The organism is Sphaerisporangium rubeum, assembly GCF_014207705.1.
Taxonomy (GTDB): domain Bacteria; phylum Actinomycetota; class Actinomycetes; order Streptosporangiales; family Streptosporangiaceae; genus Sphaerisporangium; species Sphaerisporangium rubeum.
The window spans coordinates 7220248-7277918 of record NZ_JACHIU010000001.1 but is presented as its reverse complement, the minus strand read 5'-3'; the positions used below and the strand labels follow the sequence as shown (position 1 = coordinate 7277918).

At 71.1% G+C, this 57671-nt stretch carries 47 protein-coding genes (1 of these 47 running past the window's edge); 37 read left to right on the top strand and 10 right to left on the bottom strand.

The features are described from left to right. From BJ992_RS30890 to BJ992_RS30855, 8 genes are all read left to right on the top strand, one after another. On the top strand, positions 1-1060 hold the 3' end of the coding sequence (locus BJ992_RS30890) for a UbiA family prenyltransferase (protein WP_184986996.1). It extends 1496 nt beyond the left edge of the window; only the last 1060 of its 2556 coding nucleotides appear in the window; its start codon lies off the left edge, out of view; it ends in the stop codon at positions 1058-1060. Then, positions 1057-1686, top strand: a complete 630-nt coding sequence (locus BJ992_RS30885; RefSeq protein ID WP_184986994.1) for an ABC transporter ATP-binding protein — start codon at positions 1057-1059, stop codon at positions 1684-1686. Before BJ992_RS30890 ends, BJ992_RS30885 begins: the two co-directional genes overlap by 4 nt. A 13-nt stretch (positions 1687-1699) precedes the next feature. Next, positions 1700-2497 carry an ABC transporter permease gene (locus BJ992_RS30880; protein WP_184986992.1) on the top strand — a complete coding sequence of 266 codons (798 nt, stop codon included), beginning with the start codon at positions 1700-1702 and terminating at the stop codon, positions 2495-2497. A gap of 37 nt (positions 2498-2534) precedes the next feature. Further along, positions 2535-3719 (top strand): radical SAM protein, encoded by a 1185-nt coding sequence (locus BJ992_RS30875; RefSeq protein WP_184986990.1) that lies wholly within the window; start codon positions 2535-2537, stop codon positions 3717-3719. 2 nt (positions 3720-3721) lie between these two features. Continuing rightward, entirely contained in the window at positions 3722-4165 is a 444-nt protein-coding gene (locus BJ992_RS30870) for a hypothetical protein (RefSeq protein WP_184986988.1), read from the top strand. Then, the gene (locus tag BJ992_RS30865; protein WP_184986986.1) at positions 4162-5847 is read left to right on the top strand and encodes a prenyltransferase/squalene oxidase repeat-containing protein; all 1686 of its coding nucleotides are present in this window, start codon (positions 4162-4164) and stop codon (positions 5845-5847) included. The genes BJ992_RS30870 and BJ992_RS30865 overlap by 4 nt, the downstream gene beginning before the upstream one ends. Before the next feature lie 7 nt (positions 5848-5854). Then, complete coding sequence (locus tag BJ992_RS30860) at positions 5855-7096, top strand: FAD-dependent oxidoreductase (RefSeq protein WP_184986985.1); 1242 nt, start codon at positions 5855-5857, stop codon at positions 7094-7096. A gap of 80 nt (positions 7097-7176) precedes the next feature. Further along, positions 7177-8562: an MFS transporter gene (locus tag BJ992_RS30855; protein ID WP_184986983.1), complete on the top strand. Its 1386-nt coding sequence runs from the start codon at positions 7177-7179 to the stop codon at positions 8560-8562. Between the two features lie 90 nt (positions 8563-8652). On the opposite strand, the gene BJ992_RS30850 is transcribed toward BJ992_RS30855, so the two are convergent. Both BJ992_RS30850 and BJ992_RS30845 read right to left on the bottom strand, forming a co-directional pair. Beyond that, positions 8653-8976, bottom strand: a complete 324-nt coding sequence (locus tag BJ992_RS30850) for a nuclear transport factor 2 family protein (protein ID WP_184986981.1) — start codon at positions 8974-8976, stop codon at positions 8653-8655. Between the two features lie 120 nt (positions 8977-9096). Continuing rightward, entirely contained in the window at positions 9097-9927 is an 831-nt protein-coding gene (locus tag BJ992_RS30845; RefSeq protein WP_184986979.1) for an SDR family NAD(P)-dependent oxidoreductase, read from the bottom strand. A 57-nt stretch (positions 9928-9984) separates the two neighbouring features. On the opposite strand from BJ992_RS30845, the gene BJ992_RS30840 reads away from it, so the two are divergent. From BJ992_RS30840 to BJ992_RS30820, 5 genes are all read left to right on the top strand, one after another. After that, positions 9985-10641, top strand: a complete 657-nt coding sequence (locus BJ992_RS30840; RefSeq protein ID WP_184986977.1) for a TetR/AcrR family transcriptional regulator — start codon at positions 9985-9987, stop codon at positions 10639-10641. A gap of 174 nt (positions 10642-10815) precedes the next feature. Further along, positions 10816-11616 (top strand): ArsR/SmtB family transcription factor, encoded by an 801-nt coding sequence (locus tag BJ992_RS30835; protein WP_184986975.1) that lies wholly within the window; start codon positions 10816-10818, stop codon positions 11614-11616. A gap of 111 nt (positions 11617-11727) precedes the next feature. Continuing rightward, positions 11728-12729, top strand: coding sequence for a PaaX family transcriptional regulator C-terminal domain-containing protein (locus BJ992_RS30830; RefSeq protein ID WP_221475048.1), 1002 nt, complete (start codon positions 11728-11730; stop codon positions 12727-12729). 434 nt (positions 12730-13163) lie between these two features. Next, positions 13164-14393 (top strand): cellulose binding domain-containing protein, encoded by a 1230-nt coding sequence (locus tag BJ992_RS30825; RefSeq protein WP_184986973.1) that lies wholly within the window; start codon positions 13164-13166, stop codon positions 14391-14393. A 198-nt stretch (positions 14394-14591) separates the two neighbouring features. Then, positions 14592-17675, top strand: coding sequence for an AfsR/SARP family transcriptional regulator (locus BJ992_RS30820; RefSeq protein WP_281390500.1), 3084 nt, complete (start codon positions 14592-14594; stop codon positions 17673-17675). A gap of 25 nt (positions 17676-17700) precedes the next feature. Here the strand turns inward: BJ992_RS30820 and BJ992_RS30815 are convergent, their stop codons facing one another. Next, positions 17701-17925 (bottom strand): hypothetical protein, encoded by a 225-nt coding sequence (locus BJ992_RS30815; RefSeq protein WP_184986969.1) that lies wholly within the window; start codon positions 17923-17925, stop codon positions 17701-17703. A gap of 280 nt (positions 17926-18205) precedes the next feature. Between BJ992_RS30815 and BJ992_RS30810 the strand changes: the two genes are divergently transcribed. The 17 genes from BJ992_RS30810 to BJ992_RS30730 all read left to right on the top strand — a co-directional run bounded on the left by BJ992_RS30810 (position 18206) and on the right by BJ992_RS30730 (position 42655). Then, positions 18206-18553, top strand: a complete 348-nt coding sequence (locus BJ992_RS30810; protein WP_184986967.1) for a hydroxyisourate hydrolase — start codon at positions 18206-18208, stop codon at positions 18551-18553. 118 nt (positions 18554-18671) lie between these two features. Then, positions 18672-19991: a helix-turn-helix domain-containing protein gene (locus BJ992_RS30805; RefSeq protein ID WP_184986965.1), complete on the top strand. Its 1320-nt coding sequence runs from the start codon at positions 18672-18674 to the stop codon at positions 19989-19991. Then, positions 19988-21190, top strand: a complete 1203-nt coding sequence (locus BJ992_RS30800; protein WP_184986963.1) for an MFS transporter — start codon at positions 19988-19990, stop codon at positions 21188-21190. Before BJ992_RS30805 ends, BJ992_RS30800 begins: the two co-directional genes overlap by 4 nt. A gap of 158 nt (positions 21191-21348) precedes the next feature. Beyond that, positions 21349-21552, top strand: coding sequence for an MbtH family protein (locus tag BJ992_RS30795; RefSeq protein WP_184986961.1), 204 nt, complete (start codon positions 21349-21351; stop codon positions 21550-21552). Positions 21553-21554: 2 nt separating this feature from the next. Then, complete coding sequence (locus BJ992_RS30790; RefSeq protein WP_184986959.1) at positions 21555-22322, top strand: thioesterase II family protein; 768 nt, start codon at positions 21555-21557, stop codon at positions 22320-22322. 12 nt (positions 22323-22334) lie between these two features. Further along, positions 22335-23360: a TauD/TfdA family dioxygenase gene (locus tag BJ992_RS30785; RefSeq protein WP_184986957.1), complete on the top strand. Its 1026-nt coding sequence runs from the start codon at positions 22335-22337 to the stop codon at positions 23358-23360. A 17-nt stretch (positions 23361-23377) separates the two neighbouring features. Then, positions 23378-25150 (top strand): non-ribosomal peptide synthetase, encoded by a 1773-nt coding sequence (locus BJ992_RS30780; RefSeq protein ID WP_184986955.1) that lies wholly within the window; start codon positions 23378-23380, stop codon positions 25148-25150. Beyond that, positions 25132-26121 (top strand): aspartyl/asparaginyl beta-hydroxylase domain-containing protein, encoded by a 990-nt coding sequence (locus BJ992_RS30775; protein WP_184986953.1) that lies wholly within the window; start codon positions 25132-25134, stop codon positions 26119-26121. The genes BJ992_RS30780 and BJ992_RS30775 overlap by 19 nt, the downstream gene beginning before the upstream one ends. Next, a complete protein-coding gene (locus tag BJ992_RS30770) occupies positions 26118-27182 on the top strand; it encodes a 3-oxoacyl-ACP synthase III family protein (protein ID WP_184986950.1) in 1065 nt (354 codons plus the stop codon). Before BJ992_RS30775 ends, BJ992_RS30770 begins: the two co-directional genes overlap by 4 nt. After that, entirely contained in the window at positions 27182-28150 is a 969-nt protein-coding gene (locus BJ992_RS30765) for a zinc-binding dehydrogenase (protein WP_184986948.1), read from the top strand. The genes BJ992_RS30770 and BJ992_RS30765 overlap by 1 nt, the downstream gene beginning before the upstream one ends. A gap of 15 nt (positions 28151-28165) precedes the next feature. Beyond that, positions 28166-28630, top strand: a complete 465-nt coding sequence (locus BJ992_RS30760; protein ID WP_184986946.1) for a cobalamin B12-binding domain-containing protein — start codon at positions 28166-28168, stop codon at positions 28628-28630. After that, positions 28627-29898: a methylaspartate mutase gene (locus tag BJ992_RS30755; RefSeq protein ID WP_184986944.1), complete on the top strand. Its 1272-nt coding sequence runs from the start codon at positions 28627-28629 to the stop codon at positions 29896-29898. The genes BJ992_RS30760 and BJ992_RS30755 overlap by 4 nt, the downstream gene beginning before the upstream one ends. After that, on the top strand, positions 29895-30899 hold the full coding sequence (locus BJ992_RS30750; protein WP_184986942.1) for an asparagine synthetase A: 1005 nt from the start codon (positions 29895-29897) through the stop codon (positions 30897-30899). The genes BJ992_RS30755 and BJ992_RS30750 overlap by 4 nt, the downstream gene beginning before the upstream one ends. Next, complete coding sequence (locus tag BJ992_RS30745) at positions 30896-32164, top strand: glutamate synthase-related protein (protein WP_184986940.1); 1269 nt, start codon at positions 30896-30898, stop codon at positions 32162-32164. The genes BJ992_RS30750 and BJ992_RS30745 overlap by 4 nt, the downstream gene beginning before the upstream one ends. A 60-nt stretch (positions 32165-32224) precedes the next feature. Then, positions 32225-40846 carry a non-ribosomal peptide synthetase gene (locus BJ992_RS30740; RefSeq protein WP_184986938.1) on the top strand — a complete coding sequence of 2874 codons (8622 nt, stop codon included), beginning with the start codon at positions 32225-32227 and terminating at the stop codon, positions 40844-40846. Positions 40847-40858: 12 nt separating this feature from the next. Further along, positions 40859-41881, top strand: a complete 1023-nt coding sequence (gntD, locus tag BJ992_RS30735; RefSeq protein ID WP_184986936.1) for a guanitoxin biosynthesis L-enduracididine beta-hydroxylase GntD — start codon at positions 40859-40861, stop codon at positions 41879-41881. Positions 41882-41899: 18 nt separating this feature from the next. Next, positions 41900-42655 carry an SDR family NAD(P)-dependent oxidoreductase gene (locus BJ992_RS30730; protein ID WP_184986934.1) on the top strand — a complete coding sequence of 252 codons (756 nt, stop codon included), beginning with the start codon at positions 41900-41902 and terminating at the stop codon, positions 42653-42655. Here the strand turns inward: BJ992_RS30730 and BJ992_RS30725 are convergent. After that, positions 42650-44242, bottom strand: coding sequence for a TIGR03086 family metal-binding protein (locus BJ992_RS30725; RefSeq protein ID WP_221475047.1), 1593 nt, complete (start codon positions 44240-44242; stop codon positions 42650-42652). The two genes, BJ992_RS30730 and BJ992_RS30725, sit on opposite strands and share 6 nt — an antisense overlap. 37 nt (positions 44243-44279) lie before the next feature. Beyond that, a complete protein-coding gene (locus tag BJ992_RS30720) occupies positions 44280-46370 on the bottom strand; it encodes an MMPL family transporter (protein WP_184986932.1) in 2091 nt (696 codons plus the stop codon). 69 nt (positions 46371-46439) lie between these two features. On the opposite strand from BJ992_RS30720, the gene BJ992_RS30715 reads away from it, so the two are divergent. Beyond that, entirely contained in the window at positions 46440-46904 is a 465-nt protein-coding gene (locus BJ992_RS30715) for a MarR family winged helix-turn-helix transcriptional regulator (protein ID WP_184986930.1), read from the top strand. Between the two features lie 10 nt (positions 46905-46914). Here the strand turns inward: BJ992_RS30715 and BJ992_RS30710 are convergent, their stop codons facing one another. Continuing rightward, positions 46915-47595, bottom strand: coding sequence for an NADPH-dependent F420 reductase (locus BJ992_RS30710; protein ID WP_184986928.1), 681 nt, complete (start codon positions 47593-47595; stop codon positions 46915-46917). Between the two features lie 51 nt (positions 47596-47646). Then, positions 47647-48414, bottom strand: a complete 768-nt coding sequence (locus BJ992_RS30705; RefSeq protein WP_184986925.1) for an SDR family oxidoreductase — start codon at positions 48412-48414, stop codon at positions 47647-47649. Positions 48415-48507: 93 nt separating this feature from the next. Between BJ992_RS30705 and sigJ the strand changes: the two genes are divergently transcribed. Continuing rightward, a complete protein-coding gene (gene sigJ / locus BJ992_RS30700; protein WP_184986923.1) occupies positions 48508-49371 on the top strand; it encodes an RNA polymerase sigma factor SigJ in 864 nt (287 codons plus the stop codon). A gap of 30 nt (positions 49372-49401) precedes the next feature. Here sigJ and BJ992_RS30695 read toward each other — a convergent pair whose 3' ends face one another. After that, complete coding sequence (locus BJ992_RS30695; RefSeq protein WP_246496832.1) at positions 49402-50343, bottom strand: phosphotransferase enzyme family protein; 942 nt, start codon at positions 50341-50343, stop codon at positions 49402-49404. A gap of 293 nt (positions 50344-50636) precedes the next feature. On the opposite strand from BJ992_RS30695, the gene BJ992_RS30690 reads away from it, so the two are divergent. Then, positions 50637-51017, top strand: a complete 381-nt coding sequence (locus tag BJ992_RS30690; protein WP_184986921.1) for a hypothetical protein — start codon at positions 50637-50639, stop codon at positions 51015-51017. A 369-nt stretch (positions 51018-51386) separates the two neighbouring features. Continuing rightward, complete coding sequence (locus BJ992_RS30685) at positions 51387-52046, top strand: carboxymuconolactone decarboxylase family protein (protein WP_184986920.1); 660 nt, start codon at positions 51387-51389, stop codon at positions 52044-52046. Positions 52047-52278: 232 nt separating this feature from the next. Here BJ992_RS30685 and BJ992_RS30680 read toward each other — a convergent pair whose 3' ends face one another. Continuing rightward, on the bottom strand, positions 52279-52674 hold the full coding sequence (locus BJ992_RS30680) for a nuclear transport factor 2 family protein (protein WP_184986918.1): 396 nt from the start codon (positions 52672-52674) through the stop codon (positions 52279-52281). A 406-nt stretch (positions 52675-53080) separates the two neighbouring features. Between BJ992_RS30680 and BJ992_RS30675 the strand changes: the two genes are divergently transcribed. Further along, positions 53081-53599 (top strand): carboxymuconolactone decarboxylase family protein, encoded by a 519-nt coding sequence (locus tag BJ992_RS30675; protein ID WP_246496831.1) that lies wholly within the window; start codon positions 53081-53083, stop codon positions 53597-53599. Beyond that, the gene (locus BJ992_RS30670) at positions 53596-55152 is read left to right on the top strand and encodes an NAD(P)-binding domain-containing protein (protein WP_184986914.1); all 1557 of its coding nucleotides are present in this window, start codon (positions 53596-53598) and stop codon (positions 55150-55152) included. Before BJ992_RS30675 ends, BJ992_RS30670 begins: the two co-directional genes overlap by 4 nt. A 42-nt stretch (positions 55153-55194) precedes the next feature. On the opposite strand, the gene BJ992_RS30665 is transcribed toward BJ992_RS30670, so the two are convergent. After that, a complete protein-coding gene (locus BJ992_RS30665) occupies positions 55195-56337 on the bottom strand; it encodes a carboxylate-amine ligase (RefSeq protein WP_184986912.1) in 1143 nt (380 codons plus the stop codon). A 610-nt stretch (positions 56338-56947) separates the two neighbouring features. Here BJ992_RS30665 and BJ992_RS30660 point away from each other — a divergent pair. Beyond that, positions 56948-57652 (top strand): GAF and ANTAR domain-containing protein, encoded by a 705-nt coding sequence (locus BJ992_RS30660; protein ID WP_184986910.1) that lies wholly within the window; start codon positions 56948-56950, stop codon positions 57650-57652. Positions 57653-57671 lie beyond the last annotated feature (19 nt).

The window sequence follows — 57671 nt, the reverse complement described above, 5'->3', positions numbered from 1 at the left end:
AAAGGTCGAGCTGGCCCGTCGGCTGGCCGCCCTGGGTGTGCCGCTCATCGAGGCCGGATACCCGGCCGTCTCGGCCGAGGAGGCGCACGCCGTCCGGGCGATCGTGGACGCCGGGCTCGACGCGGCCGTCCAGGTGATCGCCCGGCCGCTCCCGGCCGACATCGAGGCGGCGGTCGAGTCCGGCGCGCACAGCATCGCGCTGTTCACCGGCACCTCCGAGGCGCACGTACGGGCCAAGCTCCGCACCACCCCCGAGCGGCTCGTGGCCGGGATCCGGGACGCGGTGGCCCTGGCCAAGCAGTCCGGCCGCAACGTGGTCTTCGCCGCCGAGGACGCCACCCGCACCGACCCGGCCTTCCTCGTGCAGGTCTACCTCGCGGCGGCCGAGGCCGGAGCGGATGCGATCGGCCTGGCCGACACGGCCGGCGTGGCCACACCCTGGCGGATGGCCGCCCTGGTACGGCACGTCGCCGCGGCCTGCCCGCTGCCGATCGCCGTCCACTGCCACAACGACCTCGGCCTGGCCACCGCCAACTCCGTCGCCGGGCTGCTCGCCGGCGCCTCCGGGGTGCAGTGCTCGGTGCTCGGCGTCGGGGAGCGAGCCGGCAACGCTTCGCTGGAAGAGGTGGTGATGACCCTGGAGGTCGCGTTCGGGCACCGGACCGGCCTGGACCTCACCGCGCTCACCCCGCTCGCCCACCACGTGGCGACGCTCACCGGACACCTCGTGCCGGCCGGCAAGCCGGTCGTGGGCGGGTACGCGTTCGTCCACGAGAGCGGCCTGCATGTGGACGGGATCGCGCGCGACCCCGGCACCTACGAGCCGTACCCGCCGGAGCTGCTGGGACGCGAGCGCAGCTTCGTCTTCGGCAAGCACTCCGGGCGCAGCGCGCTGCGCCAGGTGCTGGACTCCCACGCGGTCGGGCTGGAGGAGGGGCAGATGGCGGCCCTGCTGGCGACCGTCAAGGAAAGGCGGGAAAGGCGTACCGCCGCGCCGCTGGACGAGCGCGCGGTGATCGAGATGGCAAGGACACTCCTGACGACGGAAGGACAATCATGATCACCGTCCGCGGACTGGCGAAGCGCTACCGGCGCCGCCGGGTCCTGGAAGACGTCAGCTTCACCGTGCCCCGGGGCATGCTCGTCGGCATCCAGGGAGAGAACGGCGCGGGCAAGTCCACCCTGCTGAAGTGCCTGGTCGGGCTGCTCAAGCCGGACGCCGGCCAGATCATGCTGGACGGCCGCGTCGGCTACTGCCCGCAGGACCCCTCCCTTATCGAGAGCCTGACGCTGAAGGAGCAGTTCCAGCTGTTCGGCGCAGGGTACGGGCTGACGCCCGGCCGCGTCGCCGACCGGTCCCGCGAGCTGATGAACGAGTTCGGGTGCGCGAAGTACGAGACGACGCGGGTGGACCGGCTGTCCGGCGGGACCCGGCAGAAGGTCAACCTGATCGCTGCCCTCCTGCACCAGCCCGACCTGCTGGTCCTCGACGAGCCCTACCAGGGCTTCGACTACGAGACCTACCAGCATTTCTGGGCTTACACCGAGCGGTTCCGCACCGAGGGCGGGTCGGTGATCGTGGTCAGCCACATGCACACCGAGCTCGCCCGCTTCGACGCCATGCTCGACCTCGCCGCAGGTCAGGTCACCGCCAGTGGCCGCCGCGCCGGGGACGTCCTGATCTGACCCGGGAGGAACGATGACCGTGCGGCTCGAATCCGCTGCTTCCGACACGGTGCGCGACACGCGCCCGTACCGGGCCACCAGGACCGCCACCCGCATGTCGGTGCTGGAACTGCTCCGCCGCTGGCCCTCCATGCTGTTCATGATCTTCATGCCCGCGTCCTACTTCCTGGTCAGCTACCTGACCAGCGACGCGGTCACCGTCGTGCCCGCCAAGGTGTACGACGGGGCCGCGCAGACGGTCGCCCAGGTGCTGGACCGGGACTTCAAGGCGCTCTACCTGGCGGTGCTGGGCATCAGTGTGACCGCCTCGTTCGCCGCCATGACGGTCGTGCGGCCGGGCATGACCGCGCTGCGCAGGCTCCGGCTGGTCGGCTACCGAGCGCACCACCTGCTCAGCGCCCGCCTGTACGTCCTGCTCATCATCACGGCCGTGTCGACGGCCGTCTTCATGGTGATCTTCGTGCCGCTCGTCACCCTCAGGTCCGTGGCGCTCGCCGGGGCCGCACTGCTGCTCGTCGGCCTGGTCGGCGTCGCGCTCGGCACGCTCGTCGGGCTGCTGGTCCCGCGCGAGTTCGAGGCGTCCATGCTGCTCGTCGCGGCGGCCGGGGTGCAGATGGCCCTCGGCCGGGCCGGCGCCGACGCCGAGCGCTTCCTGCCGTACTGGCCCGGCATCGAGGCGCTGAAGTCGGCCGCGTTCGTCCCCGGCGCCGACGTCACCCGGTTCCTCGGCCTCGGTGCGCTCTACGCCATGGTCCTGTTCGGCCTGTCCTACATCGTCTGGAACCGCCGCACGCGCCTGTGGCGGCGGTAGCAAGGGAAGAGGCGCCATGCAAACCACGCAAACCGGTATGAGCTGGCTCAAGGACTATATGCAGACCGCCAAGTCGGGCGAGCTGGCCGCTCCGCCCTCCGCCTGGTGGATCGTGACCCGGGCCTGCAACCTGAAGTGCTACTACTGCTTCGCGGACGCCCGCAAGCGCGACCCCGACGAGCTGGACACCGACCAGGCCAAGGCCGTGCTCGACGACTTCGCCGACAGCGGCGTGATGTTCGTGACCTTCCTCGGCGGAGAGCCGCTGACCAGGAAGGACATCTACCAGCTCGTCGACTACTCCACCGACCTCGGCATCTACACCGCCCTGCTCACCAACGGGCTCAACGTCCGGCCCGAGAAGGTCGACCGGCTGGTCGACGGCGGCCTCGAGATGATCGGCGTCTCCATCGACAGCAAGGACGAGGCCGTCCACGACGCCGTCCGCGGCGTCAAGGGCTCGCTGGCCGGCGCCAGGGGCACGATCAGGCACGCCATCAAGCGCGGCCTGCGCACCAGCGTCCGCATCGTCGTCAGCGAGGACAGCTACCCCGCGATTCCCGACCTGTTCCGCTGGGCCATCGACGAGGGGGTCGAGGAACTGATCCTGCTGCCGATCTTCATGGTCGGCCGCGCCGCCGGCGGCGCCGAGGACCGGCGGGCCGACCTCATCGGCAAACAGCTCTTCATGAGCACACTGGAGCGCCTGCGCGACATCGGCGCGCCGCTCGGCATCAGCGTCCCCACCCAGACCCGGCTCGCCTGCCCCCAGGGCATCGAACTGCGCGCACCCGACGACGACCTGCACCACGCCGGGCACGCGGTGGGCTTCGAGCAGAGCGCCGGCTGCAAGGTCGGCCGGTTCATGGTCAGCGTGCAGCCCAACGGCGACGTGTTCTCCTGCCCCTTCGTCCACGCGAAGATCGGCAGCCTGCGCGAGCAGAGCATCACCGACATCTGGCAGGCCCCGCTCCTGCGCAAGGCGCGCGGCGAGGACATGGGCTGCCTGGCACGCTCGATCATCCACACCGGCCGGGCCGACGTGACCGACCCCACCTATGTGCGGCCCGCCGCCGAGATGCTCGCCGAGCTGCCCGACCTCCCGGCCGCGGCGGCGGCCGAACCCCTACCCGCCGCCGACCAGCCCTTCTTCCCCGTGGACGGGCTCTCCCTGGCGTCCTACAAGGCCCGCGCGGTCACCACCGCACCGGCGAGGAGCTGACGATGCGAGACACCATGACCGTGCACGAGGCCGTGGCCGAGCTGCGCGAGATGCTCGCCGCGAGCGACGGCAACCCCACGATCGCCGACCGGCTGGCCCGCGGGTCGCTCAGCGTGCTGTACGAGTTCCAGGGCCCGGACGGCGCGGTCGAGCCGTACGTCATGCGGGTGCGGCGCGACCTGCGCGAGGTCGCGGCCGGCGCGGTCCCGTACGACCAGGCGGACATCGTGATCAGGACCGAGCCGCTCACCCTGCACCGCCTCACCAGCGGCGAGCTGGGCGGGCGCGAGGCCATCGTCAGCGGCCGCCTGGACATCCGCAAGGCGCCCTCCATGCCGAAACTGCTGTTCATGCGCTCGCTGTTCAACAGCTACAAGAAGACCCGCCTGCGCGCCGGCCCGCCGTCGGAGTGCGCGGTCGAGGCGAGCACCGAGCCCGCGCCGTGACGACGACCCTGTCGGTCGGCGCGGGCATCGCCAAGGCCGCCGAGGGCCTGTTCGCGCGGCAGCGTCCGGACGGGTCGTGGGAAGGGTTCCTCCCCTCCTCGGCCGTCTCCACCGGGTCGGTGATCATCGCTCTGCGAGTGGCCGACCCGGACGCCTCCCGCGAACTCGTGGCGGCCGGCGCTTCCTGGCTGCGCAGCCATCAGCTCGCCGACGGCGGCTGGGGTGACACCCCCGAGGCACCCGCGAGCCTCAACGCCACCGCCATCGCCGTCGCCGCACTCCGCCTCACCGACGCGGCGGCGAGCGAGGAGGCGGTGGCCGCCGGGCTGGCCCGGATCGAAGGGTTCGGCGGGTGGGACGCGGTCGCCGACCGGCGTCGGTGCACGCTCAAGGCCGTCTGCGAGCAGTACCTGGCGCTGGCCGGCCTGTACCCGGCCGAGCGGGTGGGCCGCATGCCGTTCGAGCTGGCCCTGGCCTCGTCGTGGCTGCGGAGGAAACTGTCCTTCACCGTGCCCGGCCTGATGTCCTGGGGTGTCATGCAGTCGCGCACCCAGCGCTTCGGGCCGCTGCGCCGTGCCGTCAACCGGCTCGCCGAGCCTCGCGCGCTGGACTACCTTGCGGACCTGCACGACCACGAGGGCCCGGACGGCGCCGTCGAGGAGTCCGCGCTGATGGCGTCGGTCGTCTGCCTGGGCCTCGCCTCGGCCGGCGCCGCCCCCGGCATCGTCGCCGACTACCTGCGCTACCTGCGCGGCACCGTCCGGCCCGACGGAGCCTGGCCCGTCGACCGCGACATCGAGTTCTCGGTCAGCATGTACCTCACCCACGGACTGGTCGACGCCGGCTTCGGCGACGACCCGCGGCTTCGGCGCACCGGCGAGTGGATCAGGGCGAGCCAGCGCAGCCGCCCGTTCGCACCCACCGGTTGCCCGGCCGGCGGCTGGGGCTGGTCCCTGCCCTCGGGCTGGCCGGACACCGACGACACCTCCTGCGCGGTGGCGTCGCTGGCCGCACTGGGTGCGGGTGCCGACGACTCCAGCCTGCGGCGCGGTACGGCCTGGCTGCTCACCATGCAGAACAGCGACGGCTCCTGGGGGTGCTTCGCCAGGAACGCCAAGGTCAGCATGGACGCGCCGTGCTCGGTCATGACCTCCCACGCCGTCCTCGCGCTGCACGCCGCCGCAGGCCCACCGCCGGCCCACGGCCTCGGTGACGACTTCGCGGCGCCGCTGGCGCGCGCCGTTCGCTGGTTCGGCAAGGCGCAGCGGGCCGACGGGTCGTACCCCTGCATCTGGTTCCGCGACAGCACCGCCGGCACCGCCCGCGTCCTGGACGCGCTCGGCCGGCTGGGCCTCGGCGGCACGCCGACCGCCACCCGCGCACTGACCTGGCTGCTCGGCCACCAGCGGAGCGACGGCGGCTGGGGCGACGGCGGATCGCAGCCGTCCTCGGCCGAGGAGACCGCGTGGGCCGTCCTCGGCCTGGTCAGCGCAGGGCACGCCGACCACCCCGCCACCGGCGCCGGCGTGCGGTGGCTCCTCGACCACCAGCGAGCCGACGGCCTGTGGGACGCCACCCGCCTCGGGGTGTACTTCCTCGGGCTCACCTACTGGTGCGACCACATCGCCGACGGCTACGCGCTGCAGGCACTGGGCCGCTACCGGGCTGCCACGAAGGAGTGAGCGACCGATGCCGGACTACGACGTCATCGTCTGCGGCGGGGGGATCGGCGGCCTGACCCTCGCCCGCGCCCTCGGGCGGCAGGGACGCCGAGTGCTCGTGCTGGAGAAACAACGGCACGTGCCGCAGGTGCACAAGGGCGAACTCCTCCAGCCCCGGTCCCTGCACATCCTCGGCACGCTGGGAGCCCTCGACGGGCTGCGCGCCGCGGGAGCCCTGACCGCCGAGCGGCTGAGCTGCCGTACCGAGAAGGGCGAGGAGATCGGCGCGCTGGACTATCGGGGCCTCGACGACCCGTACCGGTACTGCCTGGTGCACACCTACGCCGCCATCAAGGGCACGGTGACCGCCGGACTCGACGCCGAGGTACGGTACGGCGCGCGTGCCGACGAACTGCTCCGCGACGGCTCCGGGCGGGTACGCGGGGTCGCCGTCGTGGCGGGCCGGGAGCGCGAGGAGGTCACCGCCGCGCTCGTCGTGGCCTGCGACGGGTCGGGGTCCCGGCTGCGCACCCAGGCCGGCATCGAGGTGCGACGCACGTCGTACGGGCATCAGCTCGTCGGCTACGACCTCGCCGACCCCGGGCTCGGCCCGGACATCGCCGCGCACCTGACCCGGGACGGGCTGCGCCTGCTGTTCCCCATGCCCGCCGGCCGTGCCCGGCTGTACGCCCAGGTCCCCGCCGGAGGGGTACGCCGGCCCGAGCTGGCCGCCTGGACCGACGACATGCTCCGCCGGGTCCCCGCGCTCGCCGAGGTGGCGGAGCCGCTGCGTGCGAGCGCGCACGACGCTCAAGTGGTGGCGGCCTACCGGTACAACGCGACCCGCTGGGTGACGCCGGGCTTCGCGCTGACCGGCGACGCCGCCCACTGCGTTCACCCCATGGCCGGGCAGGGCATGAACGCCGCCATCGCCGACGCCTGGACGCTCGCCGAGAACCTCACCGGCGCCGGGGAACTCACGCAGGAGTCGGTGGACGCCGCGCTCGGCCGCTACGACGCGATCCGGCGGCCGGCCATCGACTACGTCTCCCGGCTCAGCCACAACCTGGCGATGCTCTTCACCGACACCTCCTGGCGCATGCGCGTCGTCGGCCGGCACATGCTGCGCCGCAACCAGGACAACCACCGGCTCCAGACGATCATCACCTACAACATGTCCGGCCTCGGCGTGCGCCGCTTCACCTTGCGGGACAGATTCGTCCAGTTCGGCCTGCTGCACGACCGTGAGGAGGCCCCGACCTATGCCTGAAATCCTCGAAGAGGACGTCCGCACCGGGGGCGCCTCCGTCCGGTTCCGCTCGCCGCGCGTCTGTGAGGAGCCCGTGATCCATGTCTGAGGTGCTGCAACAAGAACCACGCGTGGTCGACCGGCGACCGACGGGCCCGCTGGTGATGGCCGGGCTGGTGTGCGGGCCCATCGCGTCCATGGTCGATTCCAACGCGGTCAACGTCGCGGTGTCGGAGATCGGGCAGGAGCTGAACGCGCCGCTCGCCACCGTCGGCTGGATCGTCAGCGCGTACCTGCTCGGCATCGGCGTCTGCCTTCCCGCCACCGCGTGGCTCGCCCGCCGGATCGGCAACCGGCGGCTCTACATGATCGCGCTCGCCGCCTTCGCGCTGTCCTCGGCCGCCTGCGGGCTCGCGCCCGGGATCGAGGCGTTGATAGCCCTGCGCGCGGTGCAGGGGTTCGCCAGCGCTCCGCTCATCCCCCTCGCGCTGACCCTGCTGTTCGGCGGCGAGCGTGAACGGGGGGCGCGTCCCCCGATGGTGGCCGGTCTGCTGTTCTTCCTCGCCCCCGCGCTCGGCCCCACCGTCGGCGGGCTGCTCGTCGCAGCCGGCGGATGGCGGCTCATCTTCCTGATCAACGTGCCGCTCGTGGCGTTCGGCCTGCTCGGCGTGAGCCGGCTCACCGCCGACCCACCCCGCACCGACGCCGACCGCGGACCGCTCGACCTGGTCGGGCTGGCGCTGCTGGCCCTCGGCGCCACGGCGGCCATCTACGGCGCCTCGCTCATCACCAGCGGCACCCGATGGGGCTCGGTGCCCGCGGTGGCCGGTCTCGCGCTGCTCGGCGGGTACGTCCTGCACGCCCGCCGTACCAGCCACCCCGCCCTCGCCCTCGGCCTGCTGTCGACACTCGGGAGTCGCGTCGCCGTGCTGGTCTCGGTGGTGGCCTCAATCGTGCTCTTCGCCGTGATGTTCCTGATCCCGGTCTTCCTGCTGCGGGAGCAGGGCCTGTCCCCGGTGGCCGCCGGGCTGGTCCTGCTGCCCCAGGGCATCGCCATGGGTGTGTGCACGGGCCTCGGGGAGAAGCTCGCCGCGGCCCGTGGCCTGCGCACCACCGTCGCCTGCGGGATGCTCCTGCTCGCCGCGGTCACCGGGTTGCTGCTTCTGGTCACCGCCACCACCCCGCCCTGGCTGCTCGCCGCGCTGCTGGCCGGACGCGGCGTGGCGCTCGGGCTCACCCTGCAGCCCATCATCATGGGCATGATGAACGGCCTGAGCAAGGAGGACATGGCCGACGGCACCACGGTGTTCAACGTCGCCCAGCGCGTCGGAGGCTCCCTCGGCATCGCCGGGATCGCCGCCTTCTACGAGGCCAGAGCGCCGCACGGCGACGCGTTCCACGAAACCGTCCTGCTCCTCGTAGCCCTCTCCCTCGCCGGCCTGGCCCTCACCCCCGTCCTCAGCCGCCCCACCGCCTCCTCCGGGTGAACCCCCTCAGTTCGTCCATGGTGCCTGCCCATGGCTGGTTCCCTGTTCATGGCCGGGGCGGCCCTCAGGCCGCCCCGGGCCGGTGATGAGTCAGACGGGGTCGATCGCGAGGTCGGTGACCTGGTCGTCCTTGATGCCGAACACGAACGCGAAGGACAGAGGCCCGCCGGGGAACTCACCGTCCCCGGAGGCCACCAGACGGTCGCCCGCGAACGAGGTCGGCGTGATCACGATCTTGGGGTTGATCAGGTGCCCCTGGATCCACTCGCGGATCTCGGCCTCGCCGACGTAGGTCGTCCCGTCATCGCGCACGGTGGCCCCGTCGCCGAAGACCGCGGCCAGCGCGTTCGTGTCGTGCGCGTTGGTGGCCGCGATGAAGTTCTCGACGGCCTTGGGAAGGGTGATGTCGTCCATTTCTGCTCTCCGGTCTTCTCGGGTGCCGGGACGCGGGTGCGTCCTGGCACGCATATTGGTGAAGGCTTCGTCGGGTCGGTTGTGTGGTGACTCAATCCGCCTCACGTTCTGGCGACAGGCTCAGAAGTCCGCACCGCGCGAGAGCTTTTCGTTCGCGCGCAGCTCCGCGAGTGCGTTCTCGTGCATCGCGACAACGACGTCGTAGCCGGAGTTGCCGAGCACGATCCGTTGCGGCGGAACGGGTGCGTTCATCGCGCTGATCACGGCCTGCACTCCGCGTTCAGGGTCACCCTCTTGCTTGCCGTTGTGTTCCACGAACGCCGCCTTGACGCCCTCGATCAGCGGCACGTAGGCGTCGACGGTCTCGTTGACGGGCTCGTTCCGGAAGCCGGCGAAAGCCTTGGTACGGAACGCTCCAGGCTCTACGACGAGCACGCGCACACCGAACGGCTCAACTTCATGGCGCAGTGTCTCCGACAGTCCTTCGAGCGCGAACTTCGCCGCTGAGTAGTAGCCGAACCCCTGTGCGCCGACGAGGCCTGCCACCGACGACATGTTCACGATCCAGCCGTCGCCGCGTGCCCGCATACCAGGCAGGACCGCGCGTATCACCTCGACCACGGCGAACAGATTGAGGTCGAACGTGCGGCGGATCGTCTCGTCGGGGGCCCCCTCGACCGAGCCGAACCAGCCACGGCCCGCGTTGTTGACGAGCACGTCGATCCCGCCGAACCGCTCCTCTGCCGTCTTGACCGCTGCGCGCACCTGCTCGGCATCGGTGACATCGAGCTGGAGAACCAGCACACGGTCACCGTACGGTTCAGCCCATTCCCGCAGTTCAGAGGGCCGACGTGCTGTCACCACCACCTGATCGCCCTGTTTCAGTGCGGCCTCGGCATAGACCAGGCCGAACCCTCCGGGTGTCCCGCCGGTGACGAACCAAGTCCTCATGGACTTCTCCTCTCGCTATAGCGAGCAATGTAGCGCTATATGGAGTAATGTAGCAACATGCAGAACGCACGGGATCGACTCCTGCTCGCCGCGGCGGAGTTGCTTGAGGGCGGCGGCGCGGTGTCCACGAGGGCGGTGTGCGAACGCGCCGGGGTGCAGGCCCCGACGCTGTACCACCACTTCGGCAGCAAGCAGGGCCTGATCGACGCCGTGGTGAACCACGGCTTCACCCAGTACACGGCGGTCGAGAGCTCTGGCGACCCGCTGGACGACCTGCGCGAGGGCTGGGACAGACACGTGCGGTTCGGGCTGGAGCACCCGTCGTTCTACGGGCTGCTTTACGGCCGCGCCGAGCCGGGAAAGCCCTGCGCCGTCACCGCTCCCGCGCACGCCGCGTTGCGCGAGCGGTTGACCGCCGCCGCCGCTCAGGGCCTGCTCAAGGTGCCGGCGGACGAAGCCGCCGAACAGGTGCTCGCCGCCAACGTCGGCATCACGCTCACCTTGATCAGCCAGCCGGAGCCGGACTTCAGGCTGTCCGGACGCGTCCGCGAGGCCGCGCTGGCCGGGGTCCTGCACACGCACTCCGCCGACGCCCCCGCGACCCGTGCGAGCGCCGCACTGACGTTGCGCGCGCTGGTCGGCGACGACCCGGGCGACCTCACCCCTGGCGAACGCGCGCTGCTCGGCGAGCTGCTGGACCGCCTGGCCCGCTAGAACACGCGGTGTTCCTCAGAGGGGCCGCACGACCTCGTCGCTCTGGACGCGCGGCCCCGCCCGGATGTGCCGCTGCTTGGTGTGAAGTGTCAGACAGTTGGCGCGCTTGACAGGCAGCCGAATGGCTGCATAAATAAAGGGCAGCCGAATGGCTGCCTATCCACGGGGAGCGGCATGGACGAGGTGTTCAAGGCGTTGGCCGATCCGAGTCGGCGTGCGTTGCTCGACTCGCTCAATGGTCGTAATGGGCAGACGTTGCGGGAGTTGTGCGCCGGGCTCGACATGGCCAGGCAGTCGGTCAGTAAGCACCTCGCGGTGCTGGAGGAGGCCGGGCTGGTCGCCACTGTGCGGCGGGGGCGGGAGAAGTTGCATTACCTCAACGCGGCGCCTGTGCACGAGATCGCTCACCGGTGGATCAGTCGTTACGACCAGGCCAGGGTTCAAGTTCTGGCGGATCTGAAACTTGCTTTGGAGGAGACCTCGATGGACGCGCCTACCTTCGTCTACACCACCTATATCCGCACCACTCCGCAGAAGCTCTGGCAGGCGCTGACCGAGCCGGCCTTCACGCGTCGGTACTGGGCCACGGAGTTCGTCACGGACTGGGCCGCCGGGTCGCCGATGACCTGGGACAACCACGGCGTGCTGATCAGTGACCCGGAGCAGGTCGTGCTGGAGGCGGAGCCTTACCGCAGGCTCTCCTACACATGGCACGCCATCACTCCGGAGCTCGCCAAGCGGTTCGGGTGGGACGAGGAGGTCCTCGACCGGCTGTCGGGGGAGGCGCGTTCGAAGGTCACCTTCACGATCGAGGAGGCGGCGCAGGTGGTGAGGCTCACCGTCGTGCACGACCGGTTCGAGCCGGGGTCGAGTCTGGCCGAGATGGTCAGCCATGGCTGGCCGAATGTGTTGTCGAGCCTCAAGTCGCTGCTGGAGACGGGTGAGCCGTTGCCGGACGACGCCGATCAAGGCTGACGGCGTCGGTGAGCGGATGTGCCTGATCTTCCGGCGATGGCGACGTTGTCCGCCGTCGCTTGGAGGTCAGGTCGTTCGGCGTGGGTGCCGGGGGTGGGGCAAGCTGAGGACGTGAGTGGCGAGTTGTCTTTGGATGAGTTCGGGGGGCCGCGGGTTCAGGCCGGGCCTAATCCTCAGCATCTGCTGACGACGTTGCTGGGGGAGTATCTCGACTCCTCGGACGCCGATCTGCCGTCGGTGGCGGTGGTCGCGATGCTCGGGGAGTTCGGGATCAGTGAGGCCAGTGCGCGGGCCGCGTTGTCCCGGCTGACCAAGCGGGGGTTGATCGCGGTGCGGGGGGACGCGCGGCCGCCGGTTTATCACCTCACGCCTCAGGCGATCGCCAAGCATCGGTGGCGGATGGATCAGTTCCTGGGGTTCGGGGCCCGGCCGCCGCGGTGGACCGGTGAGTGGGTGACGGTTTCGTTCTCGGTGCCTCAGGCGGGGCAGAGGTCGCGGCACGCGGTGCGGAAGGCACTTCTGGGGCTGCGGTTCGCGCGGCTGTACGACAGTGTGTGGATCAGGCCGGGGTCGGATGCCGGAGCGGTGAGCAAGGCGATGCGCGACGTTCTGGACGGGGTCGACGGGGGTCGGTGGTCGGTGATGCACACGCGGTTCGACGAGGAGGCGGGGCCGCACGGTCCGGCGGCGGCCTACGATCTGGTGGGCCTTGCCGCGGCTTATGAGGCTTTCATCGCGCGGTACTCGGATCTGCGGGTGGCGGTGCGCGAGGGGGAGGTCGATGCGGCGGGAGCGCTGGTGGCGCGGACCTCGGTCATGGATTCCTGGCGGAAGTTCCCGGACATCGACCCGGATCTGCCTGAGCATCTGCTGCCGGCGCCGTGGCCCCGCGCGGCCGCCAGGGAGCTCATGCTGGAGGTTCATTCCGCTCTCGGCTCGCTCGCCGAGGCGCGGCTCATCGAGGTCGCGACGCCGTACTGGCCGGACGCCGGGTCATGGATCACGCATTTCCATGCGTCGGAGTACGGCGTTTCCACCCCGGCCGGCCGGGGTGATCAGGGGAAAGTTTCACCCGCTCGTACGGCCGCCGGGCCGCGGGGGTGCGGGTCGTGAGCCTGCGGCGTGCCGGGGTCGCGGCCGGTCGCCGCTTGGGTGACCTTGTGGGGGAGAAGCGCCGGTCAGGTGGTGTGAGCTGCGCGGGAGCGGCACGTGCCGGTTCGTCTTCCCCGTGCGGCGCCAAGGGGTTCCACAGGTTCGGGACCTGCCGCCTGAATGCGATCTCGTCGGACGTGCTTCTTGTCGGCGCGTGCGCCGTTCGGTATTGATTGACACTTTTTGTGACCGCAGTGATAGTAACTGCACGTTGCTCTCATCGGCTCCTTCCACCGGAGACGAGCGCAACTCGCAGTCGATGGTTCGCCATGTCGGTCCCCGGATCCGGCCGGCGCCGGCCGGCCTGGTGGTTGTGCCGTGTCGGGCTCGGTCGGCGTGCGCCTCGCACGTCAGATCCGACATAGAGCGCTGTCGTGACACCTTCGGAGGGCGAATTGAGAAGACGCTCCATCATCGCCGCGCTGGCGGCTGTGGTCGCGCCGGTCTGCGCCGGACTAGTGGCGCTCACCGCGGTGCCGAGCGCCGCGGCGGTCGGCGGCTCGGGTCCCTACCCGGCTGATTATGAGACCTCCTCCGGCCTGCCCAATCACACCATTTTCCGGCCACAGACGCTTCCGTCGGAGAAGCTTCCCATCTTCGTGTGGGGCAACGGAGGCTGCTCGGCCAACGGGTTGTCGCAGCAGAACTTCCTCCGTGAGATCGCGTCGCACGGGTTCCTGGCCATCGCCAACGGCGGCCCGAACGCCTCAGGCTCGACGACGTCCCAGATGCTCACCCAGTCCATCGACTGGGCCGTGGCGGAGAACAGCCGTCAAGGCAGCAAGTACTTCGGCAAGCTGGAGACCGGCAAGATCGCCGTTGGTGGGTTCTCCTGTGGAGGGCTGGAGGCGTACGCCGTCTCCAACGACGCGCGTATCAGCACGACCATGATCTTCAGCAGTGGCCTGCTGAACGACGCCGACGACTACCAGTTGCGCCGGCTGACGAAGCCGATCGGCTACTTCATCGGCGGGACCAGTGACATCGCCTACCCGAACGCCATCGACGACTGGGGCAAGCTGCCGGCCACGCTGCCCGCGTTCATGGGGAACCTGAACGTCGGCCACGGCGGCACGTACGACCAGACCAACGGCGGCGAGTTCGGCCGGGTGGCGGTGCTGTGGCTGAAGTGGCGGCTGAAGGGCGACACGACGGCCGGCGCCAACTTCGTCGGCAACAACTGCGGGCTGTGTAACACCCAGTGGCAGATCCAGCGCAAGAACCTCACGCTGGACGGCGGTAACCCCACGCCGACGCCGACTCCCACCCCCACGCCGACTCCGACGCCGACCCCCACGCCGACTCCCACGCCGACTCCCACCGGCGGGACCGGGGGCTGCTCGGCGACCTACTCGGTCGAGAGCCAGTGGAACGGCGGATTCGTCGCCGCGATGAACGTCACCGCCGGCAACAGCGCGATCAACGGCTGGAGGCTGACCCTCAGACTGCCGTCCGGAGCCGTGATCACCTCGATGTGGAACGGCGTCAACACCGGCACCAGCGGCACCGTGACGGTCGCCAACCAGAGCTACAACGGACGGCTGGGGGCGGGACAGAGCACCAGCCTCGGCTTCCAGGGCAACGGAACCGGCGCCGGCGCCACCGTCACCTGCGCCGCCATCTGATCCTGACCCGCCTGGGGCAGGGGCTCACCACAACGGCGGGCCGGGACCGAGGTCCCGGCCCGCCGTGCTGCGTGGAGGCCCACTGGTGAACCTTGGCGACCGGAGCGAGGCGTCGGCTTGACAGTGCCTTGACTGCGTCGCGGAATACATACAACCATTGACATAGAGGTCCCACGGACGACAACTTCGCGAGGCGGGATGGAATTCCGGCTGCTTGGTGCTCTCGAGGTTGTGATCGATGGGCGGTCTCGAAGTATCGCGGCCTCTCGGCAAGAGACGGTTCTGGCGATGTTGCTGCTCGAAGCCGGCCGGGTCGTCCCCGTGAACCGGTTGCTTGAGGCGCTGTGGGACGAGGAGCCGCCTCGGACGGCCAGGACCCAGTTACAGATGATCATCTCGGGGCTGCGGCGGCTGCTGGAAGAGGGACGGGACGAGGCACTGATCTCCACGCGGCCACCCGGGTACGTGATCGAGGTGGCGGACGACGCGCTGGACATGACGCGCTTCGAGAAGCTGGTGGCCGTGGGGACGGCGGCGGCGGGTGACGGCCGGTTGCCGGACGCGGCCGGGCACTTCAGGTCGGCGTTGTCGTTGTGGCGGGGGCCCGCGCTCGCGGGGGTGGAGAGCCGGATCGTGAGTTCGGCGGCGACACGACTGAACGAGACGCGGCTGAGGATCCTCGAGGACTGCCTGGACATCGAGCTCCAGCTCGGACGGCATCGTGATGTCATCGCCGAGCTGGGGGAACTGGTCGCGGAGCATCCGCTGAGAGAGCGGATGCGCGCGCAGTTGATGATCGCTCTCTACCGTTCGGGACGGCAGGCCGAGGCGCTGGACACGTTCAGGGAGGGCAGGGAGATCCTGCTCGAGGAACTGGGGCTGGATCCGGGGAGCGAGCTCCGGCAGCTCGAACAGGCCATCCTGCTCGAAGACGACTCTCTCGAACTTCCGTCCGAGGTCAAGAGCCCGGCGGTGCAGGCCGGATGGACGGCGGCCGTGCCGGTGCCGCGGCAGTTGCCGGCGGCGGCGGAGCTGGTGGGTCGCGAGGACCTTCTCAATCGCGTCGTCTCGCTGTTGTCGCACGACGACGACACGCGGGGGGAGTCCCCGTCGGCGCCGGTCGTCGTGCTGACCGGCATCGGCGGGGTCGGGAAGACGGCGCTGGCGTTGCGCGCGGCGCACATCCTCAGGGAGGGCTATCCGAACGGGCAGTTGTTCGCGCCGTTCCACATGGAGGGAGGGCGGACGGAGGCTCCCGAACGGCTGCTGGAGAAGATCCTGCGTTCGTTCGGCGTGGCACCCGACATGATCCCCTCCGGTACGGAGGACCGGGCCGCGATGTACCGGAGCTGGGTCGCCGAACGCAGGATCCTGATCGTCATCGACGACGCCATGACGCTGAGCCAGGTGGCTCCGCTGCTGCCGGGAACGTCCACGTGCGCGGTGCTCATCACGACGCGGAACCGGTTGAACGGCCTGGTCAGCGCGTACCAGTTCGAGGTCGGCGCGCTTGACGAGAGAGCCGGTGTGACGCTCGTGGCCGAGGTGATCGGCGCGGACCGCGCCGGTGTCGAGACCGATTCGGTCCGCACCCTGGTGGAGCTGTGCGACCGGTTGCCGCTGGCGCTCAACATCGCCGCGGCGAAGCTGGCGGCGCGGCCGCACTGGCGGGTCGGTCACCTGGTGCGCAGGCTCAGGGACGAGCGGCAGCGGCTGGACGAGCTGGACATCAACGGTGTGAACATCCGCGCGACGTTGTCGTTCTCCTTCGACGGCCTGGACGACGACCGCCGGCGGCTGTTCATGAGGCTGGGACAGCTCGGACAGGTCGGTTTCGCCTCCTGGGTGGCGGCGCCGTTGCTCGACTGCGACGTCCATCACGCGGAGAACCTGCTGGAGAGCCTGGTCGACGCACGGCTGGTGGAGGCCAGGCTCGACGAGGACGGAATGGTCCGCTACCACCTCCACGATCTGGTGCGGATCTTCGCCTTGGAACGGCTGGCGGAGGAGGAGTCCACGGGGGAACGCGTCGCGTCGCTGCGCAGACTCATCGGATGCTGGCTGTTCCTCGCCGCGGAGGCCCATCGGCGTGAGTACGGCGGCGACTACTGCGTCCTGCATGGCGACGCGGAGTTGTGGCCGTTGCCCTCGACCACCGCGGACGTCCTGCTGGCCGAGCCGCTCGACTGGTTGAGGGTCGAGCACACGGCGCTGGTGAGCGCGGTGTTCCGTGCCGGTCAGGCCGGGCTCGACGAACTGTGCTGGGACCTGGCCATCACGTCGGTCACGCTGTTCGAGGCGGGTTCCCATGTGGACGACTGGCGGGAAACCCATGAGTGCGCGCTCGCCGCGGTCCGGGCCGCCGGCAACCGCCGTGGCGAGGCCGCCATGTTGTATTCGCTCGGCACGTTGGCCCTGAGAGGACGGCTGAAGGACGCGTCGCGGTGCCTGACGCAGGCGCTGCGGCTGTTCGAGGAGCTGGGGGACGCGCACGGCAGGGCCTTGTCCCTCGGCGGGCTGGCGTTCGTCGACCGCCTGGAGGGGCGGTACGACCTCGCGATGCGGCGTCACGAGCAGGCGCTCACCGACTTCCAGAGGGCCGGCGACCCGGTCGGCGAGGCGCACATGCTGCTCGAGATGGCCAAGATCCACAAGGATCGCCGGGGGTTCGACCTGGCGGGTGCGTGTCTGCACAAGGCGCTCGTCAGGTGCAGGAGGGCCGGCTCACGGCGGGTCCAGGCCCAGGTGGAGTACGAGCTGGCGGAGTTGTACCTGCTGAGGGACCAGATGGAGGACGCGATCGAGGCGTTCAAGTCCGTCGAGGTGACGGCCAACATGGTCGGCGACATCGTCGGTCAGGCGTACGCACTGCTCGGTGTGGGTGTCGCGCGGATCAGGCAGGAGGCCTTCGCTCAGGCGAAGGCCGACCTCGACGCGGCGTACGCGCTGGCCGGACGGACGGGGGATCTGCTCGTCCGCGGCCGGGTGCTGCTCGGCCTCGGCGAACTCGACTTCGCGCAGGGCCGGCCCGGTGCGGCGCTGTCGAGACTGGAGGAGGCACGCGGCGCGCTGGAGGCTCTCGGCTCCGCGGCGGTGTGGCAGGCCCGCGTGCTGGACCTCGCCGGCCGGGTCCACGAGGCGGCCGGCCGTGCCGAGGCCGCGAAGGATTCGTGGCGCGCGGCCAGGGAACTGGCGGCCGGCATCGACCTGGTGCTGGCGGAGCACATCGGCGCGGCTCTCACCAGGCTGGACGCGGAGCCGCCGCCGGACGACCGGGACTGACGGGAGCGGTCAGGGCTGGAGGCGGTCAGCCCCACGGCGGACCCGACGGCTGCTCGGGATCCGCGACACCCCACGGCGGACCGGCCGGCTCCTGCTCACCGGCGACACCCCACGGCGGGCCGTCGAGCTGGATCATCGCGGTGACCGTGGTGGTCTCGGCACCGGCCGGCGACGAGGCGGCCCAGCCGCCGGCGAGCGCCAGGAGGACGGCCGCGATGCCGAGGTGATGCCGGATGGTGGTGCCGGTCATTTGGTTACCTCCCTGACGTCCGCCGCCTGTCGCGGGGATCCGCCGGACCCTTCGGCCGGGGTCCGTCTCGTGATGTCAACTGAACGCTCAGCCCCCAAACGATGGCTATCACTGCGGTAAGCGACACCTCAATGAGATGGCGTGGCATCGCCGTTTTGCGCGGTGATAGCGCGGTGATAGCGGCGGCGGAAAACGTGAGCGCCACGCGCCGGTTCCACCGCACGACGGCAGCCGGTGCGAGCCATTCCGCGGTGCAAACGCTGCCCGGCCTGGAGGAGCCTTGAGCATAACGATGAAGGTCGTCGACTGCGCGCAGGGCCGTCCGGTCGACGGAGTCGCGGCCCGGTTGCAGGCCAGGTCGGAAGGGGTGTGGGAGCGGCCGGCCACGGGACGTACGGACGCGAGCGGTTGCCTGCGCTTCTGGCGGCCGCCGCCTCCCGCCGTCCGCGGGGTTTTCCGGATCGTCGTCGACATCGACTCCTACTACGCGTCGTTCGGAATACTCCCCGTTTTCCCGCAGATCTCCACGTGTTTCAGGGTCGTGAATCCCGACGAACCACTGCATTTCATGGTGCTGGTGACGCCGTACTCACACACGATCGTGCATGGAACCGACCAGAAAGGGTGAGAAAGATGCGCCGTATACACCGCACCTCGCTCAGGCGGCCCGGAACGGCCCCGGAACTCGACCTCCGTACGCCGTCCGGCCGGCCGCTGCCGCACTGACGGCGCAGGAGAGGCGAACCATGAACGACGGATTCGGGGAACTTCTGCGTCACTGCCGCACCAGACGGGGCATCACGCAGCGGCAGCTCGCCGATCTGGCGACGGTCAGTGTGCGGGCCATCCGTGACATCGAACTGGGCCGGGTGTCCAGGCCGAGACCGGGGACGGTCGAGTTGATCGCCGACGGGCTCGGCCTCACCGGACGGAGCAGGGAGCACTTCGCGGCGGCGGGACGCGCCGCGCCGGTGTGCGCGCCGCGGTCCGCGGAAGGGTGGACGGTCCCACCGGCGTCGTGGGACGAACTCGTGGGCCGCGAGTCCGAGTCGGCCGTGCTCGTGGACCTGCTCACCAGAGGAGAACAGCGTCTGGTGACGATCACCGGCCTCCCGATGGCCGGCAAGACCAGGACGGCGATCGAGGTGGCCAACCTGCTGGACGCGGCCGGTGATCTGCCGGTGCGATGGCGGTCCGCGCGCCGGGGACCGCCTGAGGGGACACAGGAGGAGGACATGCGGGCCGGGTCCGGCGAGTTCGGCGGCCTCGCCGGGGAGCACGCCGCGCAGGACGAGCCGGCGCTGCTCGTCCTCGACGGTTACGAGCCCTCGCCGTCGCGTCTCGCCGCGCTCGTGGCACTGCTCCACGACTACCGGCGGCTACGCGTCCTCATCACGTCACGGACCTCCTTCGACGTTCCCGGCGAGACCGTGTTCCCCTTGAGGCCGCTCGGTGTCCCGGAACGCGGGACCTGCCATGACGCCGTCCCCGCCGTCCGCCTCCTGACCCGCCACGTGCGCCAGGTCCGTCCCGATCTCCGGCTGGACGCCGCGAACGCGCGGGTCACGGCGGAGTTGTGCCGGCTGCTGGACGGCCTGCCCGCGCCGATCGAGGCGGCGGCGGCCTGGCTGCTGGTGTACGACCCCGGGTCACTGCTGAGGCGGATCCAGGCGGATCCGCTGAGCTTCCAGTCGGGGCCCTGCGGCGACGCCGACATCCGCCGGCTTCTCACGGACGTGCTGGACGCACTGGACCCGGCCGAGACCGCGCTGCTCGACCGGCTCGCCAGGCTCGACAGGGGCTGGTCGGTGGAGGAGGCCGTCGCGATGACCGGCCTGCCGGTGGTGAGGTGCGCGCTCCTGGTACGGCGGTTGCTCGTCCGCGGTGTCGTGCGGCCGGTGACCGAGGACGGCGCGCGGTTCGAGGTGCTCGGGCTGGTACGGCTGCTGAGCGCGGAGAGGTCGCGCGCGGGGACCGCTCCGCTCGGCGTGGCCGTCTCCTCGCGCCACCGCGGCCTCCCGGAGCGGCCGCGCCGGCTCGCGGGGTCAGCGGACGCGCGGCGATGAGCGGCTACGGCACGGCGTTCTGGCGCCTGTTGATCTCCTCGGGGGTCTCCAACGTGGCGGACGGCATCGGCCGGACGGTTCTGCCGTTGCTCGCCACCACGCTGACCCGCGACCCCTTGGCGATCTCCGCGCTGACGACGCTGGCGTTCCTGCCGTGGCTGCTGTGCGCGCTGCCGGTCGGCGCGCTCGTCGACCGGCACGACCGCAAGACGGCGCTGGTCACCGCCACCCTGTTCCGGGGAGCGGCCTTCGGCGTGCTGGCGGTCGGCAGCGCGGTGGGGTGGACGCACATCGCGGTGCTGTACGTCGCGGTGTTCGCCGTGGGTGTCGCGGAGACCGTCTACGACAGCGCGGGACGTGCGATGCTCCCCATGGTGGTGCGCCGCGACCAGCTCGAACGCGGCAACAGCATGTTGTCGACCGCGGAGATCGGCGGCCAGTCCTATGTCGGCGCTCCCGTCGGCGCCGTGCTGTTCGGCGTCTTCGTGGCCGCGCCGCTGTTCGCGAACGCTCTGGCGTTCGCGCTGGCCGCGGCGCTGATGGTGACGGTCGGCGGTGCCTTCAGGCCGCCGGGAGAACGGCGCGCGGCGATCGGGTCCGACATCCGCGCGGGTGTGCGCTGGCTCGCCTCACACCGGTTCCTGCGGGGGCTCACGCTCGCCAACGCCGTCACGTCCGCCGCGCAGAGCATGGCGAACGCCGTGCTCGTCCTTTTCGCGCTCGACGTGCTGCGCGTCCCGGAGGGAGGCTACGGGTTCATCCTCGCCGTCGTCGGCGTCGGCGGTCTGGCCGGTGGGTTGCTGGCGCCGGTGCTGAGCGCGCGCCTCGGCCGCGCCGGGACCCTGGCGCTGGTCTCGCTGACGTTCCCCTTGGCGCTGGCCGGCATGGGTCTCACCGGCAACGCGTTTCTCGCCACCGCTCTTTACGGACTGGCCGCGCTGCTGGTGATGACCGGCAACGTTCTCACCATGGCGCTGCGGCAGACATTGATACCCGAGCAGTTGTTCGGCCGCGTGCAAGGCGCGTACAGAACCCTCGTCTGGGGGGGAATCCCGCTCGGCGCACTGGCAGGCGGCGCGCTGGCCGCGACGGCCGGAATTCCCGTGGTCTTCGTCGTGTCCGGCCTTGTCTCGCTGGTCGCAGGCGCGTGGACGTGCCATTTGCTGGCCCGTCACCATCGCGAGATAAACGTCGCCTGAAAACCTTCCGACCGGCCGTTGTTTTGTCGTGCCTGAAAACTGCCGCACTGAGAACTGCCGCACCGCGGTGAACTGCCGCTCAACTGCCTCTTCCAACCGCCGCCGGCCTGCCAGAGGCGCATTTACGCTCGTTTCATCGATTCCGCACGGGAGGCGAAATGAATCCGTTCGACAATGAGGATTCCCGCTATTTGGTCCTGGTCAACGATGAGGAACAACGCTCTTTGTGGCCCGAATCCATCGGTGTGCCGCAGGGGTGGCGCGTCGCACACGGGCCCGGCAGCCGCCAGAGCTGTCTCGACCACATCGACGCCGTGTGGACCGACATCCGTCCCAAGAGCTCCCGCACCGCCGGGAGGTAACGATGATCGATCAGGGCACCTCCGTCATCCGGCCGCTGCGCCGGTCGTCCGCCGGACGCGTCCTGGTGTGCCTCGGCTTCTGCGGCGGAGGCACCGGGCCGTACCGCGCGTGGGCCGGGTCGCTGCCGGAGGACACCGACCTGGCGCTGGTCTGCTACCCGGGTCGCGAGGGCCGCTTCGCCGAGCCGTTCGCGGCCTCGTGGGACGAACTGGCCGCCGACGCCACCGCCGCCGTGCGTACGGTCGCCGACCGGCCGTACGTCCTGTTCGGTCACAGCATGGGTGGCTGGATGGCGTTCGACGTGGCCACGCGGATCGAGCGGACGGGTGGGCCGGCCCCGGACCTGCTGATCGTCTCCTCGTGCAACGCACCCTCCCGAGGCGTGACGGACCGGGACAGGTTCCCGCGCATCGAGGACGGTGAGACCGAGCTGATGGCCTGGATGCGCACCACAGGCTCGCTTCCCGACTACGCGGCCGACGACCCCGATCTGCGGGAGATGGCGGTGGAGCTCATGCGGGCCGACATCCGGGTCCGCGACAGCTACCGGCCGCTGCCAGGCACGCGGACCGGCGCCGCCGTCCAGGTGCTCTACGGCGCCGACGACCCGGTGATCGATCCGGCGGTGGGGAACCAGTGGCGTGCCGTGGCGGGCCCCGAGTTCCACCTCGACCGGCTGCCCGGGGGCCACTTCTACACGCCGGACGTGTGGCGGACGCTCCCGGCCTCGTTCCGCACGGCCGCTTCCGCGCTGGAACGAACTCCCTGACTAGGAGAGACGATGACTACGCTGAACGACTCGCGGCCCGGGGTCACGTGCCTGCGCAGGCCCGGGGAACCGGTGGCGGTCGAGGTTCCGCCGCTGACCGGACTCGGCGACTGCCTGCGATGGCTGCGCCAGGAGCGCTCCGGCATCCGGCAGGCACTCGACGAGCACGGCGCGCTGTATCTCGCCGGCCTGCCGATCCACGACGCACAGGACTTCGCCGAGGTCAGGGACGTGCTCGTCGCCGAAAGAGCCTCCTACAAGGAGAAGGCGACGCCGCGCAGCGCGCTCGGCGACGACGTCTTCTCCTCCACCGACCTTCCCTCGTCCCAGGCCATCAGGCCGCACAACGAGAACAGCTACACGCTGACATTCCCCGGCGTGCTGATGTTCTGCTGCCTGACGGCGCCGCTCGCCGGCGGCGCCACCCCGGTCACGGACTGCCGGCGGGTACTCGCGAACCTGCCGCCGGAGCTGGTCGCGCGGTTCCGCGAACACGGGTGGCTGCTGAACCGCGTCTACTCCGAGCACATCTCGCTCGGCTGGCGCGCCGCGTTCGGTGCGGACTCGCGTGCGGAGGTCGCCGCCTACTGCGCCGCGCAGCGTGTGGGGCACCAGTGGCTCGACGACGACAGGCTGTTCACCACGCAGCTGCGTCCCGCGCTGATCCGCCATCCGCGGACCGGTGAGGAGGTGTGGTTCAACCACGTCGCCTTCTGGAACGAATGGTCCCTCGATCCCGACGTCAGGGACGTCCTGCTCGCGGAGTTCGGTCCCGACGGGCTGCCGTTCGCCACCGCGCTCGGCGACGGCAGCCGGCTCGGCGGCGCGGACGTGGCCGCGATCAACGACGCGTACGAGGCGGCGACGGTCCGCAGGGAGTGGTCCCGGGGAGACGTGCTGCTCGTGGACAACGTGCTCGCCGCGCACGGCAGGGACCCGTTCCGCGGGGACCGGAAGATCGTCGTGGCGATGGGTGAGCCGACCCCGGTGGAGACGTGCCGTCCGGCCGTCGTCCCGGCCGCGGGGCCGCCGCGATGACTGTCGAAGGAGTGAGGATGACGACTCGTGGAACGGCCGTGGCTCCGGACCTCATGGCGAGGTTCGCCGAGGCGGTCGCGGCCTTCCCTGCACGCACGGCGGTCATCGCCCCCGACGGCGAACTCACGTTCGCCGAGCTGGACGCCAGGGTGTCCCGCACGGCCGGGTCGCTGGCGGCCAGAGGCGCCGGTCCCGGTTCGCTGGTCGGGGTGCGGCTGCCGCGTGGCGCCGGACTGGTCGTGGCGCTGCTCGCCGTGTGGCGGGCCGGCGCGGCGTACCTGCCTCTTGACCCGGCCCAGCCGGACGCCAGGCTCCAGACGCTGATCGACGACGCCGCTCCGCGGTTCGTCGTCACCCCCGGCATGGACACGACCGGCATGGACACGACCGGCATGGACACGACCGGCATGGACACGACCGGCGGCGCCGGCCCCGGGGACACCGCCTACGTGATCTACACGTCGGGCTCCACGGGCCGTCCCAAAGGTGTGCAGGTCAGCCGGGGAGCCGTGGCGCACCTGGTGGACTCCCTGGAGGAGGCGGGTTTCTACGGCGAGGGCCACCGTGTCGTCGCGTGGAACGCCGCCGTCTCCTTCGACGCCTCGGTGCAGCAGTGGGCCCGTGTGTGCCGTGGCGACACGCTGGTTCTCATCGAGAACTCCATGCGTGGCGAGCCCGAGCTGCTGGCCCGCCACCTGAGCCGCAGCGGTGTCACCGACCTCGACGTCACCCCGTCGCACTGGAGTGTGATCGGTGAGCCGATCACGAGCGCATACCGCGGCACGCCGCTGCGCCTGTTCGTCGGCGGTGAGGCGATACCGGAGCCGATGTGGCGGGACCTGTCCGCCGCCGCCGCGCGCGGGGTGCTGGAGCCGATCAACGTGTACGGGCCCACCGAATGCGCCGTGGACTCCACCGGCACGTGGATCGGCGCCGGCTCCCCCCACATCGGAGCCCCGCTGCCCCGCGTCCGCGCCTACGTCCTCGACGACGCGCTGCGTCCCGTACCGCAGGACGAGGAGGGTGAGCTGTACATCGCCGGGCCGGGTCTCGCCGACGGGTACCTGCGCGGCCCGGCGCTGACGGCCCGGCGTTTCGTCGCCGACGTGGTCGCCGGCGACGGGTCCCGGATGTACGCCACCGGCGACCGGGCCCGCCGGCGCGCCGACGGGACCCTGGAGTACGCCGGCCGCGCCGACCGCCAGGTGAAGATCCGCGGCCACCGCGTCGAGCCCGGTGAGATCGAGACCGTCCTGGCCCGCCACCCGGCGGTGGCCCGCGCCGTGGTCGTCCCGCACGACGGCCAGGCCGGACCGGTGCTCGTCGCCTACCACACGGCGGCGGACGGGAACCCGGCGACCGGCGCCGAACTGCGCGACCACGTGGCGGGACACCTGCCGGCCGCCATGGTCCCCGCGTTCTACGTGGCCATGGACACGCTGCCGCTCAACCAGAGCGGCAAGGTCGACCACGCCGCGCTACCCGTCCCGGACCTCGCCCCCGGGCTGTCCGCCGCGGACGCGCTGTCCAGCCCGGCCGAGCGGGTCGTCGCCGAGGCGTGGGCCGCGGTGCTGGGTGTCGAACCCGCGTCGGGAAGCGACGACTTCTTCGCGCTCGGCGGCCACTCGCTCACGGCGCTGTACGTCATCGCGCACCTCAAGCGGCGCATCGGCGTGGTCCTCCCGACCCGCACGGTCTACAGGCTGCCGCGGCTCGGCGACCTCGCCCGGCACATCGAGGGACTGTCCGCCACGCACATGGAGGAGATCGCATGTCAACCGCGCAGTTGAGCGCCGTCGCGCTCGGACCGAGATACGACGCGCATCGGTTGCGCGCCGAACTGGACGCGCTCGGCCACCGGCGGTTCAGCCCGCAGCGCACCTTCGACCGCAGCGGCCCCGCCGAGGAGACCGGTTCCGACTGGCGGGTGCTGTCCCTGCGCAGCCAAGGTGGCGACCCCCGGCGCACCGACCCCGGCGGGCCGGGGCTGACCGGCTACGCGGACACGCCGTTGCTGGCGGAGGCGCCGTACATGGCCTCGATCCTCGCCGGGATCCCGGCGGACCTCCGGACCGCGCGGCTCATGGCCCTCGGCCCGGGGGCCTCGGTCGACGAGCACCGCGACTACCCGTACGGCCTTCCCGCCGGCTGGGTACGGCTGCACGTGCCGGTCGTCACCAATCCCGGCGCCGTGCTGGTGATCGACGGCGTCGAGCATCGCTGGCAGCCCGGTGAGCTGTGGTACGGCGACTTCTCCCGGCCGCACCGCGTCTACAACACCGGTGAGACCCGGCGCGTGCACCTGGTGATCGACTGCTTCGTCGGTTCGGCGCTGCTGGACATGTTCCCCGAGGAGTTCCGCCGCCGCGTCCGGTGGTCGGAGGTCCTGTTCGAGAAGCCCGAGCTTCCCCTGACGCCGGACGAGGCGGCGGAGATGGAGTGCTCGATCGGTGTCCCCGCGAGCTTCCTCGACGGCGACTCGCTGGAGGCGTTCACCGCTCGCTGGACCCTCGACCGGCGGGCCGGCCTGTACGCGGCGGACGGCCGGCTGGTCCTCGACGTGGCGGACGGGCCGTCGATGACGCTCGTGCACATCGGTGAGGGAGAGTTCCGTCTCCTCGGCTGGACGACGGAACGCACGATCAAGATCGATCTCAGTGGCCGGGTGCCGCAGGCGAGGTTCCGGATGCGCTACGGGACCGGGCTCGCCGAGACGGTACGTGCGGCGACGCCGACTCAGCAGAGGAGACAGGCCTCATGACCACCACCGACGCGTTCACCGAGCCGCGGATCGAGCAGGCGTGGTACGCGACCGGGCCCCACCCGGTCCTGCCGTTCCTCCTCCACGGCACGGGGGTCGGCATCCCGCACACCGTCGTGACCAACGACGAGATCACCGCGGACCTCGACACCGACGACGCGTGGGTCCGCTCACGCACCGGCATCCGCGAGCGCCGCTTCCTTGAGGACGGCAGGTCCATGTCGGACCTGTGCGCCGACGCCGCCAGGCACGCGCTGCTCACCAGCGGTGTGCAGGCACGTGACCTGGACGCCGTCGTGGTCGCCACCATCACCCCCGACCAGCCGATCCCGTCCACGGCGCTCATGGTCATGGAGGCCATCGGAGCGCACGGGGCCATCCCCATCGACCTCAACCAGGCCGCGTGCGCCGGCGGCGTCCTCGGTGTGCTCGTCGGCGCGCACATGCTGCGCAACCCCGACATCCGCAACGTGCTGGTCATCGGTGGCGACGTGATGTCACGTGTCACCGACCCCAAGGACCGGATCACCCGGGTGTTCTTCGGCGACGCCGCCGGCGCGGTGGTGCTCGGCCGCGACGACGACACCCGCAGCGGCGTGCTCGGCTGGCACATGGAGTCCGCGCTGTCGCACAGCGTCGAGATCCCGGCCGGCGGCGCGTCGGCGCCTGCCACCGAGGAGACGGTGCGGCGACGCGACCACTACCTCAAGATGGACGGCCGGGCCGTGTGGGAGAAGGCCACCGAGGCCCTGCCGAGGAGCATCGAGAACGCCGTGGCGCGTGCGGGCCTCACGATGGGGGACATCGCGCACTTCGTGGTGCACCAGGCCAATCGCAACATCATCAACGCCGCCATGGACCGTCTCGGCGTCGAGCGCGAACGCGCCGGCGTGACGGTCGACTGGCTCGGCAACACCGGCGCGGCGACCGTCTTCACGGTGCTCCACGACGTGGTCGCCACCCGGAAGGTGAAGCCCGGCGACGTCATCGTCATCGCCGGCATCGGCGCCGGTTTCATCTGCGGCTCACTGGTCATCCGGTACGGCAGGGGAGAACTCTGATGTTCGCCGCCGTGGCCCGGCGCACCGACCCGGCCGACCCGCTGGCCGCGCTGGCCCTCGGGGAGTGGCCCGAGCCCCACGTACCCGACGGCTGGACCGTCGTCACCGTGAAGGCCGCCGGAGTCAACCACCATGACCTGTGGACCCTGCGCGGCGTCGGCGTCGTCCCCGAGAGGCTGCCGATCGTGCTCGGCGTGGAGGCCGCCGGCCTGGACGAGGACGGCCGGGAGGTCGTCGTGTACCCCGTCGTCGGCGACCCGGGGGCCGGCCACGGCGACGAGACCCTGGACCCCGGCATGCGGCTGCTGTCGCAGGAGTACGACGGCACGTTCGCCGAACGTGTGGCCGTCCCGGCGCGCAACCTGGTGCCGAAGCCGGCCGGCATGACCTTCGAACAGGCCGCCTGCCTTCCCGGCGCGTGGCTCACGGCCTACCGCATGCTGTTCGGCAAGGCGGCCCTGCCTCCCGGCTCCACGGTGCTCGTGCAGGGTGTCGGCGGCGGGGTGTCCACGGCGCTCATCATGATGGCGGTCGCCGCGGGTCACCGGGTCTGGGCCACCAGCCGCAGCCCGCGTAAGCGGGAACTGGCCCGCTCCCTGGGGGTGGACGAGGCGTACCCGCCGGGTGCGCGGCTCCCCGAGCGGGTGGACGCCGTCATGGAGACCGTCGGCGCGGCGACCTGGGACCACTCGGTGAACGCCGTACGTCCCGGCGGCGTGGTCGTCGTGGCCGGCGCGACCACCGGGGCCCGGCCCGTGATCAACCTGTCCCGTGTCTTCTACCGCCAGATCGGCGTGATCGGCTCCACCCTCGGCACACGGGACGAACTGGTCGCGCTGCTGCGCTTCTGCGACAGGACAGGCGTACTTCCACTCGTCCACCAGGTGCTGCCGCTCACCGACGCGGCGGCCGGCATCGCCGCGCTGGCCTCCGGCGACGTGTTCGGAAAGATCGTCCTGACGACCTAGGCAGGTCCTACTCGCATGGCTCACGACCGTTCACCCCACTCAGGCGGACCGCGTGCACTCGTGTCCGGCCTGGAGTGCGACTCCCACACATGGAACCTGGTCTACATCGAACTGGTGCTGCGGGAACTCGGCCACGAGGTGGTCAATCTCGGCGCCTGCGTGCCGGACGGGCTCGTCGTCCGGGAATGCAGGCGGCACCGTCCCGGCCTGGTCGTCATCGGCACGGTCAACGGCCACGGCCTGGCGAGCGGTGTCAGGCTCGCGCGCCGGCTGCGTGGCTCGCCGGGTCTCGCCACCGTCCCGCTGGTCATCGGCGGCAAGCTGACCACCTCAGGGACCGGCGGGCCACGGGTCACCGGCCCGCTCCTGGCCGCCGGCTACTCCGCGGTCTTCCCCGAGGACACCGGGATCGGCGCCTTCCGGTCGTACGTCGAGACGCTGGCCGCCGGGGCAGCGCACGCGGAAAGGGCAGTGCGATGAGAGAACGGCACAGGCAGGCGCCGTTCGGGGACTTCGTGGCGCGGGCCGCGGCCGCCGGCGAGCTCGTCGTGCAGCCGCGGATGGGGTTCGGTGCGCCGCGCGACATGCGCGCCGGACTGGAGGCCACCCGGCGGGCCAGGGCCACCACCGTCGGGACCATCACCCTGGACAGCTACACCAGGACCGGTGACCACGCGGCGGCGCGGCTGGCCCTCGCCACCGGGGCCGACCTCAACGGCTACCCCATCGTGACCCACCCGGTGCGCACCACCCGCGCACTCCTCGACGGCATGAACACCGGCGCGTTCCCCGTCCAGGTCCGGCACGGATCGGCCAGGCCGCAGGCCATCTTCACCGCGCTCACCGCGGCCGGCCTGTTCGCCACGGAAGGGGGACCCGTCTCGTACTGCCTGCCGTACAGCAGGCTTCCCCTCGCCGACTCGGTGCGGAACTGGAAACGGTGCTGCGAGATCCTCGTGCGCGCGGCGGGTGACCGTGCCGTACCGCACCTGGAGACCTTCGGCGGCTGCATGCTGGGCCAGCTCTGCCCCCCGAGTCTGCTGGTGGCGCTCAGCGTGCTCGAAGCCGTGTTCTTCCGGCGGCAGGGGGTGCGCAGCGTGTCGCTGAGCTACGCGCAGCAGACCAGCCCGGCGCAGGACGAGGAGGCCATCGCCGCGCTGCGCGCGCTGGCCGCGGAGTTCCTGCCGGACACCCAGTGGCACATCGTGGTGTACGCCTACATGGGGCTGTACCCGAGGACCAGGAGCGGCGCGCTGGCCCTGCTGGAGGAGGCGGCCGAGCTGGCCGTGCGCACCGGTTCGGAGCGGCTGATCGTCAAGACCGCCGCCGAGGCGTTCCGCATCCCGACGATCGCGCAGAACGTCGAGGCGCTCGAATACGCCGCGAGTGTGGCGGAAGGCGAACGCGGTCGTGCGGCGCGGAGCACCGCGGCCGTCCCGGACACGGGTGTCATGGCGGAGGCCAGAGGGCTCGTGGACGCGGTGCTCGATCTCCACCCCGACGTCGGCCGCGGCCTGGTGTGCGCGTTCGACCGCGGCTACCTCGACGTCCCGTACTGCCTGCATCCCGGCAACGCCGGACGCACGAGCAGCGGCCTCGACGGGGACGGCCGCCTGGTCTGGACCTCCACCGGGACGATGCCCCTCGGTGAGCGCCGGCCGGGACGGCCGGCGCCGGGTGGGGACGACTTCCTGCGGTCCCTGTCCTACGTCCGTCAGAAGTTCGACGCGAAGGAGCAGATCCCATGACCACCCATCAGACCGAGGCCGCGATCGGCTGTCCCCCGGACATCCGCGACCACCTGATGTCCCCCGTCACGCGCCGCGTGCTCGGCGTACGGCACGAGGCGTTGCGCGCGGCGCGGGAGTTCCTCGACGGCGCGGGTTTCGTGGAGCTTCAGCCGCCGCTCGTCGGCCCCGTCACCGACCCCGGCGCGCGCGGCGCCAAGCAGGTCGACATCGACTACTACGGCCACCGGTACAAGGTGATGACCAGCGCCATCCTGTACAAGCAGGCGTCGCTGCTGGCCTTCGACAAGATCTACTACATCGCGCCGAACCTGCGCCTGGAACCCCTGGAGACCCGGTTCACCGGCCGGCACCTGACGGAGTTCTACCAGCTCGACGTGGAGGTCGCGCACGCGTCCTGCACCGAGATCATGGATCTGTCGCGCGACCTGGTGACCCACGTCATCGGTTCGGTCGTCGCGAACCGGCGTGCCGACCTCGCGGCGCTGGGCCGGGACACCGGTGTCTTCGCGCCGGCGCTGACCGGCCTGTTCGACCGTGTCACGCACACCGAGGCCGTCACGGCGATCAGAGGCATGCGGCTGGAGCACAACGAGTACGCCGAGATCGACTGGCGCGGCGAGGAGCTGCTGTCACTGGAGGCGACGAGGCCGTTCTTCGTCACCGGCTACCCGAAGGGGTCGCGCGGCTTCTACGACCGTGAGAGCCGCACACAGCCCGGCCTGCTGCGGGACTTCGACCTGCTGGCCCCCGAGGGGTACGGCGAGCTCGCGAGCGGCGGCGAGCGGGAGTTCGAGTACCGCAGGGTCGTCCAGCGCATGCGGGAGACGGGGGAGAACCCGGCCAAGTACGGCTGGTACCTCGATCTCGTGCGCCAAGGGATACCGCCGAGCGCGGGCTTCGGTCTCGGGGTGGAGCGGCTGACCCGCTACCTCGCGGGCCTGGAGGCCGTGGCGCAGGCCACCGCCTTCCCGAAGCTTCCCGGAGTGCCGTCGCCATGACTCAGCTGACAGGACCGCGCGCGCCGGGCTTCCCCGAACAGGCCGTCCGGCGGCGTGCACGTGAAGGCGAGGCCGCGGCCTTCCCCCCGCACACCGCGTACGGCCACGACCTCTTCGGCGCGACGGACCGTGGCCCCGAGGACGCACTGGACGCACTCCGGCTGGTCCCTCCCGTCTTCATGCCTCTCCGGCTGGAGAAGCTGATCGACCTCGGCCGCGAGCCGACCTGGGAGGACGTGGACCTCACCAGCCGCGTCGGCGGATTCACCGCCCCGTCGCCGGTCTACTTGTCGGCGCTCGGCTCCACGGACGTGGCGAGCCGCGGCCTCGGGCTGTCGGTGAGCCGGCAGGCCGGCCGGCTCGGCATCCCGATGGTGGTGGGGGAGAACGTCGTCCCCGTCCAGGGATACGGCCGGGAGGCCGCCGGCGCGGCGTCGCTGCTCGGCCGGATCCGGGCCTACGCCGATGAGCTGGACGGCACGGCCGGCGGACTGGTCGTGCAGCAGTGCACAGAGGACGCCGACGCCGAGGTCTGGAACCTCGTCTACAGCGACCCGGCGTCACAGGCGCTGATCACCAGCGGACGGCTGGCGTTCGAGCTCAAGATCGGCCAGGGGGCCAAACCCGGCCTCGGCGGGATGACCGTGATGTCGCGCGCGGACGCCGGCCGGCTCGGCGACCGCTACGGCATCGCGCCGATCTTCGGACCGGAGGCGGTGCTGAGGTCGGCCACGCCTGGCACGGTCACCGAGGAGATCCTGCGCCAGCAGGTGCGTCTCATGCGCAACAACTTCCCCCGCGCCAAGGTCTGGGTGAAACTGCCGCCGGCCCGTGACGTCCGTGCCGCGGCGCTCGTCGCCTGGGAGGCGGGTGCCGACGCGGTCACCGTGGACGGCGCGGAAGGCGGCACCGGCTGGGCCCCCAGCGCGTTCCTCGACGATGTCGGGCTGCCGCTGCGCGAGTGCCTCGGCGCGATCGGCCCCACCGCGCACTGCTTGCTGGTCAGCGGACGCATGTGGCACGGCGCGAGGGCCGTGAAGAGCCTCGCGCTCGGCGCCACGGCGGTCGGCCTCGGCCGGGCCGCGCTCGTGGCGGCCGACGAGGATCCCGGCGAGGGGCTCGTCCGGCTGGTGCGCTGCATGGCCCTGGAGATGCGGCTGCTGATCAGCGCGCTCGGGAAGTACGAGGCCGCGCTGCTGGACGCGGACGACGTATGGCCGCGGACCGAGGCGGCCGGCGTTCCCGCCGCGGCGCCGCACCACTGACCGCCGTCACCGGCGCCGTTTCCCCGAATGTCCCCCACCGTCGCGAACAGGATCACCATCATGTCGGGTGAACTCGATAGAAAGCGTCTCTCGCTCACGTCGTCGCAGCTCAGCGCGTGGTACGCGTGCCGTGTGCGGCAGCCGGAACTGCTGACCAACTGTGAGTACCTGGAGATCCACGGAGCCGTCGACACCGCCGCGTTCGAGACCGCCGTCCGGCGCGCGTACGCGGACGCCAGGGTGCTCAACGCGCGCCTCGTGGAGGACGACGACGGCCACCCCTGGCAGGAGGTGGACGCACGGCGGGCCATCCCCTTCTCGACGGCCGACCTGAGCGGACATCCCGACCCGGCGGCGGCCGCCATGGAATGGATGCGCGCCGACCTCGCCGCGCCGGTCGACCTCGGCCGCAGCGACCTGATCGGGGACGTCCTGCTCACGCTCGGTCCCGACCGCTTCTACTGGTACCGCCGCATCCACCAGACGATGGCGGACGGCTACTCCCACGCGCTGTTCGTGCGGCGGGTCGCCGACGTCTACACGGCCCTGGCCGGCGGACAGGAGATCCCCCCGGCGTCGTTCACCGCCGCCGAGGACCTCCTGGAGGAGGAACGGCGGTACGCCGGCTCCGCCGAACACGAGGCCGACCGCGCGTACTGGAAGGGCCGCTTCGCCGACCGGCCGGTCGTGACGACGCTCGGCCGTCCCACCACGACCGCCACCACGCGGATCGTCCGCGCCTCGCACCGGCTCCACCCGGCCGAGGCCGACCGGCTGCGCGACCTCGCGGACGCGCTCGGCACCAGGTGGACGCGGGTGATGATCGCCTTGTTCGCGGCGTACCTGCACCGGGTCGGCGGGACCTGTGACGTCGTCATGAGCCTCCCGGTGACCGGCCGCGTCACCGAGACCGCACTGCGCGCACCCGTCATGATGTCCAAGGTCCTGCCGCTGCGCGTGTCCGTCACCTCCGGCATGACCTTCCGCGACCTGGTCACGCGGGTGTCGGGTGAGGTACGGGACGTCCTCACCCACCAGCGCCTCCCGCTCGCCGAGATACGCGGGCTCTGCGGGAACGGCGGCGGTTCGTTCTTCGGTCCCCTGCTGAACCTCATGCGTTTCGACCACCGGGTGACCCTCGCCGGCACACCGGTGACGCTCCACCACTTCATGTGCGGACGCGTCGAGGACGTCCAGGTCGTGGTGGACGACCGGTGCGGCACCGGCGGCCTGCGCATCGACGTGGACGCCAACCCCGGAGCCTGCGACGGCGGGCAACTGGCGGCGTTCCGCGACGTACTGGTCACCATGATCTCGCAGGTGCTGGAACACGGCCCCGGCATCGAGGTCGGCTCCATCGGGTTGCTGTCGCAGGAGCGGCGGCGCGACGTGGCGGAGCGCTGGAGCGGACTGGCCGGCGGCGGGACGGTGCCAGGCGAGACGGTGCACGAGATGTTCGAGCGGCAGGCCGCCTCGACGCCGTCGCGCACCGCTCTGGTGCACAGCGAGGAGAAGGTCACCTTCGGGGAGCTGAACGCGCACGCCAACCGGCTCGCGCGCCGGCTCCTGCCGGCACTCGGCGGCGCGGGATCGGGATCGGTGGTGGCCGTGCGGCTTCCTCGTGGCCCCGGCCTGATCGCGGCCATGCTCGCCGTGCTCAAGACCGGAGCCGCGTACACGCTGCTCGACACGGCTTTCCCCGAACGGTGGACGGCCGACCGGGTCACCGAGCTCGGCGTCCCGGTGGTCGTCACCACGCGCGACCTCGCCGGGCCGGTCCCCGCCGGTGTCACGCCGCTGTTCCTCGACGACGAGAAGGCCGGCGACGAGGCGGAGACCGACCTCGGCCGCGCCGTCGATCCCGGTGACGCCGCGTGTGTGATGTTCACGTCCGGCTCCACCGGCAGGCCCAAGGGGGTGATGAGCCCGCACGCGGCTCTCGCCGGGACCTTCGCCGACGCGGGTTATCTGGACTTCGGGCCGCACCACGTGTACCTGCAGTCCTCCCCGATCTCCTGGGACGCCTTCGGGCTGGAGGTGTTCTCCGCGCTGTTCCACGGCGGCACCTGCGTGCTGCCGTCCGGGCCGAGAACCGACCTCGACGAGATCGCGGAACTGGTCGCCGCGCACGGCGTCACCGTGCTGCAGCTGTCCGCGAGCCTGTTCAACGCGCTCCTCGAAACCCACCCCGAGGTCTTCGGGATGGTGCGGGTCGTCATGACGGCCGGGGAGACCGCGTCGGTCGAACACGTCGGCCGGGCCCGCGCGGAGTTCCCCGGCCTGGTGATCCTCAACGGTTACGGCCCGGTGGAGAGCATGGGTTTCACGACGTGCTACTCGATCGACGCGGTGACCGGGGCCGACCAGGCGGGGATCCCCATCGGCCGTCCGCTGAACCGCAAGCACGCGTTCGTCCTGGACGAGCGGCTGCGGCCCGTTCCTCCCGGAGTGCTCGGCGAGCTGTACGTCGCGGGGGTGGGCCTGGCGCACGGGTATGTGGGACAGCCGGCGCTGACGGCGCGGCGGTTCGTCGCCGACCCGTTCGGCGGGGGACGCATGTACCGCACCGGGGACCTGGCGCGGTGGCGCGCCGACGGGAACCTGGAGTTCGCGGGCCGGAGCGACGACCAGGTCAAGGTGCGTGGTTTCCGCGTGGAACCCGGCCAGATCGACGCGGTGCTCGCGGGGCACCCCGCGCTCGTGCAGGCCGCGACGGTCGTCCTGGACGACGGAGCGGGGAACGGACGCGTCGTGTCCTACGTGGTGTTCGCGGAGCACTCAGGCACCGGCGCCGACGAGCTGCGGAGGTTCGTGGCGGCGGCGTTGCCGGAGTACCTCGTCCCTTCAGCCTTCGTCGTGCTCGACGCGTTGCCGCGCACCCCCAACGGCAAGCTCGACCGCGCGGCCCTGCCGGCGGTGGAGTTCACCGCCGGGGACCGGGGACCGCGCGACGCGCGTGAGGAGGTCCTGTGCGGGTTGTTCGCGGAGGTCCTCGGCGTGGAGCGGGTGGGGGTCGACGACGACTTCTTCGAGGCCGGGGGGCACTCGTTGCTGGCGACGCGGTTGGTGAGCCGGGTGCGTGCGGTGCTGGGGGTGGAGGTGGGGATCCGGACGTTGTTCCGGTCGCCGACGGTGGCGGGGTTGGTGGAGTGTCTGGGTGATGCGGGGGATGTGCGGCCGGTGCTTCGGCCGGTGGTGCGGCCGGAGGTGGTGCCGTTGTCGGCGGCGCAGTACCGGTTGTGGTTCATGCGCCAGTGGGAGGGTCCGAGCGCGACGTACAACGTGCCGGTGGCGTTCGGTGTGTCGGGCCGGGTGGACGTCGACGCGCTGAGGGAGGCGGTCGGTGACGTGGTGGCCCGGCACGAGACGCTGCGCACCGTCTTCCCCGTCGTCGACGGCCGGCCACGCCAGGTCGTCCTCGCACCGGGGGAGCAGGAGGTGCTCACGGTCGTCACCTGCCGGCCCGGCGAACTGGACCGGCGGGTCCACGAGGCCGCGGCGCACCACTTCGCTCTCGATCGTGAGGTGCCGGTGCGGGTGTGGCTGTTCGAGTCGGGTGGGGAGTCGGTGCTTTTGGTGGTGTTGCACCACATCGCAGCGGACGGGTGGTCGATGCGGCCGCTGTCCGAGGACCTGGCGACCGCCTACCAGGCGCGCACCCACGGCAGGGCCCCTGAATGGACGGCGCTGCCGGTGCAGTACGCCGACTACACCCTGTGGCAACAGCAACTGCTGGCCACAGAGGAACCACGTCAGCTCGCCTACTGGCGCCAAGCACTCGCCGGCCTCCCCGACGAGCTTCCGTTGCCCTTCGACCGGCCCCGGCCCCCGGTGGCCGGCTCAGCAGGAGCCACCGTCGAGTTGAGCATTGACCCGGAACTGCACCTGCGGCTGCGGGACCTGGCACAGACCCATCAGGCGACGTTGTTCATGGTGCTGCACGCCGCGCTCGCCGTCCTGCTCAGCAGATTGACCGGTGGGACCGACATCCCGATCGGCACCGCGGTGGCCGGCCGCACCGACGACCGGCTCACCGGCCTGGTCGGCTGCTTCGTCAACACCCTGGTCCTGCGCACCGACACCGGCGGCGACCCCACCTACCACCAGCTCATCGACCGGATCCGCACCACCGACCTGGACGCCTACAGCCACCAGGACCTCCCCTTCGACCGCCTCGTCGAAACCCTCAACCCCACCCGCGACCCCGCACGCCACCCCCTGTTCCAAACCATGCTCGTCCTGCAGAACACCCCCACCCACGACTGGACCCTCCCCGGCCACCCCACCACCCCCCACCCCCTCACCTACGACGTGGCCAAGTTCGACCTCTCGGTCCGCACGGAGGAACGGCGACGCGAGGACGGCACGCCGGACGGCATCACCGGCACCTTCGACTACAGCACCGCGCTGTTCGACCGCGGCACCGTCGAGGGTTTCGTGCGCGGCTACGTCGAGGTGCTGCGCGCCATGGCCGGCGACCCCGGCCGGACCGTCGCGGTGGACCCGGTGGAGCGGACCGGCCCGGTCCGGCCCGCCACAGGCGACCTGCCGCACGTCACAGCCGGCACCCGTGGCCCGCGCGATCCGCGTGAGGAGATCCTGTGCGGGTTGTTCGCCGAGGTCCTCGGCGTCGACGAGGTGGGGGTCGACGACAACTTCTTCGCTCTCGGCGGGTACTCGTTGCTGGCGACGCGGTTGGTGAGCCGGGTGCGTGCGGTGCTGGGGGTGGAGGTGGGGATCCGGACGTTGTTCCGGTCGCCGACGGTGGCGGGGTTGGTGGAGTGTCTGGGTGATGCGGGGGATGTGCGGCCGGTGCTTCGGCCGGTGGTGCGGCCGGAGGTGGTGCCGTTGTCGGCGGCGCAGTACCGGTTGTGGTTCATGCGCCAGTGGGAGGGTCCGAGCGCGACGTACAACGTGCCGGTGGCGTTCGGTGTGTCGGGCCGGGTGGACGTCGACGCGCTGGCGGCGGCGGTCGGTGACGTGGTGGCCCGGCACGAGACCCTGCGCACGGTCTTCCCGGTCGTCGACGGCCGGCCACATCAGCTCGTCCTGCCGCCGCCTGACGGACGCGACCTGCTCGACTGCGTGTCCTGCGCTCCGGAGGAGCTGGACGACCTGCTGGAGAAGGCGGCCGCCTACCGTTTCGCTCTCGATCGTGAGGTGCCGGTGCGGGTGTGGCTGTTCGAGTCGGGTGGGGAGTCGGTGCTTTTGGTGGTGTTGCATCACATCGCGGCGGACGGGTGGTCGATGCGGCCGCTGGCCGAGGACCTGGCGACCGCGTACGAGGCACGCACCCAGGGCCGGGTCCCGGAGTGGACGGCGTTGCCGGTGCAGTACGCCGACTACACCCTGTGGCAACAGCAACTGCTGGCCACAGAGGAACCACGCCAGCTCGCCTACTGGCGCCAAGCACTCGCCGGCCTTCCCGACGAGCTTCCGTTGCCTTTCGACCGGCCCCGGCCCCCGGTGGCCGGCTCAGCAGGAGCCACGATCGACCTGAGCATTGACCCGGAGCTGCACCGGCGGCTGCGGGACCTGGCACAGACCCATCAGGCGACGTTGTTCATGGTGCTGCACGCCGCGCTCGCCGTCCTGCTCAGCAGGCTGACCGGCCGTACCGACATCCCGATCGGCACCGCGGTGGCCGGCCGCACCGACGACCGGCTCACCGGCCTGGTCGGCTGCTTCGTCAACACCCTGGTCCTGCGCACCGACACCGGCGGCGACCCCACCTACCACCAGCTCATCGACCGGATCCGCACCACCGACCTGGACGCCTACAGCCACCAGGACCTCCCCTTCGACCGCCTCGTCGAAACCCTCAACCCCACCCGCGACCCCGCACGCCACCCCCTGTTCCAAACCATGCTCGTCCTGCAGAACACCCCCACCCACGACTGGACCCTCCCCGGCCACCCCACCACCCCCCACCCCCTCACCTACGACGTGGCCGAGTTCGACCTCCTCTTCGGTGTCCGGGAGTCGCCGGTCACCGGTGGCCTCGACGCGACGATCTCCTACAGCACCGCGCTGTTCGACCGTGACACCGTGGAAGGCGTCGCCGCGCGGTTCGTCCGCGTCCTGACCGCGATGGCCGGCGATCCCGGCCGGACCGTCGCCGCTACGGAGCTCACCTCCGCGCAGGAGCGTGAGCGGATCCTCGGCCCGTGGAGCCGTACCGTGGCGGGGGACCCGCCGGACCGCCGTGTCCACGAGCACTTCGAGGACCAGGTCAGGCGCACCCCGGACGCCGTGGCCCTGGTGATCGGGGACGAGCGGCTGACGTACACGGAGGTGAACCGGCGGGCCAACGCGCTGGCCTTCGAGCTCATCGGCCGCGGCGTCGGACCGGAGGACCGCGTCGCGCTGCTGCTGCCACGTTCCTCTCACGCGATCGTCGCCATCCTCGCGGCGCACAAGGCGGGAGCCGCGCACGTCCCGATCGACGTGGGTTACCCGCCGGAGCGGATCGCGCTCATCCTGGAAGGAGCGGCGCCGGCGCTCGTCGTCACGACCGAGGAGCTCGCCTCCCTCCTGCCGGCGTCAGGCACCGTTCCCGTGCTGGTCGCCGGCGCCTGCGACGGGCCCATGCGCGAGCACGACCCGTGCGACGCGGACAGGAAGGCGCCGCTGCGCGAAGGTCACGCCGCGTACGTCCTGTTCACCTCCGGTTCCACCGGCACCCCCAAGGGGGTCGTGGTGGAACACCGTCAGATCGCGAACCTGCTGCACAGCCACCGGGTCACCCTGTTTCCCGAGAACGGCGGACGAGCCGCGATCACCGCGTCCCTGTCCTTCGACGGCTCCTGGATGGGTGTCCTGCTCATGATCGCGGGCCACGAGCTGCACCTCCTGGACGACGACCTGCGCCGTGACCCGGCCGCGGTCGTGGCCTACCTGGCCCGCGAGGAGATCGGCTTCCTGGACACCAGTCCCGCGTACGCGCAGGAACTGCTCGAATCCGGTCTCCTCGACGGTCGTACGGCGCTCACGACGCTGTCGGTCGGCGGCGAGGCCGTGCCGGGGCCGTTGTGGGACCGGGTGCGCGCCACGCCGGGACTGGCCGGGTACAACTTCTACGGCCCCACGGAGTGCACGGTGGAGACCCTGTGCTGCGCGATGCGGGAGACGGCGGAGCCGAGCCTCGGCCGGCCGATCGTCAACGCCGTCGTGTACGTGCTCGACGAACGGCTGCGGCCCGTGCCTCCCGGCCTGCCAGGGGAACTCTACGTCGCGGGTCACGGCGTGGCGCGTGGCTACAGCGGACGGCCGGGCCTGACCGCGGAGCGTTTCGTCGCCGACCCGTACGGCGAGGCGGGGACCCGCATGTACCGCACCGGCGACGTGGTCCGGTGGACGGCCGGCGGCAGGCTCGACTTCGTGGGCCGCGCGGACGACCAGGTGAAGATCCGGGGGTTCCGGATCGAGCCCGCCGAGGTGGAGACGGCGGTCGAGCGCCACCCCTCGGTCGCGCGGTGCGTCGTGGTGGCCGACGGAGACCAGCCGGCCAGCAGGCGTCTCGTCGCCTACGCGCTCCCCGTTCCCGGTGCCGTCGCCGACCCCGGGGAGCTGCGCCGGTTCGCCGCGGAAACGCTGCCGGGCCACATGGTGCCGTCCGTGGTGGTCCGCGTGGACCGGTTCCCGCTGACGGCGCACGGGAAGGTGGACCGCCGCGCGCTGCCGCGTCCGGACGTCGCGGCCCCGGTGGACGACCGGGAACCCCGGACACCGGTGGAGGCGCGGCTCCGCGCGATGTTCCAGGACGTCCTCGGCCTGGAACGTGTGGGGATCGACAGCGGCTTCTTCGACCTCGGGGGCCACTCACTCCTCGCCGCGCGCCTGGCCGGCCGGATCCGTGCGGCGTTCGGCGTCGATCTCGGTGTGCAGCGGCTCTTCCAGTCCCCGACGGTGGCGGGGATCGCGGAGTGGCTGGCCGGTGGCGCCGCCAGGCCGGACCCCGGCGGGGTGTTGCTGCCGATCAGCCGCGCCGGTACGGCCGAGCCGCTGTTCTGTGTCCATCCCGTCACGGGTGTCGGCTCCTGCTACGCGGGCCTCGCCGCCACGGTCGGCCGCGAACGGCCGGTGTACGGCCTGCAGAACCCGTTCGCCGTCGGCGCCGAGGCCCGGCACCGTTCGCTGGACGAGCTGGCCGAAGAGTACGTCCGTCACATCAGGACGGTCGCCCCCACCGGTCCGTATCACCTGCTCGGCTGGTCGATCGGCGGCGCCGTCGCGCATGCCGTCGCGTGCCGGTTGCGCGACGACGGCGAGGAGGTGGCCCTGCTGGCGCTGCTCGACTCCCATCCCCCGGGTCACGTGCCGGGACCGGCGGACGACGGCCGTCCGGCGCGCGACCAGATCGCGGCGCTCCTGCGGAGAGAAGGAACCACGCACATCGAGCCCGGCGACGCGTCACTCGACAGGCTCGTGCGCGCCGCCGCCGACAACGTGGCCGTCGTCGAGGCGGCGGCACCCCGGATGTTCGACGGCCACGCGCTGTTCGTCAAGGCGACCGTGGACGCGGCGCGGGACGCACCCGACGCGGCGAGCTGGCACCCGTACGTCAGCGGCACGGTCGAGCGGCACGAGATCGCGTGCGCTCATGAGGACATGACGCGTCCGGACAACCTTGATCGCGTCGCCGCGATCGTGTCGCGCCACCTGAGGCTGGCCCACACCTGAGTCGGAGAGATCATGAAAGACAAAGAGATCGCAGTGCAGTACACACTGAGTCCGGACGAGGCCGCGGCGGTGCGGGCCGGTGCCCGCGAGATCGCGCGCTCGTCACGGCAGCCGTCCGACCCGGAGTTCTACGACCGGCACTGGGACATCCACCTGAAACTGCCGGCCGGCCTGCGCAGGTTCCTTGAGGGGTTCCGCCGCACCGAGTCCGCGGCGGTCTGCCTCGTGCACGGTTTCGGTGTCGACGACGACGCGGTGGGGGCCACCCCTGGCCACTGGGAGTCGGCGATCGGCTCGACGGCCGCCGTCGAGCAGGAGATCGCCATGGCGATGTGCGCCATGGCCCTCGGCGAGCCGTTCACGTGGTCCACGCTGCAGGCCGGCATGATGATCCAGAACATCTTCCCCATCCGCGGCGACGAGGTGCGGCAGAACGGCCACAGCAGTGACACGCTGCTGGAGTTCCACACCGAGGACGGCTTCCACCCGCTGCGCTGCGACTACCTGCTGCTGTTCGGCCTGCGCAATCACGACAGGGTGCCGACCATCGTGTCCTCGGTGCGCGACGTGTCCCTCAGCGAGCAGGACACGCGGATCCTCTCGGAGCCGAGGTTCCTCATCGTCCCGGACGACGAGCACATCCGGCAGCTCGAACTGCGCCACCCCGGCCACCCGGCGCTCGCCAAGATGCTCCAGATCCGTGACCACCCCGAGCCGGTTCCCGTCCTGTTCGGCACCACCTTCTCGCCGTACCTGAGGATCGACCGGCCCTTCATGCGCTGCGTCGGCGACGACCCGTTGGCCGAACGCGCGCTGGACCGGCTGATGGACGAGCTGCGCCGGGTGCAGTACTCGGTCGTGGTGAACCCCGGCACGCTCGCCGTGGTCGACAACTACCTGGCCGTGCACGGCCGCAAGCCCTTCGCGGGGCGGTACGACGGCACCGACCGCTGGCTGAAGCGGATGATCGTCAGCCGGGACATCAGGAAGTCGGCCGATCACCGGGCCACGTCCAGCCGGCGGGTCCTCTACTGAGAAAGGCAGGCATGTGTCATGCGAACTGTGGTGATCTCTGGAGCGTCCAGCGGGATCGGCGAGGCGACGGCCGCGCGGTTCCACCGGGCCGGCGACCATGTCGTGAACCTGGACGTCCGTCCGCCGCGACCCGGGTCCGCCGTCAGGTGGGTGCCGGCCGACGTCGCCGACTGGTCGGCGACCGAACAGGCACTGGCGGACGTCCACCAGGAGCGAGGACGGATCGACGTGGTGATCGCGAACGCCGGGATCAGCGTCAGGCACGGTGTCCTCGACATCAGTGAGGCGGACGCGCGGCGCGTCTGCGACGTCAACCTGCTCGGGGTGCTCGGCCTGTGGCGCGCCGCGGCGCGCCACATGGTGCGGCAGGGAGAAGGGGTGCTGCTCGCCACCGCCTCGGTCAACGGCCTGCGCGGCTACCCCTTCTACGCCGACTACAACGCGACCAAGGCCGGTGTCGTCGCGTTGTGCCGGACGTTCGCGCTGGAGCTCAGCCCGCACATCCGCACCGCCTGCGTCAGCCCCGGCGCCGTGCTGACGCCGATGCAAGAGGCCGAGTACACCGGCGACATGCTGGACGAGGTGAACCGCCGCATCCCGGCGGGCCGGCACGCGGCACCCGAGGAGATCGCCGACGCGTTCTTCTACCTGGCCTCACCTGAGGCGCGATTCCTGACCGGCCAGGAACTGGTGATCGACGGCGGCGAGACCGCCGGCGCCACCACCTCGGCCTTCGGCACGGCCACCCCCTCGCGCGAACCCGTCATGTCATGACCGGCCCAGGTAGGCGGCGAGGCGGTCGGTGGGGGTGGCGTCCTCGGCGGCCCGCTGGACGGCGGCGAAGGAGCCGCCGGGGGTGCGGGGGAGGTGGCCGTAGATCTGTTCGACGGCGGGAAGGAGTGTGCGCGCCACGTCGGGGGCCAGGTCGGTGGGGAGGCCCAGGGATCTGGCGAGGTCCCAGCCATGGACGAGCATCTCGATGGTGACCTGCTCGACCATGCGCCAGCCGGGGGCCGGGCCGAAGCGCTCGGTCAGCATGCCGGGACGACCGAAGGCCGCGAGGGTCGCCTCCGCTGCGGTACGGAAGGCGGCCACGTGGTCGTCCCCCAGGTGGTCGGCGGCGACGTCGGTGCGGGGGGTGCCGGTGGCGAGGCCGGTCCACAACAGGTTCTCCCAGACCAGGTGGTCGAGCAGCTCGCGTACGGTCCAGCCGGCGCAGGGGGTGGGTGCGTTCATGTGGCCGGGAGGGACGGCCGCGACGAGGTGGCCGACCTCGGCGAGGACGCGGCGGCAGGCGTCCAGCTTCATGGCGGGGGTGGTGCCTGTCGTGTCGGCGTCGGCCACGTCGGCGACGCGACGGGCCTCGGCGCCGGGTTCGGGGTTGGCGCGCAGCGCGGTCGTGAGCCACCGGCCGGCGTCGGCCATGCCGGGCCGTACCGGCAGGCCGTTGAGCACGCACGTCAGTTGCCAGTAGCGCTCGACGCGGGTGTCGGCGGCGACCTCCAGCTGTTCGAGCAGCCGGCGCCTCGGTTCGGCGCCGTCGGCGCCGGGGGTGTAGCCGGCGGCGGCCTGGGTGGGGAGCCAAGCGGCGACGATTCGTGCGACGACGGCGTCGGCGGACGGTGAGTCGGGTGCGAGGCCGGCGTCGGTGGCGGCGTTCACCTCCCGCAGCCAGAAGTCGGTGACGTCCTCGGCGGCGCGCAGCGCCTTCTCATCGTGCGCGCCGGGTGCGTGCCGCGCGGCGTACTCGGCCATGCGGCGCATCGCGGCGCGCAGGCCGGGGTCCTGGAGCAGTTCGCCGAGTTCGATCCAGGCGCCGATCTGCTCGGCGGTGGGGGATTCGGGGAGGTCGGGCATCGCGGCGAGCAGGCCGTCGCGGTAGGTGGGGACGTCGAGATCGCCGACGACGTCGTCGACGAAGGCGCGGATCATCGTGTCGCGTTCCGCGGCGGTCAGGCGGGAGAGTCTGGCCATGTGGGAGAGCTCCTGTGGGGTGGATCGGCGGGTGGCGACGTACCGCAGCACCGCCTGCTGCCGTCGCAGCGTGCGGATCCGCACCTCCAGAGCGTCGGCGTGGAGGGCCGCGACCTCGGCCAGGCCGTCCCCGCGATCGGCGATCTCGCGGATGGTGGCCATGCCGAGGCCGAGATCGCGGAGGGTCCGCGCGAGTTCGAGCCGGGCCACCGACGACGCGTCGTACCGCCGGTAGCCGGCCGCCGTACGGCCTGCGGGTGGCACGACGCCGATGTCGGACCAGTGGCGGATCAGCTTGACCGACAGGCCGGTCCGCTTCGCCAGCTCGCCGATGCCGAGCATCACGTCGTCGTCGCCGTGCACGCCGAACACTCTCGGGTCTCCCACGGTGGGAGAGTCAACCACCTCCACCAGGAGGCGGCGCCTAGCTCGGGGTTCTGGTCAAGGGTTCGGCGGTGCGGGGGGCCTCGGGCCGGCTCAGGCGGCTCGGCCACCAGGCGCGGTGGCCGAGGTCCTGGATGAGGGCCGGGACCAGGAGAGAGCGGACGACCAGGGTGTCGAGGAGCACGCCGAAGGCGACGATGAACGCCAACTGGAGGAGGAAGCTCAAGGGGATGACGGCGAGCGCGGCGAAGGTCGCGGCGAGGACGATGCCGGCCGAGGTGATGACGCCGCCGGTCGTGGTGAGGCCGCGCTGGATGCCTTCGCGCGGGCCGTGCAGGACGGTCTCTTCACGGGCCCTGGACATGAGGAAGATGTTGTAGTCGACGCCGAGGGCCACGAGGAAGACGAAGCCGTACAGCGGGACGGAGGCGTCGCTGGCGGTCAGGCCGAGGATGTGGGTGAACACCAGCGTCGAGACGCCGAGGGTGGCCAGGTAGTTCAGGGCCACGGTGGCGACGAGCAGGACCGGGGTGACCAGCGAACGCAGCAGTGCGATCAGGATCAGCAAGATGATCGCGAGCACGACGGGGACGATGAGCAAAGTGTCCCTGTTCGCGGTGTCGTTGGTGTCGAGGCGCTGCGCGGTGAAGCCGCCGACCAGCACGCCGGGCTGCGAGGACAGAGCGGCGCGGAGCCGTTCGACGGAGGCCTGCGCGGCGTCGCTGTCGGGAGCGTCGCGCAAGGTGGCCTCGACCAGGACGAGGCCGTCGACGACCTTGGGTGGGTCGGTGGGACGGCCGGTGGTGGTGACCACGTCGGCGCCGGAGAAGCCCCCGGTGGCGGCGGCGGTACGCTCCACGGCGTCGGCCTGGCCGGCGGGGGTGACGATGACGGCGGGCTGGCCCGAGCCGCCGGGGAAGTGCTTGCTCAAGGTGGCCTGCGCGGCGACGGAAGGCGCGTCGTTGACGAAGGTCTCGTCCAGCGGCACACCTCCGGCGTTCAGCCCCGGAGCGAACAGCGACAGGACGATGAGGGGGACGAGGGTGGCGAACCACAGCCGGCGGGGGTGGCGGTCCACCAGGCCGGCGACGCGGCGCCAGATGCCGCGCGGCTCGGCGGGCTGCGGTTTGGCCGGCCACAGGGCCGTGCGGCCGAGCACCGCGAGCACCGCGGGGAGGAACGTGAGCGCGCTGAGCGCTGCGCACGCGATGCCGATGGCGCCGACGGGGCCGAGAGCGCGGTTGTTGGTCAGGCCGCTGAGCAGGAGGGCCAGCAGGGCCAGGGCCACGGTGGCGGCGCTGGCGATGATCGGGGCGAACGAGCGGCGCAGGGCCACGCGTGCGGCGGTGAAGCGGTCGGGGGCGGTGGCGAGTTCCTCGCGGAAGCGCGCGGTCAGCAGCAGCGCGTAGTCGGTGGCGGCGCCGATGACGAGGATGAACAGGATGCCCTGCACCTGGCCGTCCACCCGGACGATGTCGTGGCCGGCGAGGTAGTAGACGATGGCGCAGGCCACGCCGAGCGCCAGGATCGCGCCGAAGATGATGACCAGCGGCAGCAGCACGCTGCGGTACACGGCGAGCAGGATGATCAGGACGGTGACCAGCGCGACGCCGAGGAGCAGGCCGTCGATGCCGGCGAAGGCGTCGGACAGGTCGGCGCGCGTGGCGGCCGGACCCGCGAGTTCGGCGCGCAGGCCGTCGACCGCCACGGCGTCACGGATCCGGGTGAGGGTGTCGCTGAGTTCCTCGGCGAGGTCGGGGTCGAGCTGCACGATGCCGCGCAGCGCGAGGCCGTCGTCGGAACCGAAGGCGGGGGTGGGGGTGCCGACGACGTCCGGTGTGCCGCGCAGCCCGGCGAGCGCGCCGGTCGCGGCGGTGGTCTGCGCGGCGGTGACGGGTTCGCCGCCGGTGGTCGTCCACACCACGATGAGGGGCTGCGTCTCGCCTTCGCGGAACTTGGCCTGCACGTCGAGCACCTGTGTCGACTCGGCGCTCTGGGGCAGGAAGGCCGCCTGGTCGTTGGTGGAGACCTCGGTGAGCTTGCCGGCGAACGGGCCGAACGCGCCGCCCGCGGCCAGCCAGATCAGTACCAGCAGGGACGGGACGATCCAGCGGATCGGTCGGCGAGCCATGATGCCACCCTCCAGGCAGTAGCTCAATCATTGAGATACTTAATTGGTGAGTTAATGTAGCATGGCCGTATGGCGGGCAGTGAAGGAGAAGGTCTCGATCTGCACTCTTTCGCGATCCGTCTGCGCAGGATGACCGCCGAGTTCAACCGCATCGCGCACGAGTTCGCCGGCGATCACCACCTGCATCCGACCGACGTGCAGGCCCTCATCAAGATCTTCGACGCGCCTTCGCCGATCACTCCGAGCCGGCTGCGGGATGAGCTCAATCTCACGTCGGGAGCGGTCACCGCGTGCCTCGACCGGCTGGAGCGGGCCGGGCACATCCGCCGGGTGCGCGACGCGCACGACCGGCGGGTCATCCACCTGCACTACCAGGAAGCGGCGCTGGAACTCGCCGCGGCGTTCTTCCGGCCGCTCGGCCGCAGCACCGACAACGTGCTGCGGCAGTTCGAGCCGGAAGAACTGCGCGTCGTGGCCGCTTTCCTCGACACCATGAACGACGAGCTCGAGGTGCTGCGGCGCTCGCGCGGTTAGGACGCGCGGCTCAGCGCTTCGCGGCCGCCACGGCGTCGTCGATCGCGGCGGTGCCGGCCGGGTTGCCGGGGGAGTTCTGGAAGTCCGCCACGTCACCCACGTACGGGACGCCGTACGCCGGGGTGCCGGGCTCGAAGCGCCAGCTGTCCGCCAGAGTGCCGGCGTCCAGCGCGTCGTAGCCGATGGCGTCGAGGAACCCGGTGACCTCGGCCTTCGCGGACGCGTCGTCGCCGGCGATGGGAAGCGCGCTGCGGTCGGCGGACCCCGCAGGACGGGCCAGGCCGAGCAGGTGAGCGTAGTAGATGTTGTTGAACACCTTGACGACCCGCGCCTGCGGCAGGTGCCGTTGCAGCAGCTCGCTGGAGGTGGCCGACCCCTCCTCCAGCTCGGCGAACCGGCCGTCGCGCTCGCTGTAGTAGTTGTTGGTGTCCATGACCGTCTTGCCGACGAGCGGCTCCACCGGTACCTCGCGATAGGCGCGCAGCGGCACGCTGACCAGCACCAGATCTCCCGCCGCCGCCGCTTCGGCCGCCGTCGCCGCACGGGCCTTCGGGCCGAGCTCCTCCACCAGCCCGGCCAGCGTCTCCGGCCCCCGCGAGTTGCTCACCACGACGTCGTACCCGGCCGCGACGGCCAGCCTGGCGACGGTGCCGCCGATGAGTCCACTGCCGATGCATGCGATTGTCGTCATGGTGGTGGCAACCCCCGCCATCGGCCCGGCATTCCTGGACGGCGGCCGGCCTCACCCCGATGTCAGGTCCTGGCGGTCGCGTCCCGCCAGGAAGTCCCCCCAGGTACGCGTGCCGGGGACGGCTCCTGGACGTGCCAGGTTGGCCCCCGCGCGATACGCGCGTCCCACCTTTCCCGGCAGGGGAACCGGCAGCTGCGGACGGCGTCCGCCTCTGCTGCGCAGGTAGGTGCGGGCCAGCGACCCGAAGTCGTGGACCTGCGGCCCGGGAAGGTCGGCGACCAGCCCGGACGGCGCGCCGAGTGCCAGTTCCACCAGCCGCGCCGCGACCTCCCCCGAGTCGACCGGTTGGAGCCGGAGCCCGCGCGGCACGGGGACCACCGGCATTCTCGCCATCTTCGCCACCACCGTCAGCGTCAGCTCATGGAACTGCGCCGCGCGCAGGGTCGTCCACGGCACCCCCGACCCGGTCACGGCCCGTTCGGCGTCGAGCTTCGACCGGAACCACGCCAGCGGCACCCGGTCCGCACCGATGACCGAGATGTACAGCAGGTGCCGCGCGCCTGACACGGCGCGCACCAGATGGCGGGCCGCCACGTCGTCCCCTTTCCCGGCTCCCGCGAGGTGCAGCACGATGTCGGCACCCTCGGCGGCGGCCGCCACTCCCTCACCGGTGAGCAGGTCACCGGTGACGTACTCGACGCCGGGCCGGGGCTCGGGGGCCCGCCGGGTCAGCACCCGCACGTCGTGGCCCGCGGCCGGCAGCAGTGGCAGCACGTGGCGGCCGAGGGTGCCGGTGCCGCCGGTGATCAGGATCGTCATGGTTCCTCCGAACGTGGCCGGGCCGGTCGTCACATCGGCCGGTTCCCGTGGGTCTACTCCTGTGACACCCCGCAGAGAGGGAATGTGACGACTGTGGACGATCGGCTGACCGAGGACTTCGAGGAACATCGGGGACGGCTGCGCGCGGTGGCCTACCGCATGCTCGGCTCGCTGAGCGAGGCCGACGACGCCGTGCAGGAGGCCTGGCTGCGGGTGAGCCGCGCGGACACCGCCGCCGTGGAGAACCTCGGCGCGTGGCTCACGACCGTGGTGGCCCGCGTGTGCCTGAACGTGCTGCGCACCCGCGAGCACCGGCGGGAGGACCCCCTCGGTGTGCGTGTCCCCGATCCGATCGTCGGCGGCGAGGGGCCCGAGCAGGAGGCGGTGCTCGCCGACTCGGTGGGTCTCGCGCTGCTGGTCGTGCTGGAGACGCTGACCCCGGCCGAGCGGCTCGCGTTCGTGCTGCACGACATGTTCGCCGTGCCGTTCGACGAGATCGGCCCCATGATCGAACGAACCCCCGCCGCCGCGCGCCAGCTCGCGAGCCGCGCGCGCCGCCGCGTACGCGGCCGCTCCCCCGTCCCCGACCCCGACCTCGGCCGGCAACGCGACGTCGTGAACGCCTTCTTCGCCGCCGCGCGCGACGGCGACTTCGAGGCCCTGGTCGCCGTGCTCCACCCCGACGTCGTGTTGCGTTCCGACGGCGGCACGGCACGCGTGCGCCACACCGTCGAGATCACCGGCGCCGGCGCCGTCGCCGCGCAGGCGATCACCTTCGGCGGCCTGTCCCCGCTGGCCCGTCCGGCTCTGGTCAACGGCGCCGCCGGCGTCGTCGTGGCGTCGGACGGACGTCCCCTGTCCGTCATGGGCTTCACGGTCACCGGTGGCCGTGTCGTCGCCATCGACGTCCTCACCGACCCCGAACGGCTGGCGCGGCTCGACCTCAAGGTCCTCTGACGCCTGCGTCCGCGGCAGGTGAGGCACGGCTCAGTCGAGCAGCCGCGTGGTGATCTCGATGGCGCTGTCCCTGATCCAGGCGTGCGCGCGAGGCAGCAGGTCCTTGGCGCCTTCCTCCCAGAAGCGCGCGTGCACCGGGTCGGTCCGCGCGGCGGCGCGCATGGTGGTGTGGAACCGGGCGACCATGGCCTTGGCGGCAGGCATCAGGGCCTGCCGCTGCCGGGTGGACATGCCGTAGGCGCCGGCGAACAGGGCCACGCGGCGGGGGACGTCCAGCGTGGCGAAGGCGGGCCGCCGGTCCACCGGGTCGGTCAGGGGAGCCCAGTAGTAGAGAGCGTTGGCGATGTCGGTGACCCGGGTGGTCGGCTTGGCGAGGTCGAAGTCGATGAGCGCCGCCGGGAGCCCGTCCCGGAAGACGACGTTGCCGGGACAGTAGTCGCGGTGGCCGACGATCAGCGCCTTGTCGCCGGAGGGAACGGCGACGGCCGCGCCAGGTGCGCCACCCCAGACAGCGTCAGGAGGCGGCTGCCACCCCTCGGCCGCGTCGTGGAGCCGCCGGATGAGCCGAGCCAGCGCGACCAGCACCTCTTCGCCGGCGGTCCACGCCGGCAGGGGTTCGCGCGGCACGTCACCCGGCACGAACGAGAGCACCTCACGGCCCTGGTCGTCGTAGCCGAGCGGCTCCGGCGCGTCGCGGAAGCCGGCCGCGCGCAGATGCGCGAGGTAGGCGTGGATCGTCGCGGTGAACGGCCGCGCCGGACGCCGCACGGTGTCGCCGACACGCACGATGCCGGGTGTCACACCGTCACCGATCAGCGGCTCCTCGCCGGGAGGGATCGGCGGCGGGGTCATGTGCGCGAGTATCCCACAGCGGCGCGCGGAGGCGTCGGTGCGCCGCGAAGGCTCGGGTGGCGGGCCGAGGCGCCGCACGGTGGACACCTCGACCAGGGTGGCGAGTTCGCCGAGTCGCATCACTTCATTGGCGGCATTGGCGGCATTAAGGGCATTGACGGCACTGACGGCGTGGACGCCAGACCAAAGTCAACCGGAGCACAGCCAGGGGGTTCATCATTCTGATTCCTATAAGTCCTAATTGTGGAGGATTTCATATTTAAGCATGTGAGAGGCCATTAAATAGCTATCAAGATCGTGCAATGCCTGTTTGTCCGATGAGATGCCCGGATAGTAAGGCGGGTGGAAGCGGATCAACGCCGAGCCGGAACGGGTCGTGCGTGTGCCGGCTCTGTCGTGTCAAAGGGGGAACCATGTCAGACGTCAAGAAACACGCCGCGCTGCTGGCCGTCGTGGCGGCCATGACCGGAGGACTGGCCGGGCTCAGCGTTGCCGGCGCGCCGAGCGCGGGGGCCTCGGCCGTCATGGGGGGATGGGGGGGATGGGGCGGCGGCGACGCCTATGACGGTGACGGTGACGGCGGCCTCCCCACGGGGGTTCTGCTGGCGGACACCGACGACGTGGACCGTGCCGACGACGTGGGTGAGGACGGCATCGGCTTCGGCACGGACCTCGGTGTCGGCACCGGGCTCGGTCTCGGGCTCCTCGGCGGCGGAGACGCCGGGGTCGTGACCGACGACGTCGAGAACACCCCGGCCCGGGCATCGGTCAACGGCCTGGAGGCCGTGGCCTGACCGGGCCGCTCCAGGCAGGCGCCGCGCCCGGACGCTCCCCGCGAGAAGTGCTCCGGTCGGGGCCGGGAGGTCCGGGCGCGGAGGCCTGTGACGACGTTTCGTTTCCGGCTCGGCGCCGTGGAACGGAATTCGTGCGAGAAAGCAAGACATGCCGCGAGGTCCGTGCGATATCGTGCGTGAAAGGCCTGGCGGGAAGAGTGGCATTATTTCCGTGAGTTCGCCTGCCGTGCGTTTGTCAAGCAAATGCGTGGCAGGAACCGGTCGGCGGCAGGCAACTTGCTGAATGGATTCCGGACTGTCCTGGCGTGGACGTCATACGCAGAATCGAGGAGGTGCGAGTACGGAATTCATTTGAGAAAGAGGCCGTAAATGGTGAACGGAATCGCCGCGCTGCCGAAGTCGACCACAGCCGTGGAGGTGCCGCTCGGACCGGACGACGCCTGGCTGCTCTGCGACACCGGGGACTCGGGCCCGCACATCGCTCTCGGCACCGACGAGCCGGGGATCCGGGGCCTGTTCCGGTTCCGGCCGGAGACGGCGCTTCCGATGAATCAGCTCTGTGACGTGCTGCTGTGCGGTGACAACACACTGACGAGGGCCGAGCGTGAGCTGATCGCGACCTATGTGTCGTCGCTGAACCAGTGCCGGTTCTGCTTCCGCACCCACGCCGCCTTCGCCGCGGTCCGGCTGGAGGAGGGCATGACCCTGGTGCGTCAGGTCTGCGACGACCTCGACACCGCTCCCGTGACGGACAAGATGCGGGCCTTGCTGCGCATCGCCGGCTCGGTGCAGCGCGGCGGACGCAGTGTCACCGCCGAGCAGGTGGCCGCCGCGCGCGCCGCGGACGCGACCGACGTGGAGATCCACGACACCGTGCTCATCGCCGCCGCGTTCTGCATGTTCAACCGCTATGTCGACGGACTGGCGACCTTCGCCCCCGACGACCCCGCCGTGTACGCCGATCGGGCCGCGCGCACCGAGGGCTACGTCGCGGTGCTGGCCGATTCCCTGGAGAAGGTGAGCGGATAGGGGGTGGCGGTGCCGCGCCACCAGGGTCATCGGCACCGCGGCCGTCGTCACCCCGTTTCCGGCGCGCACGATTGATCACGTGACGCCGGGGGGAAGGGTGGGGTGCGGCGGCCGGCCGCCGTGTCCGGTCCGGATGTCCTGGTGGCGCGAGCACCCGAGGGTGCTGGTCGGGGTCTTGGAACTCGAGTGATTCGAAAAGACGTCAAGAGCTACGCGGCCACCTGGGGGACGGTCAGGCGAAGAACGCGTCGACCGCGTAGGTGTCGTGCGGGAAGCTCCAGCGCTCGCTGATCTTGCCGTTGTCGATGCGGAACACGTGCACGCCGTGGTCGTTCATCTCCTGACCTCCGCGCTCCCCCTGGGCCCGGAGGATCACAGCGGCGCGGTCGTCACTGGCGAGGAAGGTCTCCGGCTCGAACCGAAGCGTGCTCTGCGTCATCGCGGTGAGCTGGTTGAGGTAACGCAGAACCTCCTCTTTGCCGTGGTAATCGCCGGCCAGCGGCCCGCGACCGGGGACATGGAAGACGACATCGTCGGCGAGCAGGTCGCCGCCAAGGTGTTCGAAATCACCCTTCGCGATGGCGTCATAACTTTCCCGAGCGATTATGGCGTTCGGGTGTTCGGACATGAATCAGCCTCCTTAAGTGTCGGTCTTTTCTGGCGACGCCGTGACGCTACGCCACGACGGACGGGCCGACAAGACGGGGAGGCAATACTTACTTCGTGGTGATCTCACTATGCGGGACAGCCATAAGGCCGCGCTGTGGGGATGCTTCCGGGTAGTCCGGAGGGCATGATTCACCGGTAATGGGCAAGCCGAAATAAGGACGACGCGACCTGCTCTGGGATTCGGGTGCACTTACGGTGCTGAAAGGGTCGTTTGTCTCCTTCGTCCTAAAGGCCGGAAATAGGGGTGCCCTCGTCACCCGTTGACACTGCGCGCACCGGCGTCGATCATCCCCGTAGACGTCGCACAGGGAGTTCCCATGGCCCATATCACCTTGCCCACTGATGAGCCCGGAATCGTCGGGCTGATGCGCTACCGACCGGAAACCGCCGTCCCGTTGAACGCGCTCGCCGAAGTGTTGCTGCGCAGTGACAACACCCTGACCCGTGGGGAGCGCGAGCTCATCGCGACCTACGTGTCGTCGCTCAACGACTGCAACTTCTGCGCATCCTCCCACGCGGCGTTCGCCGCCGCGCAGCTCCCCGCCGGCATGCCTCTGGTGAACGCCGTGCGGCTCGATCCGGACACCGCAGACATCACGCCGAAGATGCGCGCGCTGCTCGCCATCGCCGCGGCCGTGCAGCAAGGCGGGCTCAAGGTCACCGAGAGCGAGATCGGCGCCGCGCGCGCCGAGGGGGCCACCGACGTGGAGATCCACGACACCGTGCTCATCGCCGCCGCGTTCTGCATGTTCAACCGGTACGTCGACGGCCTCGGCACCTGGGCCCCCGAGGACCCCGCCGCTTACGAGGCGACCGCCGCGAGGATCGTCGACCGCGGCTACGGAAGCTCGCTGGACGACGAGCCGGAGCCGCACGGCCGATGAGCGATCCGGCACGTGTCGAGACCACCCACCGTTATCTGATCGTCGGCGCCGGGCCGGGGGGCCTGCAGCTGGCGTACTACCTGAGCCGGGCAGGCGCCGACTACATCGTCCTGGAACGGGACGCCGCACCCGGCGCCTTCTTCCGCGCCTACCCCCGCCACCGCAAGCTGATCTCCATCAACAAGGTCCACATCACCGAGAAGGACCCCGAGATCGCGCTGCGCTGGGACTGGAACTCCCTGCTCAACGACGACCCGTCGCTGCAGTTCGCCAAGTACACCCACGAGTACTACCCGCACGCCGACGAGATGGTGCGCTACCTCGGCGACTTCCAGCGGCGGCACGACCTGAACGTGCGGTTCTCGACCCCGGTGGACCACATCGACAAGGACGCGGACGGACTGTTCACCGTGCGCGCCGGCGACGAGACCTTCCGTGCCGAGTGCGTGATCGTCGCGACCGGCTGGGGTGGGCCGTACATCCCCGACATCCCCGGCATCGCGCTGGCCACCGGCTACGAGGACATGAGCACGTCGGGGCAGGACCACACCGGCCGCCGGGTCCTCGTCATCGGGAAGGGCAATTCGGCGTTCGAGACGGCCCAGGCCCTCATCGGCCACGCCGCGATCATCCACCTGGCCAGCCCGAGCCCCGTGCGGTTCTCCTGGCACACCAAGCACCCCGGGCACGTGCGCGGCCAGTACGGCGCGTTCCTCGACGCCTACTGGTTCAAGACCCTCGACGGCGTCCTCGAATGCACCATCGACCGCATCAGGCGCGAAGGCGACCGGTACAAGGTCGACATCTCCTACACCCTCGCCGAGGGGGAGAAGGCGACACTGGAGTACGACACGGTGCTGCGCTGCACCGGGTTCGTCATGGACACCGGCGTCTTCGGTGACTCCTGCCGTCCCGAGCTCGCGCACGGCGGCCGGATGCCGGCCATCGGCACCGACTTCCGGTCCGCCAACGTGGACGGCTTGTATTTCGCCGGCACGCTCATGCAGGCCCGCGACTTCAAGCACGCGTCGTCGGCCTTCATCGACGGCTTCCGTTACAACCTGCGCGTCCTCGCCGCGCTGCTCGCCGAGCGGTACGAAGGGGTGCCGCTCACCCACCAGGCGCTGCCTCTGGACGCCGACCAGCTCACCGCCACCATGCTGGAACGGGTCAACTACAGCTCCGCGCTGTGGACCCAGTTCGAGTACCTCTGCGACGTCTACGTGGTGGACGAGCGGAACGGCCACGTCCGGCACTTCGCCGAGCTGCCTGAGGACCACGCGGTCGAGCGCTTCGGCGACGAGCCGTCCTACTTCACCGTCACCCTGCGCTGGGGTCCGCGTGACCAGGAGAACGTGTTCGCCATCCAGCGGCACCCGACGCCTGACCGCGCCGAGGAGTCGGCCTTCCTGCATCCGGTGATCCGGCACTGGAACGGCCGCGAGCTGGTCGCGGAACGGCACCTGCTGGAGGACCTCCAGGCGCAGTGGCTCGACCAGGAACGGCACGTACGGCCGCTGGCGCGGTTCCTGTCCACGAGGCTCGCCAGGTGAACCCCCGCGGGGGCGGACGCCGGTCCGCCCCCGCGCCGGGAACTACGGCTCGTCGATGAGCTGCTCGGTGAGCAGATCGACGACGTCGGTGAACCGGCCGTTCCTCTCGTAGGCGGCCCGCTGGCGCGCGGCCCCGGTGCCGTACCGAAGCAGGTGGGCCAGCCGTTCCCCCACCATCTCCAGATCGCCGGCCTCCTCAAGCGCCGGGCCGATGACGTCGAGCAGGGACGCCACGAGCTCGGCGGCCGGCTGCAGCGTGCCGGACACCGGGTCGAAGCCGTACCCGTCGAGGCCGTCGCGCGCGGCCCGCCAGTACGCCACACGCAGCATCTCGCCAGGCACCATGGGGCCGGGGTCGCCGGCCTCGACCTTGGCGAGGAACGTCACGACCAGCCCGCGCACCATGGCGGCCAGCAGCGCCGACTCCTCGGCGGTCGAGGGAACGTCGGTGACCCGGACCTCCAGCGTCGGCAGCCGCGACGACGGCCGCACGTCCCAGAAGATCGTGCCGGGGTCCACCAGCGCGCCTGACGCGGTCAGCGCGGCCACCGTCTCGTCGAAGTGCGCCAGTGAGCGGAAGTACGGCGGAGGCCCGGCCACCGGCCACTTGGACCACGTCAGCGCGCGCCAGCTCGCGTACCCCGTGTCACGGCCGGCCCAGAACGGCGAGTTGGCGAACATCGAGATGAGGACCGGCAGCCACGGCCGCAGGTGGTTGCTCACCAGCACGGCGCGCTCGCGGTCGGGCAGATGGACGTGCACGTGGCCCGCGCAGATGGTCTGCTCGTCGTGCAGCGCGCGGTAGGTGGCGATGCCGACGCCGTACCGGGGATGCTCGGTGATCAACGGCGGCACGACGTCGCCGAGGACCGGGGTGCCCGAGGCCACCACGGCCAGCCCGAGCCCACGCGCCGCGGCCGCGACGGTGGCGCGCAGGCGGCGCAGGTGGCCCTCCAGCTCGGCGGCGGCGCTGCACGGCGGTGTCTTGGCCTCCAGCTGGTAGCGGGTGATCTCGGTGCACACGAGCTCACCGAGCTCGGCCGAGGCCCGTTCGAACAACTCGGCGGCGCGCGGCACGACCGCCCTGGTCGCCGGATCGACGATGAGGTACTCCTCCTCCACCCCGACGAGCGGGCACAGGGGTGCGAAGGGCATGGGAACCGGGGACTCGATGGTGGCCGTCATAGCTCTCCCGCATGGGACCGGAAGCCGAGGGAACAGGCGTCGCCAGGCGAAGGTACCGGGACGACGACGCAACGCTATCGATCCCCGACCCGGTTCGCGGGCCGCACAGCCGATTCGGTGCGCGCGCCGGTGGGGTACCCGGGGGAAGGCATAGGGGTATGGCGTCCCGGTGAGGGTGCGACCGGTCCTGCGGCGCAGGCCGGAGCCCTAGTGCGGCGATTTCCTGGGGCTCGGCGGGATGAACCACTTGGCCTTAATCGTCGCACCGCACTACGCTTTGCCGCAGATCATTCCGCCCTGTGTCCGCGGAGCTCCCTCAAACGGAGGTGGCACCGCCATTGGCACGGGCGTCGACCTTGTCGAGCGCGCGACGGCTTCGCCGGTTCTCGGCTGCGCGCACCCATTCCTCCCGTCGGCCGGACGGTGTGTCCGTCATGCCGTTTCGCGGGGCCCGGACGCTCTCGATGCCCTGCGCCGGTCGGTCCATCGATCTTCGCCGCATGGGGAAACGGGACTGTTGTGCCCGATTTCGGGCAGGTGACCGTAAAAAAAGTCTCTGCTTCCCCATTGGCCGCGCCGTCATAGGTGAGGTTTGACAAGAGGATGGAAGATGACGCGTATAGATCCTGAGGCGCTGGTGGCGAGCCTGCGAGGCCTCCACAAGACCACTGAGGCCACCGGGGTCGTCCACCATCTGGAGCGCATTGTCCGAGTGGTCGACCGGTTGTTCGGTTACGCGGGTGCCGGCCTGATGTTCGCCGACGAGAGCAAGCGGCTGCGTTACCTCGTGACGACCGACGAGGCCGGACGCAGTCTGGAGCACGCGCAGGCGGCGATCGGCCGCGGCCCGTGCGTCTCGGCGTTCTTCAGCAACGCCGCGGTGACCACCAGTGACGTGCAGGACGACGAGCGCTGGCCTGGTCTCGCGCCGCTGCTGCACCCGAGCGTGCGTGCCGTGGCGGGGGTGCCGGTGCGTCTCGGCAACGGGCCGGTCGGCACGCTGAACGTCTACCAGGGTGAGCCGCAGGAGTGGGAGGAGAGCGACACACAGGCCCTCATGGCGTACGCGCACGTCATCGAGGAGGTCCTCGCCGCGGCCGTGCGCGCTGAGGAGAAGAGCGTGCTCGCCGACCAGCTCCAGTACGCTTTGGACTACCGGATAGTGATCGAGCGTGCCATCGGCTACCTGATGGGCAAGCACGACATCACCGCCGCCGAGGCGTTCACCGGTCTGCGCAAGCGGGCCAGGGACAGCCGCCGCCGTGTCGCCGACCTCGCCGCCGAGATCCTCGGCGAGCAGGCGCCGCCTGCGTGAGGCCCGCGCCTCCCCGCTA

Excerpts from the sequence above, each read along its gene's own strand:
- BJ992_RS30885 (WP_184986994.1), top strand. The coding sequence starts at position 1,057 with ATGATCACCGTCCGCGGACTGGCGAAGCGCTACCGGCGCCGCCGGGTC.
- BJ992_RS30880 (WP_184986992.1), top strand. The coding sequence starts at position 1,700 with ATGACCGTGCGGCTCGAATCCGCTGCTTCCGACACGGTGCGCGACACG.
- BJ992_RS30875 (WP_184986990.1), top strand. The coding sequence starts at position 2,535 with ATGAGCTGGCTCAAGGACTATATGCAGACCGCCAAGTCGGGCGAGCTG.
- BJ992_RS30870 (WP_184986988.1), top strand. The coding sequence starts at position 3,722 with ATGCGAGACACCATGACCGTGCACGAGGCCGTGGCCGAGCTGCGCGAG.
- BJ992_RS30860 (WP_184986985.1), top strand. The coding sequence starts at position 5,855 with ATGCCGGACTACGACGTCATCGTCTGCGGCGGGGGGATCGGCGGCCTG.
- BJ992_RS30855 (WP_184986983.1), top strand. The coding sequence starts at position 7,177 with ATGTCTGAGGTGCTGCAACAAGAACCACGCGTGGTCGACCGGCGACCG.
- BJ992_RS30850 (WP_184986981.1), bottom strand. The coding sequence starts at position 8,976 with ATGGACGACATCACCCTTCCCAAGGCCGTCGAGAACTTCATCGCGGCC.
- BJ992_RS30845 (WP_184986979.1), bottom strand. The coding sequence starts at position 9,927 with ATGAGGACTTGGTTCGTCACCGGCGGGACACCCGGAGGGTTCGGCCTG.
- BJ992_RS30840 (WP_184986977.1), top strand. The coding sequence starts at position 9,985 with ATGCAGAACGCACGGGATCGACTCCTGCTCGCCGCGGCGGAGTTGCTT.
- BJ992_RS30835 (WP_184986975.1), top strand. The coding sequence starts at position 10,816 with ATGGACGAGGTGTTCAAGGCGTTGGCCGATCCGAGTCGGCGTGCGTTG.
- BJ992_RS30820 (WP_281390500.1), top strand. The coding sequence starts at position 14,592 with ATGGAATTCCGGCTGCTTGGTGCTCTCGAGGTTGTGATCGATGGGCGG.
- BJ992_RS30815 (WP_184986969.1), bottom strand. The coding sequence starts at position 17,925 with ATGACCGGCACCACCATCCGGCATCACCTCGGCATCGCGGCCGTCCTC.
- BJ992_RS30805 (WP_184986965.1), top strand. The coding sequence starts at position 18,672 with ATGAACGACGGATTCGGGGAACTTCTGCGTCACTGCCGCACCAGACGG.
- BJ992_RS30800 (WP_184986963.1), top strand. The coding sequence starts at position 19,988 with ATGAGCGGCTACGGCACGGCGTTCTGGCGCCTGTTGATCTCCTCGGGG.
- BJ992_RS30795 (WP_184986961.1), top strand. The coding sequence starts at position 21,349 with ATGAATCCGTTCGACAATGAGGATTCCCGCTATTTGGTCCTGGTCAAC.
- BJ992_RS30790 (WP_184986959.1), top strand. The coding sequence starts at position 21,555 with ATGATCGATCAGGGCACCTCCGTCATCCGGCCGCTGCGCCGGTCGTCC.
- BJ992_RS30785 (WP_184986957.1), top strand. The coding sequence starts at position 22,335 with ATGACTACGCTGAACGACTCGCGGCCCGGGGTCACGTGCCTGCGCAGG.
- BJ992_RS30780 (WP_184986955.1), top strand. The coding sequence starts at position 23,378 with ATGACGACTCGTGGAACGGCCGTGGCTCCGGACCTCATGGCGAGGTTC.
- BJ992_RS30775 (WP_184986953.1), top strand. The coding sequence starts at position 25,132 with ATGTCAACCGCGCAGTTGAGCGCCGTCGCGCTCGGACCGAGATACGAC.
- BJ992_RS30770 (WP_184986950.1), top strand. The coding sequence starts at position 26,118 with ATGACCACCACCGACGCGTTCACCGAGCCGCGGATCGAGCAGGCGTGG.
- BJ992_RS30765 (WP_184986948.1), top strand. The coding sequence starts at position 27,182 with ATGTTCGCCGCCGTGGCCCGGCGCACCGACCCGGCCGACCCGCTGGCC.
- BJ992_RS30760 (WP_184986946.1), top strand. The coding sequence starts at position 28,166 with ATGGCTCACGACCGTTCACCCCACTCAGGCGGACCGCGTGCACTCGTG.
- BJ992_RS30755 (WP_184986944.1), top strand. The coding sequence starts at position 28,627 with ATGAGAGAACGGCACAGGCAGGCGCCGTTCGGGGACTTCGTGGCGCGG.
- BJ992_RS30750 (WP_184986942.1), top strand. The coding sequence starts at position 29,895 with ATGACCACCCATCAGACCGAGGCCGCGATCGGCTGTCCCCCGGACATC.
- BJ992_RS30745 (WP_184986940.1), top strand. The coding sequence starts at position 30,896 with ATGACTCAGCTGACAGGACCGCGCGCGCCGGGCTTCCCCGAACAGGCC.
- BJ992_RS30740 (WP_184986938.1), top strand. The coding sequence starts at position 32,225 with ATGTCGGGTGAACTCGATAGAAAGCGTCTCTCGCTCACGTCGTCGCAG.
- gntD (WP_184986936.1), top strand. The coding sequence starts at position 40,859 with ATGAAAGACAAAGAGATCGCAGTGCAGTACACACTGAGTCCGGACGAG.
- BJ992_RS30730 (WP_184986934.1), top strand. The coding sequence starts at position 41,900 with ATGCGAACTGTGGTGATCTCTGGAGCGTCCAGCGGGATCGGCGAGGCG.
- BJ992_RS30720 (WP_184986932.1), bottom strand. The coding sequence starts at position 46,370 with ATGGCTCGCCGACCGATCCGCTGGATCGTCCCGTCCCTGCTGGTACTG.
- BJ992_RS30715 (WP_184986930.1), top strand. The coding sequence starts at position 46,440 with ATGGCGGGCAGTGAAGGAGAAGGTCTCGATCTGCACTCTTTCGCGATC.
- BJ992_RS30710 (WP_184986928.1), bottom strand. The coding sequence starts at position 47,595 with ATGACGACAATCGCATGCATCGGCAGTGGACTCATCGGCGGCACCGTC.
- BJ992_RS30705 (WP_184986925.1), bottom strand. The coding sequence starts at position 48,414 with ATGACGATCCTGATCACCGGCGGCACCGGCACCCTCGGCCGCCACGTG.
- BJ992_RS30695 (WP_246496832.1), bottom strand. The coding sequence starts at position 50,343 with ATGCGACTCGGCGAACTCGCCACCCTGGTCGAGGTGTCCACCGTGCGG.
- BJ992_RS30690 (WP_184986921.1), top strand. The coding sequence starts at position 50,637 with ATGTCAGACGTCAAGAAACACGCCGCGCTGCTGGCCGTCGTGGCGGCC.
- BJ992_RS30685 (WP_184986920.1), top strand. The coding sequence starts at position 51,387 with ATGGTGAACGGAATCGCCGCGCTGCCGAAGTCGACCACAGCCGTGGAG.
- BJ992_RS30680 (WP_184986918.1), bottom strand. The coding sequence starts at position 52,674 with ATGTCCGAACACCCGAACGCCATAATCGCTCGGGAAAGTTATGACGCC.
- BJ992_RS30675 (WP_246496831.1), top strand. The coding sequence starts at position 53,081 with ATGCGCTACCGACCGGAAACCGCCGTCCCGTTGAACGCGCTCGCCGAA.
- BJ992_RS30670 (WP_184986914.1), top strand. The coding sequence starts at position 53,596 with ATGAGCGATCCGGCACGTGTCGAGACCACCCACCGTTATCTGATCGTC.
- BJ992_RS30665 (WP_184986912.1), bottom strand. The coding sequence starts at position 56,337 with ATGACGGCCACCATCGAGTCCCCGGTTCCCATGCCCTTCGCACCCCTG.
- BJ992_RS30660 (WP_184986910.1), top strand. The coding sequence starts at position 56,948 with ATGACGCGTATAGATCCTGAGGCGCTGGTGGCGAGCCTGCGAGGCCTC.